The 57,671-nt window shown below is 40.5% G+C and carries 58 protein-coding genes, 1 other RNA gene and 1 pseudogene (2 of these 60 running past the window's edge); 13 read left to right on the top strand and 47 right to left on the bottom strand.

Annotation, left to right across the window (positions count from 1 at the left end):
- Positions 1-1,029: the 5' portion of an SLC13 family permease gene (locus L870_RS0110710; RefSeq protein ID WP_028518145.1), read on the bottom strand. It extends 78 nt beyond the left edge of the window; 1,029 of the gene's 1,107 nt are visible here — the first part of the coding sequence; it begins with the start codon at positions 1,027-1,029; the stop codon falls past the left edge of the window.
- On the bottom strand, positions 1,026-1,481 hold the full coding sequence (locus L870_RS0110715) for a GNAT family N-acetyltransferase (protein WP_028518146.1): 456 nt from the start codon (positions 1,479-1,481) through the stop codon (positions 1,026-1,028). The genes L870_RS0110710 and L870_RS0110715 overlap by 4 nt, the downstream gene beginning before the upstream one ends.
- Positions 1,482-1,649: 168 nt before the next feature.
- Here L870_RS0110715 and L870_RS0110720 point away from each other — a divergent pair, with 168 nt between their 5' ends.
- The gene (locus L870_RS0110720; protein ID WP_028518147.1) at positions 1,650-2,237 is read left to right on the top strand and encodes a nitroreductase family protein; all 588 of its coding nucleotides are present in this window, start codon (positions 1,650-1,652) and stop codon (positions 2,235-2,237) included.
- Positions 2,238-2,293: 56 nt separating this feature from the next.
- Here the strand turns inward: L870_RS0110720 and L870_RS0110725 are convergent, their stop codons facing one another.
- A complete protein-coding gene (locus L870_RS0110725; protein ID WP_028518148.1) occupies positions 2,294-5,140 on the bottom strand; it encodes a carbohydrate-binding protein in 2,847 nt (948 codons plus the stop codon).
- 211 nt (positions 5,141-5,351) lie between these two features.
- Between L870_RS0110725 and L870_RS0110730 the strand changes: the two genes are divergently transcribed.
- Positions 5,352-6,749 (top strand): MATE family efflux transporter, encoded by a 1,398-nt coding sequence (locus tag L870_RS0110730; protein WP_028518149.1) that lies wholly within the window; start codon positions 5,352-5,354, stop codon positions 6,747-6,749.
- 185 nt (positions 6,750-6,934) lie between these two features.
- On the opposite strand, the gene L870_RS19885 is transcribed toward L870_RS0110730, so the two are convergent.
- Positions 6,935-10,372, bottom strand: a complete 3,438-nt coding sequence (locus L870_RS19885) for a beta-xylosidase family glycoside hydrolase (RefSeq protein ID WP_051411512.1) — start codon at positions 10,370-10,372, stop codon at positions 6,935-6,937.
- A gap of 317 nt (positions 10,373-10,689) precedes the next feature.
- Positions 10,690-11,043: a hypothetical protein gene (locus L870_RS0110740; protein WP_028518150.1), complete on the bottom strand. Its 354-nt coding sequence runs from the start codon at positions 11,041-11,043 to the stop codon at positions 10,690-10,692.
- Positions 11,044-11,215: 172 nt separating this feature from the next.
- On the opposite strand from L870_RS0110740, the gene smpB reads away from it, so the two are divergent.
- From smpB to ssrA, 4 genes are all read left to right on the top strand, one after another.
- On the top strand, positions 11,216-11,680 hold the full coding sequence (gene smpB, locus L870_RS0110745) for an SsrA-binding protein SmpB (protein WP_028518151.1): 465 nt from the start codon (positions 11,216-11,218) through the stop codon (positions 11,678-11,680).
- Positions 11,681-11,687: 7 nt separating this feature from the next.
- Positions 11,688-12,236, top strand: coding sequence for a hypothetical protein (locus L870_RS0110750; RefSeq protein ID WP_028518152.1), 549 nt, complete (start codon positions 11,688-11,690; stop codon positions 12,234-12,236).
- Positions 12,237-12,251: 15 nt separating this feature from the next.
- A complete protein-coding gene (locus L870_RS0110755) occupies positions 12,252-13,373 on the top strand; it encodes a S66 family peptidase (RefSeq protein WP_028518153.1) in 1,122 nt (373 codons plus the stop codon).
- Positions 13,374-13,625: 252 nt separating this feature from the next.
- Positions 13,626-13,995, top strand: a transfer-messenger RNA (tmRNA) gene (gene ssrA, locus L870_RS19015).
- A gap of 208 nt (positions 13,996-14,203) precedes the next feature.
- Here ssrA and L870_RS0110760 read toward each other — a convergent pair.
- The 16 genes from L870_RS0110760 to L870_RS0110840 form a co-directional block, all read right to left on the bottom strand.
- The gene (locus L870_RS0110760; RefSeq protein WP_028518154.1) at positions 14,204-14,401 is read right to left on the bottom strand and encodes a hypothetical protein; all 198 of its coding nucleotides are present in this window, start codon (positions 14,399-14,401) and stop codon (positions 14,204-14,206) included.
- On the bottom strand, positions 14,382-14,783 hold the full coding sequence (locus tag L870_RS0110765; protein WP_028518155.1) for a hypothetical protein: 402 nt from the start codon (positions 14,781-14,783) through the stop codon (positions 14,382-14,384). The genes L870_RS0110760 and L870_RS0110765 overlap by 20 nt, the downstream gene beginning before the upstream one ends.
- A 118-nt stretch (positions 14,784-14,901) precedes the next feature.
- Positions 14,902-15,078, bottom strand: coding sequence for a hypothetical protein (locus L870_RS19335; protein ID WP_155250188.1), 177 nt, complete (start codon positions 15,076-15,078; stop codon positions 14,902-14,904).
- Between the two features lie 570 nt (positions 15,079-15,648).
- Positions 15,649-15,876, bottom strand: a complete 228-nt coding sequence (locus L870_RS0110775; protein ID WP_028518156.1) for a hypothetical protein — start codon at positions 15,874-15,876, stop codon at positions 15,649-15,651.
- Positions 15,877-15,879: 3 nt separating this feature from the next.
- A complete protein-coding gene (locus tag L870_RS0110780) occupies positions 15,880-17,964 on the bottom strand; it encodes a phage tail protein (protein WP_028518157.1) in 2,085 nt (694 codons plus the stop codon).
- Between the two features lie 173 nt (positions 17,965-18,137).
- Entirely contained in the window at positions 18,138-18,830 is a 693-nt protein-coding gene (locus tag L870_RS0110785; RefSeq protein WP_028518158.1) for a hypothetical protein, read from the bottom strand.
- A gap of 4 nt (positions 18,831-18,834) precedes the next feature.
- The gene (locus L870_RS0110790; protein WP_028518159.1) at positions 18,835-19,170 is read right to left on the bottom strand and encodes a hypothetical protein; all 336 of its coding nucleotides are present in this window, start codon (positions 19,168-19,170) and stop codon (positions 18,835-18,837) included.
- Complete coding sequence (locus L870_RS0110795) at positions 19,167-19,595, bottom strand: hypothetical protein (protein ID WP_028518160.1); 429 nt, start codon at positions 19,593-19,595, stop codon at positions 19,167-19,169. Before L870_RS0110795 ends, L870_RS0110790 begins: the two co-directional genes overlap by 4 nt.
- Positions 19,596-19,619: 24 nt before the next feature.
- Positions 19,620-19,874, bottom strand: a complete 255-nt coding sequence (locus L870_RS0110800; protein WP_028518161.1) for a hypothetical protein — start codon at positions 19,872-19,874, stop codon at positions 19,620-19,622.
- 79 nt (positions 19,875-19,953) lie between these two features.
- Positions 19,954-20,139, bottom strand: a complete 186-nt coding sequence (locus tag L870_RS0110805) for a hypothetical protein (RefSeq protein WP_028518162.1) — start codon at positions 20,137-20,139, stop codon at positions 19,954-19,956.
- Positions 20,140-20,147: 8 nt separating this feature from the next.
- Positions 20,148-20,348 carry a hypothetical protein gene (locus tag L870_RS0110810; protein ID WP_028518163.1) on the bottom strand — a complete coding sequence of 67 codons (201 nt, stop codon included), beginning with the start codon at positions 20,346-20,348 and terminating at the stop codon, positions 20,148-20,150.
- Between the two features lie 396 nt (positions 20,349-20,744).
- Positions 20,745-22,244, bottom strand: coding sequence for a DNA primase family protein (locus tag L870_RS17325; RefSeq protein WP_051411513.1), 1,500 nt, complete (start codon positions 22,242-22,244; stop codon positions 20,745-20,747).
- Positions 22,210-22,800 (bottom strand): CHC2 zinc finger domain-containing protein, encoded by a 591-nt coding sequence (locus tag L870_RS17330; RefSeq protein ID WP_051411514.1) that lies wholly within the window; start codon positions 22,798-22,800, stop codon positions 22,210-22,212. The genes L870_RS17325 and L870_RS17330 overlap by 35 nt, the downstream gene beginning before the upstream one ends.
- Positions 22,797-23,132 (bottom strand): hypothetical protein, encoded by a 336-nt coding sequence (locus L870_RS0110830; RefSeq protein WP_028518164.1) that lies wholly within the window; start codon positions 23,130-23,132, stop codon positions 22,797-22,799. The genes L870_RS17330 and L870_RS0110830 overlap by 4 nt, the downstream gene beginning before the upstream one ends.
- 28 nt (positions 23,133-23,160) lie before the next feature.
- Positions 23,161-23,334: a hypothetical protein gene (locus L870_RS19340; protein ID WP_155250189.1), complete on the bottom strand. Its 174-nt coding sequence runs from the start codon at positions 23,332-23,334 to the stop codon at positions 23,161-23,163.
- A complete protein-coding gene (locus L870_RS0110840) occupies positions 23,318-23,509 on the bottom strand; it encodes a hypothetical protein (RefSeq protein ID WP_028518165.1) in 192 nt (63 codons plus the stop codon). Before L870_RS0110840 ends, L870_RS19340 begins: the two co-directional genes overlap by 17 nt.
- Positions 23,510-23,647: 138 nt before the next feature.
- On the opposite strand from L870_RS0110840, the gene L870_RS0110845 reads away from it, so the two are divergent.
- On the top strand, positions 23,648-24,541 hold the full coding sequence (locus L870_RS0110845) for a DUF6076 domain-containing protein (protein ID WP_028518166.1): 894 nt from the start codon (positions 23,648-23,650) through the stop codon (positions 24,539-24,541).
- The gene (locus L870_RS17335; protein WP_051411515.1) at positions 24,538-26,100 is read left to right on the top strand and encodes a recombinase family protein; all 1,563 of its coding nucleotides are present in this window, start codon (positions 24,538-24,540) and stop codon (positions 26,098-26,100) included. Before L870_RS0110845 ends, L870_RS17335 begins: the two co-directional genes overlap by 4 nt.
- 63 nt (positions 26,101-26,163) lie before the next feature.
- On the opposite strand, the gene L870_RS17340 is transcribed toward L870_RS17335, so the two are convergent.
- From L870_RS17340 to L870_RS17345, 5 genes are all read right to left on the bottom strand, one after another.
- A complete protein-coding gene (locus L870_RS17340) occupies positions 26,164-27,435 on the bottom strand; it encodes a tyrosine-type recombinase/integrase (protein ID WP_080676423.1) in 1,272 nt (423 codons plus the stop codon).
- 100 nt (positions 27,436-27,535) lie between these two features.
- On the bottom strand, positions 27,536-27,730 hold the full coding sequence (locus L870_RS0110860; protein ID WP_028518167.1) for a helix-turn-helix domain-containing protein: 195 nt from the start codon (positions 27,728-27,730) through the stop codon (positions 27,536-27,538).
- A gap of 537 nt (positions 27,731-28,267) precedes the next feature.
- Positions 28,268-28,708: a CopG family ribbon-helix-helix protein gene (locus tag L870_RS0110865; protein ID WP_028518168.1), complete on the bottom strand. Its 441-nt coding sequence runs from the start codon at positions 28,706-28,708 to the stop codon at positions 28,268-28,270.
- Complete coding sequence (locus L870_RS0110870) at positions 28,701-29,120, bottom strand: hypothetical protein (protein WP_155250190.1); 420 nt, start codon at positions 29,118-29,120, stop codon at positions 28,701-28,703. Before L870_RS0110870 ends, L870_RS0110865 begins: the two co-directional genes overlap by 8 nt.
- Positions 29,121-29,562: 442 nt before the next feature.
- On the bottom strand, positions 29,563-30,624 hold the full coding sequence (locus L870_RS17345) for an AAA family ATPase (RefSeq protein WP_051411516.1): 1,062 nt from the start codon (positions 30,622-30,624) through the stop codon (positions 29,563-29,565).
- A gap of 232 nt (positions 30,625-30,856) precedes the next feature.
- Between L870_RS17345 and L870_RS0110880 the strand changes: the two genes are divergently transcribed.
- From L870_RS0110880 to L870_RS17350, 3 genes are all read left to right on the top strand, one after another.
- Positions 30,857-31,954 carry a DUF6076 domain-containing protein gene (locus L870_RS0110880; RefSeq protein ID WP_028518170.1) on the top strand — a complete coding sequence of 366 codons (1,098 nt, stop codon included), beginning with the start codon at positions 30,857-30,859 and terminating at the stop codon, positions 31,952-31,954.
- Positions 31,941-32,723, top strand: a complete 783-nt coding sequence (locus L870_RS0110885) for a sigma-70 family RNA polymerase sigma factor (RefSeq protein WP_028518171.1) — start codon at positions 31,941-31,943, stop codon at positions 32,721-32,723. The genes L870_RS0110880 and L870_RS0110885 overlap by 14 nt, the downstream gene beginning before the upstream one ends.
- Positions 32,724-32,789: 66 nt before the next feature.
- A complete protein-coding gene (locus tag L870_RS17350; protein ID WP_242836503.1) occupies positions 32,790-33,047 on the top strand; it encodes an IS3 family transposase in 258 nt (85 codons plus the stop codon).
- Positions 33,048-33,405: 358 nt separating this feature from the next.
- On the opposite strand, the pseudogene L870_RS0110895 reads toward L870_RS17350, so the two are convergent.
- The 17 genes and pseudogenes from L870_RS0110895 to L870_RS17370 all read right to left on the bottom strand — a co-directional run.
- A pseudogene (locus L870_RS0110895) lies at positions 33,406-33,699 on the bottom strand (glutamine--fructose-6-phosphate transaminase (isomerizing)); the annotation flags it as partial.
- A 33-nt stretch (positions 33,700-33,732) separates the two neighbouring features.
- Positions 33,733-34,932 carry a polysaccharide biosynthesis C-terminal domain-containing protein gene (locus L870_RS0110900; RefSeq protein WP_028518173.1) on the bottom strand — a complete coding sequence of 400 codons (1,200 nt, stop codon included), beginning with the start codon at positions 34,930-34,932 and terminating at the stop codon, positions 33,733-33,735.
- 14 nt (positions 34,933-34,946) lie between these two features.
- Positions 34,947-36,002 carry an acyltransferase family protein gene (locus tag L870_RS0110905; protein ID WP_028518174.1) on the bottom strand — a complete coding sequence of 352 codons (1,056 nt, stop codon included), beginning with the start codon at positions 36,000-36,002 and terminating at the stop codon, positions 34,947-34,949.
- A complete protein-coding gene (gene wecB / locus L870_RS0110910) occupies positions 35,992-37,170 on the bottom strand; it encodes a non-hydrolyzing UDP-N-acetylglucosamine 2-epimerase (RefSeq protein WP_028518175.1) in 1,179 nt (392 codons plus the stop codon). Before wecB ends, L870_RS0110905 begins: the two co-directional genes overlap by 11 nt.
- A gap of 1 nt (position 37,171) precedes the next feature.
- On the bottom strand, positions 37,172-38,215 hold the full coding sequence (locus tag L870_RS0110915) for a polysaccharide biosynthesis protein (protein ID WP_028518176.1): 1,044 nt from the start codon (positions 38,213-38,215) through the stop codon (positions 37,172-37,174).
- 2 nt (positions 38,216-38,217) lie between these two features.
- Positions 38,218-39,768, bottom strand: coding sequence for a lipopolysaccharide biosynthesis protein (locus tag L870_RS17355; protein ID WP_051411518.1), 1,551 nt, complete (start codon positions 39,766-39,768; stop codon positions 38,218-38,220).
- Positions 39,755-40,801 (bottom strand): polysaccharide pyruvyl transferase family protein, encoded by a 1,047-nt coding sequence (locus tag L870_RS0110925; RefSeq protein ID WP_037272040.1) that lies wholly within the window; start codon positions 40,799-40,801, stop codon positions 39,755-39,757. Before L870_RS0110925 ends, L870_RS17355 begins: the two co-directional genes overlap by 14 nt.
- A gap of 12 nt (positions 40,802-40,813) precedes the next feature.
- Complete coding sequence (locus L870_RS0110930) at positions 40,814-42,013, bottom strand: glycosyltransferase (protein WP_051411519.1); 1,200 nt, start codon at positions 42,011-42,013, stop codon at positions 40,814-40,816.
- A 55-nt stretch (positions 42,014-42,068) separates the two neighbouring features.
- Positions 42,069-43,208 (bottom strand): EpsG family protein, encoded by a 1,140-nt coding sequence (locus L870_RS0110935; protein ID WP_162148444.1) that lies wholly within the window; start codon positions 43,206-43,208, stop codon positions 42,069-42,071.
- Between the two features lie 185 nt (positions 43,209-43,393).
- Complete coding sequence (locus tag L870_RS0110940) at positions 43,394-44,542, bottom strand: glycosyltransferase family protein (protein WP_028518180.1); 1,149 nt, start codon at positions 44,540-44,542, stop codon at positions 43,394-43,396.
- Position 44,543: 1 nt separating this feature from the next.
- On the bottom strand, positions 44,544-45,518 hold the full coding sequence (locus tag L870_RS18575; protein WP_051411520.1) for a glycosyltransferase family 2 protein: 975 nt from the start codon (positions 45,516-45,518) through the stop codon (positions 44,544-44,546).
- Between the two features lie 102 nt (positions 45,519-45,620).
- Complete coding sequence (locus L870_RS0110950; RefSeq protein ID WP_155250192.1) at positions 45,621-46,742, bottom strand: glycosyltransferase; 1,122 nt, start codon at positions 46,740-46,742, stop codon at positions 45,621-45,623.
- 16 nt (positions 46,743-46,758) lie between these two features.
- Positions 46,759-47,304, bottom strand: coding sequence for an acyltransferase (locus L870_RS0110955; protein WP_028518182.1), 546 nt, complete (start codon positions 47,302-47,304; stop codon positions 46,759-46,761).
- Positions 47,301-48,407: a glycosyltransferase family 4 protein gene (locus tag L870_RS0110960; RefSeq protein ID WP_028518183.1), complete on the bottom strand. Its 1,107-nt coding sequence runs from the start codon at positions 48,405-48,407 to the stop codon at positions 47,301-47,303. Before L870_RS0110960 ends, L870_RS0110955 begins: the two co-directional genes overlap by 4 nt.
- A complete protein-coding gene (locus L870_RS0110965) occupies positions 48,408-49,289 on the bottom strand; it encodes an NAD-dependent epimerase/dehydratase family protein (RefSeq protein ID WP_028518184.1) in 882 nt (293 codons plus the stop codon).
- Positions 49,286-50,215, bottom strand: coding sequence for a sugar transferase (locus L870_RS17365; protein ID WP_278244611.1), 930 nt, complete (start codon positions 50,213-50,215; stop codon positions 49,286-49,288). Before L870_RS17365 ends, L870_RS0110965 begins: the two co-directional genes overlap by 4 nt.
- 86 nt (positions 50,216-50,301) lie before the next feature.
- The gene (locus L870_RS17370; protein WP_080676426.1) at positions 50,302-50,844 is read right to left on the bottom strand and encodes a PglD-related sugar-binding protein; all 543 of its coding nucleotides are present in this window, start codon (positions 50,842-50,844) and stop codon (positions 50,302-50,304) included.
- Positions 50,845-52,098: 1,254 nt separating this feature from the next.
- Here L870_RS17370 and L870_RS0110980 point away from each other — a divergent pair.
- Together L870_RS0110980 and L870_RS0110985 are read left to right on the top strand one after the other, a co-directional pair.
- On the top strand, positions 52,099-53,592 hold the full coding sequence (locus L870_RS0110980; protein WP_028518185.1) for a nucleotide sugar dehydrogenase: 1,494 nt from the start codon (positions 52,099-52,101) through the stop codon (positions 53,590-53,592).
- A 3-nt stretch (positions 53,593-53,595) separates the two neighbouring features.
- A complete protein-coding gene (locus L870_RS0110985; RefSeq protein ID WP_028518186.1) occupies positions 53,596-54,663 on the top strand; it encodes an NAD-dependent epimerase/dehydratase family protein in 1,068 nt (355 codons plus the stop codon).
- A gap of 807 nt (positions 54,664-55,470) precedes the next feature.
- Here L870_RS0110985 and L870_RS0110995 read toward each other — a convergent pair.
- From L870_RS0110995 to L870_RS0111010, 4 genes are all read right to left on the bottom strand, one after another.
- The gene (locus L870_RS0110995) at positions 55,471-56,154 is read right to left on the bottom strand and encodes a hypothetical protein (RefSeq protein ID WP_028518187.1); all 684 of its coding nucleotides are present in this window, start codon (positions 56,152-56,154) and stop codon (positions 55,471-55,473) included.
- Positions 56,155-56,327: 173 nt separating this feature from the next.
- Positions 56,328-56,555: a hypothetical protein gene (locus tag L870_RS0111000; protein ID WP_028518188.1), complete on the bottom strand. Its 228-nt coding sequence runs from the start codon at positions 56,553-56,555 to the stop codon at positions 56,328-56,330.
- A 17-nt stretch (positions 56,556-56,572) separates the two neighbouring features.
- Positions 56,573-57,007 carry a hypothetical protein gene (locus L870_RS0111005; protein ID WP_242836504.1) on the bottom strand — a complete coding sequence of 145 codons (435 nt, stop codon included), beginning with the start codon at positions 57,005-57,007 and terminating at the stop codon, positions 56,573-56,575.
- A protein-coding gene (locus tag L870_RS0111010) for a signal peptidase I (RefSeq protein ID WP_028518190.1) crosses the window boundary here: on the bottom strand, positions 56,988-57,671 show its 3' portion. The gene runs 2,268 nt beyond the window's last position; 684 of the gene's 2,952 nt are visible here — the last part of the coding sequence; the start codon falls outside the window, past its right edge; it ends in the stop codon at positions 56,988-56,990. Before L870_RS0111010 ends, L870_RS0111005 begins: the two co-directional genes overlap by 20 nt.

Genomic DNA, 57,671 nt, shown 5'->3' on the forward strand with positions numbered 1-57,671 from the left:
GCCTGTCTGAGCCTTCTCGTCCTTGCGGTAGAGCTGGAATGAAATAAGACTTGCCAGAGATGCAATAAGTGTTCCGAAGCCGCCTATATCAACTCCGAGAAGAAGCTGTGTACCGTTATCCGTGAACTCCGCAAGCATTACTGCCGCAGGAACATTGCTTATGACCTGTGAAAGAAGTGCTGCTGAGATAAGCTCTCTGCCTGTGAGGATACGCGAAAAGAAGTCGCTTACAGCTTCTATTCTTGCAATATTTCCCACAAATACAAAAAAGCCCACAAATGTTGCAAGCAGTGCATAGTCCACCTTGCCCAGCAGCTTGATATCGCATACCAATGCCGCAGCAAGTGCAGCTATAAGGCACACCCAGTCAGGGATAAGTCTGAACACCGCTGCAATGCACACAAGAAAAAGTCCCGTATATACCGCCGCTTTTAACTTTGGTATCTCAGTATCCTTACTTTCGGGAGCTTTGCATTTATCCTTCGGCAGAAGCAGCGTAAGTCCCATTACAGCCGCAAGTCCAACTGCTCCAACAGGGAGCATGGTTTTCAGGAAAGTCATTGCTGTAAGTCCGTACTTATCATACAGGAACAGGTTCTGCGGATTTCCTACAGGAGTCATCATACTTCCGAGGTTTGCCGCCGCTGTTTCGAGAACTACCGTAAGTATAAGGCTTTTGCTGTCATTGATACTGCTATAGATAAGCAGTGTCAGCGGTACAAAGGTTATGAGTGCAACATCATTTGTAACAAGCATTGCACTGAAAAAGCATATCAGCGTAAGAACTGCACCAAGTCTGCGGACTGTTCCCGTTTTGCTGAGTATGATACGTGTCAGCTTATCGAATATGCCTATGCTGCGCAGTCCTGCTACAGCCGCCATAAGTGCGAAAAGCTCAATGAGGACTGTACTGTTGCAGTAACCGATGTACTCCTTATCGGGCGGTATTATGAACATAGTTGCTATGGCGAGAAGAAGTGATATAACAAGTACAGGCTGTGCCTTTATAAATTTTCGTATTCCCGTCATACTGTCTCCTTGGTCATAAGACCGTAGTGCGAGAGCCTGTAGCCCCTGCTGAAATAGCATGAAAAAGCCGCTTCGTTTTCCTCTTCTATCTCAAGCTTGAAGCGAACAGCCTGTGGGAATTCCTTTTCAATAAACTTCAAAAGCGCACTGCCAATGCCAAATCTGCGGTATTCGGGCTTTATGTACAGATCCTCCAGCCATACGCATATACCGCCGTATTCAGTGGTGTAGCCCAGTGCAGTCATGGCGTAGCCTGCCGCCTCGCCGTTCAGTTCGAGCATAAATCCGCGCAGAAACGGCATATCGCTGATACAGTCGTCAAAGTCCTTTTCGAGCACGCTGTCCGATGACTTGTGTATGACCGCTGGAGAGTCGTAAAATTCCCTCATCATTGCCATAACTTCGGCTTTATCGTCAGCCGTAAGCTCACGAATAGTTACATTCTTTTCCATATTATCTTCCTTTCGCATTACTGCGCCAATTATTATACCACTTTTTTCGCCCAGCGTCAACACGAAAAACGTTTATTTTTAATGCGCTGAGACACGGCATATTGACACAGAGAACAACTCATTGTATAATGGTAACTATACAAATAAAACTTTTCGGGAGATGTAATAATGGATCAGATAAAAGACAGAAGAAGCATCAGAAAATACAGCTCACGTCCCGTTGACAAAAAGCTTACAGACGAAATACTCAGTGCTGCAATACTTGCACCGTCAGCCAAGAACAGACAGCCGTGGAAGTTCATCGTTTACAGCGGCAGCTCAAAAAATGAACTTCTTACCGCAATGGAAAAGGGACTCACAAAAACAAAGGAAGAGCTTGCGCATATGCCAAACTCGGAATATATGCTGTCAGACGCTTTCAACACACTGAAAATAATGAAGGAAGCTCCGACGGTAATAATTGTCCTGAATACCAACGGCAGCTCTCCGTTTACGGATATAGACCATTTTGCACGTATCACCGAGATATGTGACAGCCTGTCAATCGGTGCAGCTATAGAAAATATGCTCCTGAAAGCTACAGAACTGGGACTCGGTACACTATGGATAGCCAATACCTCTTTTGCGTACAACGAGCTTGTGAGCTATATCGGAACTACTGCACAGCTGATAGGCGCAGTTGCTCTCGGCTACGCAGATGAAGCTCCATACCCAAGACCGCGCAAAAGCTTTGATGAGGTCGTTGAATACAGATAAGAAAAGTCCGAAAGCAGTCATCAAGACTGCCTTCGGACTTCACTTTTATACCATTATCAGACAAATGCCATTATCTCACCTGATAAGAACTTTTTCAGCAGAACAAGGTCGTCCTCGTTGATCACACTATCGCCGTTGATATCTGCTGCCTCGAACCTTTCTGTATCGCCGTCTACAGCTGCATTTCGCATACTGCAAAGGTCGAAAACATCAACGATGCCGTCACCGTTAAGGTCGCCGGGTATGTATTCCTCAGCAGGAGTGTTAGGCTTCCACCAGTTGATATTGAAAAGATAGCTCTCTCCGCCTGTGAATACAAGATATACGTCATGCTTGCCGCTTGTGGCTTCGATGTTACAGGTCTTTGTCACCCATTCCTGCCAGCCGCCTGTGTTTGTTACTTCAGTGCTTCCGATGATCTTTCCGTCGGGAGAGTCAAGACGTACTTCCAGAACAGCGTCCGAGCCGTTTGAAGCTACACGGAAGTCGATCTTATCCGCACCTGTAAGGTCTATATCCTTGAAGCCTATGTAGTCGCCGTCCTCGATATAGCCTACGTCGCTTCCGCCCTCTGAGCAGCTCTCGATGTCTATGCCTGACTTGTAATCGTAATTCTCAGCTTCGATAACATTGCTTTCGCTGCTGCCCATTCCCTTTATACGGAGAATATGGCTGGACTTGCTGAGCACCTTTCCTTCTCTGTCAAGCACGTAGATACGGTACTCGCCTTCCTCTGAAGGAGTTCTTATGCTGCCTGTACTGCCGCCTGCTCTTGTCATATCAGCTCCTGCCTTGAAGCTTGTTGTGCCGTCGGGAGCTATCCAAACATTGCCGTCCACCTTTCTCACAGGGAGCTTGCTGCCGCCTGTAGTTGCACAGCTTGCAGGGAAAGCATAATCAGCTGCGGATTTCAGCCATGAAGGCATAAGGCTGCGGTATTCGTCGGATATACCCGAATTTACACACACCTTGTACTGAGCAAAAGGCCATACGTTGTCAGATACCACTATAGGAGTATCAATGTCGCTGTACGGTGGGTTCTTACCCATTTTGTTTACTGTAGCATAAGTGCGCTTTATTGTGAGGTGGTGCTTGTCGCCGTACTCCTCACAGTTAATAGTATAAGTTACGTTAGGACTTATTTCGAGAACGTTGTCATTCTCCTCGATGTAGGTAGTACCCTCATCGTTATGGAGTCCGTAGGTAGGAGCTCCGGGACCGCCTGCGGGTATGCCCTGTATGTAGTTCTCGTTGATAACAGTTCCCGGCATCTGACCGATAGTATAGATACCGCCGCTGTCATGGAGTCTGTTCAGCGAATTGATGACTCTGTTATAGCATATCATATTATCGTGGCAGGTTGTGCTGTCCTTGAAGTTGCACCAGCCCCAGCCAAGATGTATGCCGTTGTATGCCGTCTTTTCGATAGTATTGCTGAGTATCTTCACAGACTCAACGAAGTAAGCCGTAATAGCTGCACAGCCGCCGAAGCCGTGTACTACGCTTATATCGTAAAGTAAATTCTGAGTTATGAGGTCGTTCTTGCATATTCCCTCGACCTCCTTCGGGAACTTCTCATGATTGTTCCATGCAGCATCACCTATATAGATATGCTGTGGGTGACCAACTGTGATACCGCTGGAAGTGATATCTGTAATGAAGTTTCCGCTTACCTCGGAATTGATAACATCATTGGTCATTGAGATACCATCTGCACCCGTATGCTTTACAACATTGCCTGTAAGCCTGATGTTGTCGCTGTTGGTAATATGTATAGCAGCAGGGAGAGTATCGACCATTTCATACTTCTTTGAATGCCAGTTTGAATCAGCAAAAGCAGTATAGCTCTGAGCTGCCTGACAGGTAGTCTTACCGTGTGAGCCTGCAACCTCTGTGAGCTGATAGTCCGTATTTGCAAAGGTTATGCCGCTGAAGCTTATATTCTGTACACGGTCACTTGTGGACTTTCCTGCTATCTTGATAAGTCCGTCAGCAACAGGAGCTTCAACGTCCGCACTTGTCATATCCTCACCGCTGCGCGGATAATAGTACAGAACCTTCTGAGTCTTGTCAAAGAAGAACTCGCCCTCGCTGTCAACGAACGAAAAGGCATTGTATATGGTATGAGTGCCGCCTGTGGAGAAGCCTGCTCCCCAGCCCGGAGTCTGAGCTATAGCACCGTATGGCTGCTGCATGAGAAGTATCATGCTTCCGCCGTCGTACTTGATATCACGTGAGCAGACGATATTCTCGTTCCATGTAGTACCGTTCACTACCTCAAGATCATCAAAGTTTGAAGTGATACGCGGCATAGAGCCTGCGTCGTAAACGATGCCGTCACTCTTCTTGCCTGAGTTCCACGCCCAGTCAGCCTGACCTGCAGTAACGTAGTAATCTCCGTAGCCGCCCTTTGCCTGCACCTGCACACTGCCCATATTAGCACGTTTATCGTTGACATAAAGGTTTCTCAGCTTGATGTCTCTGTCAAGAGGTGCCGACCAGAGCTTATCGTTGTACTTAGTCCAGCCTGTTACCTGCTGAGCACCGTTGATAACAGGGACTTCCTTGTCATACGCCTCATATCTTACAGTAAATCCGCCTGTACCCGAATCACGGGTATCAAATTCAACAGGCTGTGTAAGACGGTAATCACCGCCGCGGAGATACACAACGATATCTCCTGTCATATCACCGTTGATCTTGCGCACCTCGTCCCTTGCCTTTTCAAGTGTGGCAAAAGGTGCTTCGATAGTACCGTCTCCGCTGTCGCTTCCATCAGGTGAAACAAAAAATACTGCCTGCATACCTGCGGCTTTTGAAGCAACCGATAAACCGCCCACATTAACGGCTGACATGACTGCTGCCAGACTGACAGCGACTGCTGACATTCGTTTCAGGATCATAGTATTCCTCCTTATTAAATTTTAATATCCCATTCTATACTATCACTTCACCTGTTTTGTGCATGATAGCTATATTTATATCTAACATCTTAATTATAATACAACATACCGCATAATAATACAACTATTATTTCTTTTTTGGTAATATATCTCCCCCTTGATTTTTCAGCCTCCTTATGATATAATATTTGCTATTCAGCAGGAGGTAATTATGTTTTCGCAATTCAGAAAGAAATTCATTGGTGACAGAACGTTCTACAAGATAGTTCTCAGCATGGTAATTCCCATGATACTGCAAAATCTTGTCACCAACTTCGTAAGTCTCATAGACAATATCATGGTAGGCAGTATGGGTACAGAGCCTATGAGCGGTGTATCCATAGTCAACCAGTTCATATTCGTTTTCAACGTTACCGTATTCGGAGCAGTTGCAGGTCCAAGCATATTCGGAGCGCAGTTTTTCGGAAAGAGCGACCATGAGGGTCAGAAATATACCTTCCGTTTCAGACTCCTAATTTGCACTGCTATCATAATTGCCGCAGCAGCTGTATTCGAGATTTTCGGCTCGCCCCTGATAAAGCTGTTCATCAGCAAGGAGAGCGCACCTCAGCAGGCTGAGGAGATACTGGGATACGGTATGGATTATCTGAGAATAATGGTATTCAGCCTTATCCCATTTGCCATCGGTCAGGCTTATTCAAGTATAGTCCGCGAGTGCGGAGAAACACGTGTCCCTATGGTGGGAGCTATGTCCGCCGTAGGTATAAATGTACTGCTTGACTACGGTCTCATCTTCGGCAAGCTTGGTATGCCTACAATGGGCGTAAAGGGTGCAGCAATAGCGACTGTTATCGCTAAAACAGTGGAAGCCCTTGTAGTGGTAATCTGGGCACACACTCACCCTCAGCGCAATAAATACATCGTGGGAGCTTTCCGCGGCTTCCGCATACCGCGCCGACTTACCGCAGATATAATCAAACGAGGCACTCCATTATTCATAAACGAGTTTCTCTGGTCGCTGGGAATGTCTGTAGTTGCACAGTGCTATTCCGTCCGCAGCACCGAGGTCGTAGCCGCAAGAAATATATCAAGCACCATGACTAATCTTTTCAGCTCTGTATATCTGCAAATGGGTGCTTGTATCGCTATACTCGTGGGAGCAAAGCTCGGTGCGAACAAGCTGAAGGAAGCCCGTGACCTTGACAACAAGCTGCTTTTCTTTGCAGTTGCCGCAGCCGCTGTTGTTGCCGTATGTATGATGCCGCTTGCAGGACTTTTCCCCAAGCTGTACAATACTGAGGCTTCCGTGCGTTCACTTGCCTCATACATGATAATCATACAGGCACTTACAATGCCCATGTGGGGTTACACGAACGCCTGCTACTTCACTCTGAGAAGCGGCGGAAAAACAGGTATCACCTTCCTTTTCGACTTTGGCTTCACATGGTTCCTTATGATCCCCCTCGCCGCAGTTCTTTCTTATTTTACTTCATTTGACATACGCATCGTATTTGCTGTAGTTACCCTGTCAGAGATAGTCAAGGTTTTCATCGGTTATTTCATGGTGCGCAGCAATATATGGATAAACAATATCGTTGACGACATTTGAATACATAGCGAAACGCCGCCGCTTCGAGGGCAGAAGCTGCGGTGTTTCTTTTTCTGAGGAAATTGTTGTATCGAATGAATAGAATCAGGCTTTGAATTATGCACTAACAAAGCTGTAATGTGTGCACGGTCATATTATCGCCGCCATATCCGCCCTTTGAAAAGGAGCGGATATACGCGTATTATTTACTGTCCCTCGTGGAAGAAGTAAGGAAGTGCATCATAGATGTACCATCTTACATAGCCCCACCAGTGAGTCTTTTCGATACCGTCGTTACTGCTTGCAACGAGGAAGTAGAAGTTGCCCTTTGAGAAGTCAGATGTGTAGGTGAAGCGCTTTGTATCCTGCTTGAGAGGATTGATAAGTCCAAGCATATTGTTGTATGCAAGATCCTTGTCGCCTGTAGCAGCAAGTACGAAGTACTCTCTCTGGCTGAAGCCTGACTTGTCAATAGCGTTCTGAACGCCCTGTACACCGCCCCAGCAGTGACCTGACAGCGGCATATAGTATGCACAGATATCAAGGTTGTTTATGAGCATATTCCATGTAGAACCGCCGCCCATTGAGAATCCGCCGTATGCACGGTGATATCTTGTAGCCTTGAGGTTGTCGAGTGAGGTATTCTTCTCAGCGTATGTTGAATACTTGCCTTCAACATATGGAATAATGCTCTGACGCATTTCGTTCCACACTGTGCCTGCGCCCATATTTCCGTCATTTGAAGGACAGCCGTTGAACGTAGGAGTTACAACGATCATTGGTTCGAGCTCACCGTTCTTTATCATATTGTCGAGGATATTCTGCATCTTGACATCGTTGCTGAATATTGTATTCTCGTTCTCTCCGCCGCCGTGCATGAGATAGAACACGTTGTACTTCTTGCTTTCGTCATAGCCGTATGGAAGGTATACATTCATTGACTTGTTTCCGTTGATGCCTGTATAGTTTTCCTTGACGATCTTACCAGCCTGTGAGCACTGGTTCAGGTACTGGTCATTTGCACGGTACTGGAGATTAGGATTATAGTTGAAGTTTGACTTAGGCACTGTCGTTGTTGTAGTTGTAGTAGTCGTTGTAGTCGTAGTTGTTGTAGTAGTTGTAGCAGGTGCGGAAACTGTCTTGATATTGTCAGCATAGCTCTCAGGGAACTGACTGATCGAACCTAAGAGGTACTTCTGTATAGCAAGAGCATCGTTTGCGGTGATTCCGCCGCCTGCTTCGCTTACGTCCGCATTGAAGATACCCGGCTCTGTAAGAGCGTACTTGTTCGGATTTGCAAGAGACTGCATGATAAGAACAACGTCGCCCATATCTACACCGCTGTCACCGTTTGCGTCGCCCCACTTTGATACCTTTGCATTAAGTATATCCTTGAGATCCTGTACGGGTACGGGAGCTGTTGTAGTTGTAACAACAGGAGGTGCTGTAGTAGTTGTGGTGATAACTGCCTGAGGACCGTCCACCTTTACGCCTGCCTGCGCACCGATAGCCTCATCAACATAGAAGCTGTACTCGTCTGTATCTGTCTCAACATACATCTGGAGATCAGAAGCGCCCTCAGGTATCTTGTAATTGGTATTTGCAAGCTGTACCCACTCACCCTTTGGTACAGCATCAACGATAGCTATCTTGTCATACTGTACCTCAGTACCGTCATTGTACTGGAGAGTAAGATAGAATTTCTGTGAAGCAGGACCTTCAGTATATTTTACAACTGTGCTGAAGCTGTATTCCTGACCCGCCTTGAATACAGATGAGGAAAGTGTACGTACAGCGCCATTCCAGCTTGCTTCTCTGCCTGTGCAGGCAATAGAGCCAGAACCTGCATAATGCTCTGATGTATCATTTGCTACCTTTGCAGAGCCTCTGCCTGTCCATGAATCAGCACCTGTATCAAATGTATTGTGGAAGTAATAACCGTTCTCATCAGGCTCAATAACAACAGGATTGCCGCTGAGCACCTTGCTGCCGTTGCAGCCGTTCCATGTTGTACGGTCATACTCGAAAAAGTCGATATCTGCATAGCCGCCTGTTGACTTTGTAGGATAGCTGTAGATACCGCTGCGGTAGCCTGTAAAGAGCTTGAGATCATAGCTCATAGACAGTTCCTGACCGAGCTTAGTCCAGTTCTGACCGTCGTATGAATAGTAGAAGTTAGCCTTGTCTATATTGTTTGACGAGCTTCCGTCGGAATTTACAGTTGCGAATTTGAAGTCAACCTTGAGGTATATCTCATCGCCGTTCATATTCTGCTCTGCTACTATCTTGTTGGAGCTGTTTCCGACTTCATTGCCGTTGTTTATTGACATATATACTTTCTTCTGACCGCTGTCTGTAACATAGACACCGATACAGCCGTACTTGAGCTGGAATGCTGAAAGACCTGCATAGTCGCCTGCCTTCATATGTGATGCATCAAGTTTTATGTAGCTGCTGCATGCAGGACCCTCTGTACGCATAGTAAGAGTATTTCTTGCGTTGAGAAGATGTGAAGCAATAGTCTTGTTCTTCAGACGGAGCCAGCCCTCACGCTCTGTAACAGACCATGCGCTGTTGTCTGGATTATGGTTCCACTGCCATTCGAGAGCGAGATCGTTTGTGGAGTAGTCAAAGCTGTCATCGCCTGCAAGGTCTGTGCCCTTGCTTGTGCCGAGGTCAATAGTGATTGGAGCTTTTCCGTTAACGCCCATCATCGGCCAGTCGTTCTGCCATGTTACAGGTACAAGTACAGGTATACGACCTACAGAGCCGTGATCCTGGAACATAAGTCCGTACCATTTTCCGTCGGGAGTATCAACGATACCGCCCTGTGCAACGCCTGCACCGTATGAGCCTAAGCTCGAATCGAGAAGGGTCTTGTTCTCCCAGCTGCCTGTGAGGCTCTTTGAACGGTAGCAGAATTCAAGTCTGCCATGACCTGACGGCCATGCGATACCGAGTATATAATAGTAGCCGTTTATCTTGTGTATGTGCCAGCCCTCACCTGCAAGGTTGTTGAAGTTTGTCTTGAAAAGCTGCTTTTCAAGTCCGCCCGACTTCCAGCCTGTCATATCGGAGTTAAACTCCTTGATGTTACAGGTACCGCCTGCACCGTATACGAGATAGTTTCTTCCGTCACTATCAAAGAGGATAGATGCATCGTGGTACATACCGTTAAGCTCTACTCTCGACCACTCACCGTGCTCGATATCGTCAGTAGAGCAGATATATGACTTGTTTGAACCATAGCTGCCGAAGAAAGCATAAAACTTTTTAGTCTTCTCGTTGTAGCGAAGGCTCGTTGCCCACTGTCCGTGAGCATAGTCGTTCTTGCCGTTTGTAAGGTTCTGAACATCGCCGTTAGCGTAGGTAGTGCATACATAGTTGCATATCTCCCAGTTGGCGAGGTCTTTTGATTTCATTATTGGAGCAACGGGGCTGAAGAACATGGTAGTACTTACCATATAATATGTATCCCCTACTCTGATGATATCATCATCGGGAACATCTGCCCAGATGATAGGGTTTGATACTGTAGCAGCCGCAGTAGCCATCATACTTACAGATGAGGTAACTGTGGGCGCAACAATAGACGCTGCGAGTATCACTGATAATGCAGCCTTCTTCGGATTAAAATGTCTCATTTTTAATTCCTCCTTATTTAATTTCCCCTGATTAACGTTTCCGAAATACTATCTCTATGGTCGTCGGTGCGTTATATTGCCTATATATAACATTTGACGATTTTTATAGCATTGTTCATACTAATCTTATCACTTTGTAACAAAATCCGCAACCCAAATAATACATATTAGGTGGACAAAACACATCAATTATTGTAATATATCACGATTAATGTTTGAATTTTATTAAAATCATCATTATTTTGACATATTTGTATGTACGTCATAAATCTGTGCATAAAAAAAGAGCAGACAAATCGTCTGCTCTCATGTATTTATTAGTATTCTCCGTTACCGAAGCCGCCGTTGTTATTGCCGCCGCCCTTATCTTTACTGCCGCCGCTTCCAATGAAAAGATCGTCCATTGCAGCACTTCTGTCGCTGAAATTGTATTTCTCCCGCTGCTGTCTTTCGGTACTTTCACGCATTTCCTTTTCACGTTCCATGTCCGCACGAAGCAGCTCTGCAAACTCAAGTCCGCCGCTGCCGCTTATATCTCCCAGATATTCGGTATTCTGCTGCGCCTCGCCGCGGGCTTCACGCCTTTCGTCAGCTATGTATCTTGCAGCTGCATTCACTCCGTCAAAAAGGAGATCAAACAATCCGTAGCCTCTTCCATAACCTCTTCTCATAGTACTGCCCCTTTCGTTTACTATATCATTCAGACCGCCCCATTGATCTGTACAACTATTATACCACATTTTTCACGGAAATGCAATATATTTCTTTATCTTATGCCGCGGCAGACAGTTGACAATTTATGCGGCATAGTGTATAATTTTAACATGAACAGGAGATGATAAAATGCGCTCAAAAGGCACTAAAACCATTGCTGAAAACCGCAAAGCCCGTCACGATTATTTTGTACTCGAATCCTACGAAGCAGGCATTGAGCTTGTAGGTACTGAGGTAAAGTCTATCCGTCAGGGCGGCGTTAACCTTAAAGACTCGTGGTGCTCTATCGACAAGGGCGAGCTTTTCGTCCGCGGTATGCACATATCTCCATATGAGAAAGGCAACATCTTTAACCGCGATCCCATGAGAGTGAGAAAGCTCCTCATGCATAAGCGCGAGATAAATAAACTCTACGGTACTCTCAAACAGGAAGGCCTGTCGCTTATCCCTCTGAGCCTTTATTTCAAGGACTCAAGAGTGAAAATGCAGGTGGGACTTTGCAAAGGTAAAAAGCTCTACGACAAACGTGCCGATATCGCAAAGCGCGATGCTAACCGCGAGATCGACCGCAATATGAAAGCACGCAATCAATAGGAGTTTTATGAAAAAACGTATTCTTCCGGCATTTCTTATAACGATCACGATATTAGCCGGCTGCGGACATGATGTAAAACCGTCCGGCAATGACAGCATTATTGATACTACATCTGAAACAATAGTGACAACTTCTTCCGGTACACAGGATATTGTTCTGAAAATGCTGGATAATGTTATCCTATACAATGAAAAAGTATCTTTTCCTTCATCATTTGACAGTTTCAGTGATGATTACACCGCAGTTAACCCTATAAAATATGAGAGCTATGATATGTCAACATATACACTGTACTATAAAGATAAAAATATAGGTTTTATCGATCTGACAAAGGATAATGATGTACGCGGCTTGTTCATAGATAATGATGTCCCAAATACTGATTTTACTATTTGCGGTATTGGCTACGGATCAAGTAAAGATGACATTATTCAAGCCTTCGGCGAACCGAATGATCGAACAGAAGAATCATTTATTTACGGTGAAAATGAAAACAAACAGATAGTATTCGGATTTAACGGCAACAACATAAGATCTATCAGTATTTTCTGCTAACGAAGGAGCTTTCATATGATTTTTACACAGCCTCTGAAAAAAGGCGATAAGGTCGCTGTTATAAGTCTTTCGAGCGGTATACTCGGTGAGCCTTACTGCGCTCACGAAAAGAAACTGGGAGTCAAAATGCTCCGTGAATTCGGTCTCGAACCTGTTTTTACAGAACACGCTCTTATGGGTACAGACTTCATAATGAAGCACCCCGAAGCCCGTGCCGCAGACCTTAAAGCAGCTTTCCTCGATGACTCAATAAATGGCATCATCTGTGCTATCGGCGGTATCGAGACATTCCGCACCTTCCCCTATCTCATGGAAGATGAGGAATTCATAAACGCGGTTCGGCAGCATCCTAAGTTCTTCCTTGGTTTTTCCGACACTACAAATAATCACTTCATGCTTCACAGGCTGGGCTTGCAAACCTTTTACGGTCAGGCTTTAATGTGCGACTTGGCAGAGCTTTCGGGAGATATGCTCCCATACTCAAAGGCTCAGTTCGAGAGCTGTTTTGCACCATATCACGGCAGGAAGATAACTCCCTCGGATCTGTGGTATGAGGAGAGGACTGACTTCTCATCTGCTGCCGTTGGTACTGCTCCCGTATCCCACAGGGAGGAGCACGGCTATGAGCTTTTACAGGGCAGTCCCGTATTCGGGGGCGAGCTTCTCGGCGGCTGCATCGACAGTATGGGCGAGATGCTCATGGCAGGAAATATTGACAGGTTCGGCGATATGCTCTCAGATGAATTCGAGAAATGTCCGCAGCTCAGAGAGGACTTCATAAACCAGATCGAAATAACAAGAAAATACAATATCTTCCCCACTGCCGAGGAATGGCGCGGAAAGATACTCTTTGCCGAAACAAGCGAAGTAATGCCAACTCCCAAAATGTTGGGAGAATACCTCAACGCACTGAAAAATGAGGGAGTTTTTGAGAATATAAACGGTATCATCATAGGCAAGCCAATGAACGAGAAATACTACGAGGAATACAAGGTTGTATGGCGCGAAGCTGTAAATAATGCAGAGCTGCCCATACTGTATAATGTTAACTTCGGTCACTCGGCTCCGAGAACTGTACTGCCCTATGATGCTATGGCTCATGTTGACGCGAACAAGCAGGAAATTACCCTGCTGTAACAAATAACGACACCGTTTGCTGTTGACAAATCACTTTTGTAGGGAATGCGGCAGCTAACAGCTGCACGTCCCCTCTGTCCTGCGGACATTTCCCTGCACAGCAGGGAGCCACTCGGCGTTCCGCAAAGTCGTGTATAAATTGCAATCAAAAATGACAATCCGTGACAATATTCACTGTTGACAAATCAGCAGAAACAAAGTATAATATTAAAGGAGCACTTAAAGCTCCCCAACCTGTACCCTCATTCATATGGGGGCGTAAAGGTTTCGACGGGGGTCTTGAAGTGTGATAAGCGAGCGGAGAATGGCGTGATCTCCATAACCTGCGCCACGTTTAAATATAAACGCAAGAAATAACATTACAGTTTCTAGAAATAGCGAACTGGTAGCTGCTTAAGTCAGCTTCTGTCCACCGAGGGAGTACCGCGGCTCTCGCTTGGGCATCGATGAGCGGTGAACGACTGTCGGAAGTGTCCGTGTCCGTCAGTTGTATACGGACTACCTGTGACTACAGCCCGTTTATCGGCGGCAGACTCAGGGAATCATAATAGGTAAAATACGCTCGTAGAAAGTTGCATGAATGGGCTTTCGGACAGGGGTTCAATTCCCCTCGCCTCCACCAATGTGGTATTAAACAAACTATTCTTCTTTAACGGTGGATTTGCCGTTACTATTTTGCTTTGATACCAAAAATAAGAAAAAGCGGTTGACTACCATGATCAACCGCATAAAAAAGAGAGAGCAGCCTGACCTTCTGCTCTCTCTTTTCGCATATCAAGTTATATATAGCTTATGAATTAAGTTTATTATACCATGTATTTGACTATTTGTCAATGATTTCGGGGCTTATCGATAAGCGCCATTTTGATACAATCATTCAAGTGTTGAATATCGTCCGAGTCGACTTCTCCGTTAAACTTCTTCCTTAATGTTGCAGGAGATATGCGCATATAAGCCGCTACAAGCTTTACAGTCAGCCCCTTTGAATGTATTTCAGCCTTTATATCCTCATAGTTTACTGTTCTCATAACTCTGCCCCTGCTCTTTCCAACATTCAAATACAATTCTTTGAAATTTAAGCTTATTTTCATCGTTCATCTGGTCATAAAGGTACATGATACGCTGAGTTTGTTCTTCTCTGGTTAGTTCCTTCTTTTTACTTATGGTTGCACCTCTTCGGTGTGCTCTCTCTTCTCTGATGCCCTGTATGCGCCCTGCATCGTAGATCGTTGATATCAGCCTATAATAATTCCATGTCTGATCGTGACAAGTTTTTGTGCTTTCAAGCTCCATGAATGCCTGTTCAATTAAACGAGCCATATTAATGCTATCAATAGTGCCTGCTCGATCACAGATGCTGACTATTTCTTCAGGCACTATCATTATTGGAGTGTTCTTCTTTTCAATCATAACAATACTTCCTTTCGTAATTGACATACCCGAAAGAAAATGTTATAATAGATTTAACAACTCTTTTCGGGTTTGTTGTGTATAACGGTGGCTTCGCTTTGGTCGGTGAGAGCTGCCGTTATTTCTTTTGTGGCTTGATGTACGTTTCAATTGCTGAACGTATCACCGAGCCTTTTGTTTTTTTCTGCCCTTTGCAGAAGGTGTCAAGCTCTGAGTTGAGCTTTTCGGAGATCTTGAAGGAAATAACTTTGTTATTACCTTCATCACCCTTTTTCGGTCTCCCTCTGGTATTCATCGTTCACCGCCTTTCAAGGTCTTTATTTTTGGTATTACCTTAATTACATTATATACCATGATGTGCCCAAAATCAAATATAAATTTTGATATATTGCAGGCTTATTTTTACCCCTGATAGATATTATTTTATATATTGGTAATACCTTAATTGAAAAGTGGCTATTTACCGTTTGTGCATTATTTTCGTGTCATATAAAATTAGACACGAATATGACACGGCTTTGCAAGTTCCTTTGCCTACCCTCATTTGAAATGACGGTGGTTTTTTCATCAATCTTTGGTTCAGTAGCGCAAAATTGCGCTGTGACTTCTATGTTTATTTGCAAGTTCCTTTTTCAGCTTGTGGAAATTTTTCCATAAGCTGTTGTTTGAACCTGTGCCCTGAATTAGGGTAGTGGTTTTACCGTCGTGAAACGCGACTGTTATTCTATCAGGACAAAAGAAAAGAGCCGCACCCACGCCGTGCAGCTCTCTCTTGATATGTCAGCAATAAGCTTTTTTATAATTATAATGCTCTCAGAGCGATTTGTCAAGCGTTTTTCGGGCTTCTGAGCCTTAGGCAGTATGTTTACCTTGCTTTTTTCAGAGTGCCATTAATAACGCATATTTTGTAAGCCAGAGCCTTTATGAATTCATACATTATCCCTTGTGTATCTGCATTGAAGCAAACACAAAGAAATGCTGTTGTGTCAACAAAATCAAATTTATTTTTTTTGAAACATACAGCTATATTCTGTAAGTCTATTGGCTGATATTTGAAGAAATCATCAAACAGCGTTGTTATTGATATTCCCATATATTACCACCCAACACCGCCGACAGCTCTTTGCTGTTTTACTGATAACTCGCTAAATTTACGTGAAAGCTGCTCTATGAACTCTTCTGCTATCTCTGAGCCGTTCTTTTCTGCGCCATTTACAACGACTTCGATCTTTTCAATGTTGGTTATATTGCCAAACTCGCTGCGCTTGCTATCCGGGATAATCGTTTCAGGTTCTTTTTCGCCGATAAGTGCAAATGTTGGGCGAGTAACTCTACCGCCCTCAGCATAGGCTGGAATTCCGTTAGCTTTTCGGTATTCCTCAATATCAAAGCTTTTCCATGTTTCAAACTGATTTTCAGCCTGCTGTCTGATATAGGCGTTATATGCTGCTGTTCTTGTACCGTCAGCATTATACATAAGGAACTCTCTGCCTTTATCATCGGTAATTGTATCGCCAACGTTCCACTCTTTGGCTGCTTCCTTCTCAGGATCGCCAAAGATACGAGCCATAGCATCTTCAATTTCTTTCATAGCATTAACAATGCCAGTCTTAACATTAAATACATGCTCACCAACACCCTGCCAGAATTCATTCCAGCCTTGTGCATACTTGTTAACTGAGAAGAAATCATCAATAGCCTCTCCGCCCTGAGCAAACGCATCATAGATAGACTGCCAACCAAGCTTCCAGTCCTCACCGAAATGACCGTCAAACATATCTATCCAATAGCCTTCCCAATCAATACCGTTTAAGCCGTTTGCAAGCTTCTTTAAGCCGCCTGCCGCTACGTCCCATACATCAGCCGTTGTTGATAATATAGGCTGTAAAAATCCTTCCCATACAGCTATTGCAGGCGTTTTAAGGAAGTCAACAGCATCACCAATAAGGTTAAAGCCTGCCGCTATACCGTCAAGGAAGTTGCTATTTGTAGCCCATTCTATCAGCGGACTTAAAGCGTTATCAAATACCCATGTTGCAGCATCGCCCACTCTGTCAAATATACCGCTTATTGCACCGCCTACGTTCGACAGTTTGGTTTTTAATCCTTCAAAATCTATCTTGCCAAATAAACGCCTAACCGAGCCAACTATATCTGATATATCATCTCTGAGCCAGTTAAACGCGCCTAAATCCATTTCCTGGAACTTATCAAACATACTGCCGATAAGGTTGCCGACTGAGCTTGCTATACTCGGTAATGCATTTACAAGCCCTTTGCCGACTGTGCTTAATATCTCAGGAAGTGCCTTGACAGCAACAGAGCCTATTTTTCGTGCAATTGGCTTTATTTTGGCTGCTGACTTGCCAATATTACCGATAGCAGCATCAAAGCCCTTTGCAAATATATTAGCTCCGTTTTCATCGCCTGAGAATATAGCTGCAAGACCGTCAGAAACAGTCGTTAATGCAGGTACAAAGTCTGATATTAAGTCTCTGCCCATGCCCTTAAACGCTGTTTTCATGTCCTGTATGCTGTCTTTGTACCTCGCAGAAGCCTTGACAGCTTCATCACTCATAACGCCGCCAAGCTCATGCACTCGCTGCTTCATTCTTTCGGTTTCTTCTGCCGATGTATTAAGCAATGCTCCGAGCTCAGTTGCTCCACGTCCAAGCAGCTGACCTGCCAAATATGTGCGCTCTGTCTCGCTGTCTACGTTCTGTAATGCCTTGATCGTAGCCGAGAACAACTGCTCTTGTGACATATTTGCAATTGCTTCTTGTGTAAGTCCAAGCTTTTCAAATGCATCATTGCCAGTCTCAGCCGCACTCGCAAGAGTTTTCATGCTTGCCTGCATACTGTCTATTGAAGTTCCGCTATGCTCCATGATAGCAGACCACTCTTGATACGCCTGCGCTGAAAGTCCCATTTTCTGAGACATTTTATCAATGTTATCTCCAAATGTTGTATAAGCATCAACGCCTTTAAGAACAGCCGCTGTTGTTGCTGTGGCTGCTCCTGCAATGGCACCGAAGGACGCAACAGCTGCCTTTGATATAGCCGCAGCGCCTGCCTTTATCTTGTCACCCATTGTAGACATACTTTCGCCTGCAGATTTAAGCCCTTTTAGATACTCCGTAGTGTTTAAGCCGATAGCGGCTTCAAGTTTATAAACGTTCAATCATCTTCACTCCTTCCATTAGCGCCCCTCGCAGAATATGCAAGGAATACGCTGTCGAATGTGTCTATAATTTTTACTGAATTTGATTTTTAATGTGGCTTAAGGGCGTTTTTTTTACGCCCTCGCCGCATTAGTATAATTATACCTACATACTTTATATAACGCCGTATACGTCAATCTGAGCTCTCTGTGCTGTACTGTTTAGCCTTATCAAGAATAACCTTGTATGCACCTTCATAATTATTCGCTGTCGCTTTTGAGAGCGCATAAGCATCATCAACAGAAACAAGTCTGCCGTCCTCGCCGTAATACTCTGGACGCATACACGCATTGCAGAGCTGCACAAGTTCATCGAATAATGCAAGATGTGGGCTGTCCTTGCTTCTGAGATCTAACGCAATCCCCTTCTGCTGTAATGCCACATCTTCTGACTTCTGGAGCTCGTTGCCGATAATTCGTAACATTGTCGCGTTGTTGCTATAATCTCTCTGAGCCAGTTCAAGAAGCTCCGCGCCTGACAGAACGCCTAATTTTATCAGTTCAAGTGCTGCCGCATCAATAGCCTTTGGAGTAATGCCGTAAGCAAGCATGAACTCATCTTTGCAGGCATCACGGAGCTTTGCAGCTGAATGATTGAAGCGCTGACAGATCGCAGCCAGTGCATCACTGTCCTTTTTCTTCTCAGCGTTCAAAGCAATTTTTTTCTTCTGATAGCCCTCAGGAGAGTAATCAGCTTTGTTTTTTTCGAGCTCTGTAAGCTTTCGGTTTGTATCTGCGATAAACTCAAATCGCTCTGTATAGGCTTTTCTTTCCTCTGTGAAGCGTTTATCGACACGCTCTAAATATGATTTTAATTCAACTCTCATTTTTTTAAAGTCCTTTCTGCCGGATATATTCCAGCCAGTAACGCTGTTCTCTTGTTTCAGCTCTCGGGAGCTGTATGTCTTGCCCTGCCGCCCTTGCCAAAAATGCGTATATTTTCGGATATTCGGGCTTATATTTCGGAGCTGTCTCCCTGACACCGAGCATTGTTTCATAATAAGCTTCACGGAGAGTAACAGCCTTTGGAACAGGTACATCTAAGCCTGCAAGCTTTGCCAGATAGTATTCTTCACGCCACGCAGGACGGGGGATATACCGTTTCTTGTTGGTTAACGCATCGAGAAAAAATTCTCGCCGCCATACTGGAAATAATGGCTTAATCATTGTACAGGATCACTCTCCAACTCAGCCGCCCTCTTTTTCATGGTTTCATATAGTGACTCACTAAGAGGATCAAGAGCCGCTTCAAGCTGATCGAGTTTGTCTGCTATATCAGCCTTTTCACTGAATTTAAGGCAGTATCGGAGTATTGCATCAGCTGCATTGATACGGACCTGAGGAGCGTATTCTTGTTTTGACATAACAAGAGCCAGACAGCTTACAGCCTGATTTGCAAAGTTTTGAAGCCGTGCTGTTGCCTGTGATACTACGTCCGCCCTTGCATCAGCATACAGCTTCTTGAATTCGGGCTTTTTCATTCTGTCATATATGGTTCGTTCTTGCAGTTCGAGCTTCTTTGCTGCTGCTCTGATTGATACCGAGTTAAGCAATTCAGCCACGATTACTTCATCAGGGATATTTTTTGCCATAAATGCTCACCTTCTTTCTGCTGATTATTCCTTCCAGTCCAAAGCCGCCGTAGCGTTCAAAGCCATATATACAGCATCACCGCAGTTTTTCTGTAAGGTATCAAATATTTCTCTTGCTTCTTCTTCGGTGATTTGTGGTCCTTCACCGTGTATAATAGCTTCTATAAGGTTTCTGACTTCTTCTATCTGCTCTGGAGTAACTCGATTATCACTTTCAAGCTGTTTCTTCATAAGCAGCTTATTTAGCCTTTTAAGCCGTGCTAACGCATTATAAGCCATAGGATACCACCCCCCTTGTAATGCGGTTTATATGGCGTTTGTGTGGCTCTCTGAGCAAGCCACACAGCGCCATTATGATTTATTTCTTATTCTTAGCCCACTCTATATTGAGATTGCCCTTTTTCCGTGCAAGTTCTGCCGCCGCCTTTTCTGCCTTTCGGTATGTCTCATGTTTGCTGATTATATTCAGTCCGCACCGCTTTGCACTGTCAAGCCGTGAAACGCTGTATCTGTCTCTGCTTTCGCAATAATAAACTACATACATAACATACCTCACAGGATAGTCCTGTCTTGCATTGAAGCTGTCTCCAATGCCGCCACATATCGCCGTAAATGCTCGATATTTACTTCTAAGTCCTTCTGTCCGAGTATGTGGCTCACATCACGGAGCTTTTGTTTATCCTCTGTGAGCTGCATAAGTGCATCAATAACCTTGTATGCGCCGTTTGAATGATACTGAATAGATGTATTCATATTGTTTCGCCCCCTGTCAATTAAAATGGTACACTTTCGCCTTCATATGGGATAATACTCCCATACTCTGAATAATCCAGTAGTTCTTCTTTTTCGGTCAGCTTGTCAATATCCATCATCGTGTTCTGCCGTAACAAATTTTTCAGCCGTTCCTTATATTCCAACAGTCCGTCGATCTGCTTGCTTTTTTTTATAAAGTTGCTCCCATATCTTCACGTTCTCTTGTGTAATGACTGCAATTATATGCTCAAATTCATCTCTATCAAGCATCTGCATTGAATTACCTTCTTTCCTTTTTTACCTGTGTTATAGAAAATGTAGATTTTCGGTGTGACCTTCTCGCGAAGCCTAAGAAGTTTAAAACCTTACACCAATTTTCTACATTTTCTACAGGTTTCAAAAATCTCCCAGAATATAGCCATTTATGACATTAAAGGCGGTTTTGCCGTTCACAGTCGCTGTCGCAGATAACAGATTTTTTTTCCTTAGCATATCCATAAATTTACCTTTAGCCTCAGCAAAATATCCGTTTGAGCTACACCATTCACGATAGCAATTATATGTTTCTTTAGCTGTTACAGCACCGTCTGTCTCAGGCTCGAGACAATCATCGAGAAATAACTGGAGCTTATCAGAACTCACTGCATATTCCCTTGTAGCAGCTATGACAGAGAAGGGCAGTTTCAATCCCTCTTTTCGGTATAGCGCCAGACCTTCCAGAAGCCAGTTGAATATTCCTGAGATATTCGTCTGAGTTATGAGTTTTTGTTTCAGTGCAGGATCTTGCTCAGTTGTTGAAAAATGTTTGTCAAAGGTAATAACATTCACTCTGTTAGACGTGAACAGTGTATCATCAACTACCTTCGGGAGATAATTCGTATTTATGAATATTGTAAACTGCGGCTTGAATTCAAATGAATTCTCAAAGAGCCGCCGTGCTGTTATAATATCGCCGCCTGTGAGTGACTTCACCAGAGCTACATCAAACGCCATACTCTGAGGCGGTTCACTGACATTCAGAAAGCGTATTCCTGCAAGTCTTGCTATATCCTCAGAAGCGTTCCTGCTATCCTTTTTCTTCAATGCAAGTGTTTCAGGCAGGGCATTGGCTGCATAGTCCCCGAGAGCGTGTCCAATAGTGGAAAGCAGCGTTGATTTGCCGTTTCGTGTAGTTGCTCCATAAAGAATGAACAGCCTTTCAAGGTTTGCTTCTCCCGTCAGACTATATCCGAGAGCCTTTTGCAGGAAGCGTTGTTTTTCCCTGTCATTCGGCATTACCTCAGATAAGAATTTATCCCACATCTCCGAAGCCACTGTGCTGTCATAGACCACATTGCTCATCTTGGTTATAAGATCATCGGCTCTATGTTCACGAAATGTCAGTGAGGGCAATTCAAGAGTGCCGTTGATACAGTTGAAAAGTCTGTTGTCCTTGTCAAAATTCTCACCCGAGATACAAAGACAATCCATACTGTCCTTTATCAGTGTATCACGCTTGTTTTTGTTGCCGTATTTGACATAGTACGCATAAAACTGCTGTCTTTTTTCTTCATCGTTAATACTGACACTGTACCGAATGAGGAGATCAAAGAATTCCTTTGCAAGGCTGTGTGCCTTCATTCCCCCAACGTCCTTAACCCATACCCTTCCATTGTAGTGATACCACTCCTTTGCAGTAGTGTTATATCTCAGTTCGTTTCGGTACAGCTCAGAAAACAGCTCAGAAGTGCCTCTGTCATTGTAACCATATTCAAGGGGATTAAGTAATGAAATCATTGCAAGCTTCTGATCTGCCGGACTTGTTTCAACCTTAGGTTCATTCTGCTTCATATCCTCAGACAGTGCCGCCAGAAATGCCTTTTCATTCTCCGATATATTTATGGTATTCAGCTGCAATTCCTTCGACCTCCCCTCTGTGATTTATAAAGAAGCTTCTGCGCTCCTCGTCACTGCCCTGTATCAGTATCATGCAGAACCACTTCACCTTCGGCAGCTCATTGCAGGCTCTCACCCACAGAGGATATGGCTCATCATCGGGAGTTTTCGGAGCAAACTCCTCAAACCACATCTTCAACAGTTTATAATATCCGTTCAGCATAAGAAAAGCCCATTTCTCCCACTGCTGATAGTAACTAAGCAGCTGTGAAGCTGTGACCGTTTTCTTCTGCGGCTCTCTGCTCCTGCCTATATCCAGACCGAGAGCGAAATCTGCATTGATCTTCTGTGCCGCTTCTTTCGCAGGCAGATTATAGAGCTTCATTACAAATGACACACCGTCCCCATGTTCTCCGCAGCCGTAACAATGATAATCATGTTCGTATAAACGCATAGATGGCGTTTTTTCACTATGAAACGGACAGCATATATAATTACCCCTGTTAGGTGTAAAGCCGTAATATTCAGCAATAGAACGCATATCAGTGCGCTCTTTTACCTCATCAAATATGGTCATCTATCCTCACCGCCTGCACCGTTATAGCGGCAAAATTTTATGACGGGTTCAAGGGCTCGCTGCTCTGATTTTAACTGTTTTCGCTTAATTGAGAGATACTCCTGTGCTTCGTCAACTGTCTCTGGTATAAAATAACCGCCTGTTGACGATAAATCTGCACATATAGGTTCGCCACTATCACGCAGTAATGCGATAGCTCTTTTTACATCTCGAGGTGTCTCAAATCCAAATGCAACCTGTATATCCTTACAAGGAATAGCGTTCTGTTTTCCTACCGGGATAACATCACGTATCTTTGCAAGAGTTTCAGTCCTGATAATTTTAACTTCCATAGTATCCTCCTATGAAGTATTAATTTATTTATTTGTTTGTATTGTTAATATCCTTAGTTTTTTCATGTTCTGTCAGCCATTTTTCATACTCAGCTCTATGCTCCTCTATGTACTTCTTCATACCAGTAAATACCTGAATAGCAAAATATTGAGCTTGTTTGTGACTGATTATATAATTGTTATTATTAGTTACAACTTCCATATTGTCTACCTGAAAGTTCATTGATAGCAAACAATACTTTCTGCTTCTGGTCTGCGGTAAGTTCTTTGCGTAGCCACTTGCAAAAAGTTGCTTCTGCTATGCCGATTTTTTCAGCAACTTCATAATAAAACAACCTATTCTGTTTTATCAAACTCCTGATTTCAACATTTTTCATTTTAAAAAGTCCTTTCATAAATAAAATGAAAGGGGCGCCCTTTTCTATTTACATTGTATCAAGAATAATTCTTGTTGACTTATTAAAAATGTTGTGATATAATATTATTGAATTGAAACATTTTGAAAGGAGAAGTAAATGGAACTCAAGCTTGTTAATTCCTTACGAAAAAATATTTTAGAATTAGTAATTGACAAGGAACAAAACTGCGTATATTTGCAAAAAACAAATGATGAAACATACAAAGTGCTTGCATTAGGTACTATTGATTGCGCATTCGGAAATCTATTATATAATTCTTTTGAAAACACCCCCGAATATAAAAGGTATGGTTCTTTTATACATGACAACTTTGGCTCTAAAGATGTTATATTGGAAATCATTTTAAATGACACTTGTATAGAAGTTCTAAAGCCGATTGCTTCAATGAAATGCACTCTATTAGGCACAATTAACTCAATTTATGAGTTCATCTATACCATTACCAAAGGAAAAGATGAATACAAACCTTCATTAGACGAAATAAACATGTTTAGAATACAAAATAAAGTTCATGTTGAGCAACAACCTATTGAACATGGCGATTATAAAAATACAAAAGGAATGCGCTTTTTTGAGATAAAAACCATATATGACGTTTTTTATGGTATCCTTTACTACTATGCTTATGAGCACTTAAAACTAAAGCGCTGCGAGCATTGCGGACGTTGGTTTGTTACTACTTCATTTAAGACTAAATACTGCAATAGGAAAACGACTGTTGAAAGATATTCTCATTTACTATGCAAAGAAGCCGCAAAAAGTATGAAACAAGAATGCACGAGAGTAAAAAACAGGATTGAAACAAAGGCATATTCAAGTAAAAGCCAAAGAAGCGGCAAAAATAAAGGTGCATACAATAAATATGTTGAAGAGTTTCAAAAGAAATGCAATGACTATATATCATATATACCTTATGAAGCCGCTGAAAATCTTGAAGCGTATCATTCATTTTTAAGAGAAACAGAAAAACAGAAAGGTTGGTTAAAATGACTGCCGTTATATATGCACGTTTTTCAAGTCATAACCAAAGAGAAGAAAGCATTGAACAGCAACTTAAGGAGTGCTATGCTTTTGCTGAAAGAAATGGATATACTGTTATAGGCGAATACATCGACAGAGCTATTTCGGGAACTACTGACAGTCGCCCCGACTTCTTGAGAATGATCTCCGACAGTGCAAATAAACACTTTGAATATGTTATTGTATATCAGCTGGACCGCTTCGCCCGTAATCGATATGACAGTGCTATTTATAAGGCTAAGTTGAAGAAAAACAATGTTCGTGTTCTCTCAGCCCGTGAAAATATCACTGACGATGCAAGCGGTATACTCGTTGAAGGCTTGCTTGAAGCAATGGCTGAATACTATTCCGCAGAACTCGGACAAAAAATCCGTAGAGGTATGGACTATAATGCCGAACAGTGCCTTTGTACAGGCGGCAATGTTGCTCTCGGATATAAAGTCAATAGTGAGAAAAAGTTTGAAATTGATACAGAAGCCGCTCCTATTATCACTATGATATTTGAAATGTATGCGAGTGGTAAAACTGTTACTGAGATATGCACCACATTAAATCAACAAGGATATAAAACATCTCGAGGAGTTTCTTTCAATAAGAATTCATTATGGAAAATCTTACGTAATAAGCGTTATATAGGAATATACACTTACAAGGACAAGGAAATCATTGACGGTATGCCAAGAATAATATCAGATGATCTATTCTATAAAGTCCAAGATATTCTTGATAAAAACAAAACAGCTCCCGCCCATAGAAAGGCGAAAGCTGAATACATATTAACAACTAAACTATTCTGTGGTAAATGCCGAAACATGATGACAGGTATAAAAGGAACAGGAAAAAGCGGCATCACCTACTATTATTACAAATGCAACCATGCAAAGAAGAAACTTTGTGATAAGAAAGCTGTACATAAAGACTATATCGAGAACCTTGTTATTGAAGAATGTCGAAAGCTCCTGACTAAAGAAAATATTGATACTATCACTAAGGAAATCGTTAATCTCTGTGAGCGAGAAAAGGACAATACTAATATCAAAAGGCTTGAAAAAGCTCTCAGAGACGTTGAAAGAAAACAGCATAATCTTATCGCCGCTGTTGCTGAATGTGGCATAGAGAGCGTCAGAAACAGCTTATATGGAGAAATATCAAGGCTGAATGAAGAAACTGACAACCTCACAAAGCAGCTCGCTATCGAGAAAAGTCAAACCGTGTCAATATCCGAAAATGAGATCAGATTTTTCCTTACTCAAATGAAGAACGGCAATGCAAATGATATTATGTACCGAAAAGCTCTAATAAACACATTCATCAATCGTATATACCTGTATGACGATAAATTGACTATTATTTTCAATACAGGCGATAAGGAAGTAACTGTTGATGATAAGCTACTGTCCGATATTGAAAGTCAATCAGAGTTTGTTTTTAACACTGATTGCTCCACCAGAAGCAAGGCTCGCAAACGGCTTAGAATAGCCATTTTGCGAGCTCGTTCTTTTTTAAAAGTGCTCTCAACCACTTATTGACCACTTATTTTTTTATTTAACAATATCAGATGCTCCGCAGAGTTTTGTCTCTGCGGAGTATTTTTATGCCATAGTCTGCTTCATAGTTTCTTCTTCAAGCTCGTCCTCATATTCGTCAATGTCGGGTTCGGCCTCCTTTGCAGACTTAGGTTTAGTGTTATTTCCCTCTCGGGTAAATCTCAGTGCATTTGTTATGGCATCGCAGTTTCTCGCTCTCGCCTCCTGGAACATATGGGAGTACAGGTTCAGAGTCGTTCCTACGATGCTGTGTCCCATGTCGGCTGACACAGCTACTACGTCTATTCCCTCGTAGATGAGGAGCGATGCGTGAAGGTGCCGCAGTGAATGTATGCCACGGAAGGGTATGTCAATCTTCTCGCAGTAGCTTTTCAGATACTTGTACGGCATTTCGGGATACATGGGTGAACCGTTCCACTTGGTGAACAGCCTGTCGTTATCCTCCCACTTCGTTCCCAGCCGACGGGCTTCTTTTCTCTGCTCCTTGCGGTATTTCTTCAGCATATCCATAACGTCCTCGGGGAACTTTGCCACTCGCTGAGACTTCTTCGTTTTTGTAGTATCAGTGTAGATACCCTTTGCAGGTGTGTAATGGGAAGTTCTGCGGACTCTTATGGTGTTGTAGTCGAAGTCGATGTCCTTCCACTCCAGTCCCAGCATTTCGCTTCTTCGGAAGCCGCTGTATATCGCCAGAGTTATGTAGACCTGAAACCACATTGGCTCATAGCCCAGATCTTCAAACAGCTTCTTCACTTCGTCAAGGGTGTAGATTTCCTTTTCCTTCTGCTCCAGTTTGGGTATCACAACTCTGCTGCACGGATTGTCTGTCAGCATTCCCATACGGATAGCGTAGCTGAAAATGTCGCTGATGAAGCTCAGGTGATGTATAGCCGTCTTTCGAGACAGCGGCTTGCCTGTGACCATGTGCCTGCCGTTCACGATAAGGTCGGTGATGAACATTTGTATGTCTCTGGACGTTATCTTGTCCATACGCTTGTGTCCGATTGCAGCGTAGATACGCTTGGTGACCTGACGCATTTTGGAGAATGTGGTCGGTCTCAGGTTGACCTTTGCATACTCATCAAACCACTGCTCGGCAAATGTCTCAAACTTGACCGCCGATGTTATCTGACCTTTCTTGCACTCCTCCTCGAACAGCACCGCCTGTTTGTTTACCTCTTTATCGATCTGACGAGGAGTCATGCCGGGTTCAGGATAGTAGCTTTTGTACTGATTATGCTGCCTTCCGTATATATCGTAACCGCATGATACCTTTATCTCGAATGAACCATTCGGTCTTTTTCTTATAGTCGCCATATATTTTCCCTCCTTCATAAATATGGCGCGTTTTGCCAACGACATCATACCACAACTCGGTGCGGAAGTCCAGAAAAAACGCGCCATTTCCACTATTTTTTTACGCAGTCTCCCCGCGCAGATATTTCAGGAATAATTCCTTGTTGATAAGATACTTGTTGCCTGCCATGATGTGCGGCACCTGACCGCTCAGGCACATCTGGCGGACTCTGTACTCGGTCAGCCCTTCCACAAGAGCTGCCGCCTGTTTTATTGTAAGCATTACGATTTTAGTCTCTGTTTTGTTTTCAGCCATTCGATCATACTCCTTCTCATTGTCTTTATCTCGTTTCCTGTGTGATTTGAATTGTTCATTTTCATCATTCCTTTACTTAGAATTAAAGGGTACGGTGAATTACCGTACCCTTGATGAGTGTTAAAGGTATAGTTTTTTACGATACAGTTATTGCAAGGATGTCACGTTTCGTGACACCCCTTTGTTCATAGAGACGCCGTCACGTTTTGTTACTTCGTCTACTGACCGAACAAATCGTTCTGTCAGTTCATACATTCCGATATGGATGATTTGAAGGTGCTGCCGTTTCGGCAACACCTGATAAGCACAGTCCATTTTGGACACCCCTTTGCTGGGTCTGCGATTCGACGACTCAGGTGGCGAGGTGGCGATTCACCACCTCATCGTCATGACGGGATGTTTCATCCCACCATGCCGAATTCCCATTTTGGGAACTCGCTCCCGAGGTAGGACTGAGTGCGGTCCTGTTTTGGGACTTCAAGTACCGCTACGGTAGTCGAGCTTCGAATAATAACTCACGGGTATTTTACCCCTGAGTTAGTCGAGTTCCTGTATCGGGGAGTCATCATTGTCGACAATCCCCTCACACTCATTACGCATGATAAGGTCATCGAGGTTGACCTTTCCCCTCGTTCTGCGGACGTTGTTGACAGCCTCACGGCGTACATCTTTGAGGTGATTCTTGCTGACTTCGAAGGTCTCCGCCAGCAGTGCAATGAGCATTTCAACCTCAACTGCGTAACGGAAAAGTCCCTTAGATATTTTCGTTATGCCTTCGTCACTTGCCGCGGCTATGCACTCCGCAAGCTCAGGGACAAGCACTTCCGACTTGACTTTTATCTTCCTCGTTGCGAGATATAATCTCAGTGCAGACTCGATAAGCTCCGAGCGGCTACCGTCGTTCTTGGAAAGATACTCGTCGCACTCGCGGAGCAAGTCCTCGGAAATATATATCCCTGTTCTCACTTTTTCACTCATCGTCATCATCCCCTTTCTGATAATCGTAGGCTCGCTCAAAGTTTATCACGCCGTTGATGTGAGCAACTTCGTCCACGCACATTCCCCTAAGGTCTTCCATAACTTCATCATCTATATCGTTGACCGCCGCGAGGAAGTGAGACTGCATAGCCGACTCCACCGCCAACTTGAAGAGCCCACGGTTAATTCTGTACTCCGAGCCTTTGACTATTCCATCGATAATTGAAGTCAGAACGTGCGCGAGATATTCCGTTGCTGTATCTGAATTGCAGTCGAGGTAGCCTGAATAAAACCTTATCGCTTTCTCAATGAAGTCACTCTGAGATGTAGCATTTGCCGCCTTCAAATGCTCAACCATCAGCTCTTTTGTCCTGGGGTAGAGCCAAACCGCCTGTTTTTCCTTTTTCTCCATAAAACCCTCCATTATTACTCTCCGACACCGTTTATTGTCCTATGTTTCGCTGATTCTTTCATTTCCGACTCCTGAACCGTAACACTCAGCGAAGTTACGACTCCTTTTGGCGGAACCCTCTTTTTCTGCTATTTTGCGGTCGGCTTTGCCGTTCCGCTGTGACCGTTTCGGGGGCTGCGACCCCGAAACTTTATCCTGCAACAGACAGTCACTGCCCGATTTTCAGGTATTTTTCCACTCTGACCACTCCTTTCACGGTGATGATATCACCGCCGCTTTTCTCCTCTGCCGATAGTATCTGTGCGGTATCGCCACACTCGCTCCACGTTGCGCGACAATCGCTTTTGTGGGTGCAGGTGGGATAACTATCCGATTTCTGTATCGGCGGCAAAAACGGGCGTTTTTGTGCGCTGTTTTACTGTCACCCTAGTGCGTTATACCGTCACCCTGAACCACAAATACCGTCACCCTCAGTTTTACCGTCACCCGACTCAAACAAAGGTAAATAGACATTTTCTGAACTTCGGGTGTCGGTATGGTCAGCAATTTCTACCCACAGCAGGCTCCCGTTTTTACTGTCACCCGACTGGTCATAAACAAGTTCAAGTATTCGTGAGCCGTGACTTCTTCGCATACTGAATTGCACTCCGTACACTTTTAATTCGTCCGTGTGCTGAACAAGATTGCGCGTCATCCAGTTAGGAGCATACTCACGACTGAATCGTTTGTACATCAGTTTGCAGAGTTCAGTTGCGGAACCTGTGAAGCGTTTTTCATCGGCCATGAGATCATGTATTGCGAAAGAGAAAAGATCAGGCTTGCGCTCAGGAACAACATCAGCAACATTCCACCTGTGATTTGCAAACTCCAAGTTCAATTCAAGGTGTTCGATGTCACGACCTGCGCAGTATATTTTAGCTTTTTTGCTGCCGCGACGTTCTTCGATCATAACCATGATACCGTCAACGCTTCCGATGATACCAGTCGAACCTGACACCATATTGAACGGATCGCTGTCATAACACTTGCGCGTATGATGTACAACAAGTATTGCTACTTTCAGCTTGTCCGCAAGCGCTTTCAGTACAGAAAGTTCTTTGTAATCTGAACCATAGTTGACATCAGTGCTGCACCTGACTTTCTGCAATGTGTCGATAACAATCACTTTCAAATCAGGGAGCTTCTGTTTACCTCTTTCAAGTTCTTCCTCCAAACCGTTGCCTATTGACTGTGCTTCTATTGCGAAGTTCAAGTTCTCACAGGGTTCATCTGTGAGTTCATATATCCTGTTCTGCAAACGAAGGAGGTTGTCCTCAAGACTCAGATACAATACCTGACCAATATTAGTATCGTGCTTGAGGAACTGCTCACCGTTAGCGACTGACAAACACAAGTCAAGTGCTAACCACGACTTACCTATCTTCGGTGCGCCTGCAAGGATATACAGTCCGGGATACATCATTTTGTAGATGATGTACTCCTGCTTTTCCAGCGGAGTTGTCATAATGTACTCGCTGTTGTAGATCGTTAATTCGTTTCCTATAACTATCCCCCCTTTATTTTGACAGCAAAAAACGCTCCGCGAAATGCGAAGCGTTTTGCCCTCTAAATATATTATGGTACGATTTTTTGATTTTGCATAAAATCAGGTAACAATTAATTTTTATTAAAAACGACAATTTTACTTGCAATTTGATTTTGGATGTGATATACTATAATCGGAGGTGATAGAACATATGTTTTCTGATATTTGTTTTTACGTCAAAGGAAAGACAATTGAAGTCGACGGACAGGACTTTCTTCTCGGTGAGCTTACAGAGTCCTGCCTGAATATTACTCCCGATGAATACCATGAGCTGAAAGATAAACATAAAAAACTAAAGGATATGATAGTCCCCGAAAAGCTTAATGAGAACCTTGATGAAAAGGACCTTGATTTATGGATAGATAAACTTTTCGAAATTGACAGTCTGCTGCGAAGACATAAGATCTTTCAAGTAATAGGTGCATCTGTCAAAACAATTCGTTCATTAGTAAGCAGCGATGACATCCTTGAAAAAACAATTGCATTTCTTCCGCTGGTTTTAAAATATGGTGATATAATTTCAGATATTTACAGTTTTAATCAGACTATCTTTGTCTTTATTAAAAACTGGATAATGAACCTCGGAAAATGCGAACCATGGAACTATGCGGCTGCATATTATGATTTTGTCTCCTCACCTTCAGCGTACAAGTACATTATAAATCCGATACAGCATAGCGAAGGCATATACAAATATCACGATACGCTCACCTCGTTCACTCTTGTGCCGAGAGAAAAATCCGAGGGCAGCGGTGAATACATTATTGCTGAGTATTATCACACATCTTCACTGCAATCCTTACTGAAAATCGACTATATGAAGGGGCTTATGACAGGTCACTGTATCCGCAGGTGCGAGCACTGCAAACGGTTCTACCTTTCAACCAACGCATACAGAACCCGCTTCTGCGACAAGCCTTCTCTTAAAGATCCTAAGTTTACTTGTAAGCAGATAGCATACAGGAAGACACATGTTAAGGATAGTAATGTCAACAATCCAAAGTATCAAACATACAGGAAAGCGGTACACCGAATCATGCGAAGCTGTCAGCGCGGAGCTATTACGGTAGAAGTCCGCGACACATTATTGAACAAAGCAGAAGCCATATATCACACAGCTGCCACATCACTAAAGTACAGTGATCAGGAATTCGAGAAGCAAATGTCCTCTGATAACCTGTACAAGCTGTGCGGTATTGAACCACCAAAGCGTGGACGTCCAAAGGCGGTGAAAAATGAAAACGGATGAACTGATTAAGCAGTATTATAGCGGCGATGATACAGCTCTTGACAAGCTGTACAGACAGAATACGAACTATATCCATAATATCGTTACCGACATTTCCAAGCGCAGCGGATTGAAGCTGTCCGAGGATATGCAGCAGGACCTGGAACAGGTCGGCGCATTGGAATTCGTGGAGCGTATCCGCGAAAAGAAGTTTGATCCTGCAATCAGTAAGCTACAAACATATCTTTATCCATTCATTTTCGGAAAGATGTGGCGGTATATAGAGGAATACTACGGACTCATCAATATCCCTCACGGCACTATGACACAGATACGCAAGTGCAAGAAGCTGCATGGTGACGGACTAAGTATTGAGGATATAGCCAAGGAACTGAATATAAAGGAGAAGTTGGTCGTAGACTGTCTGAACTTCACTTTTCACTATGAACAGCTCATGGTCTCATATGATGACGATCCCGATGAAGACCAGAATCCACGCATTGCTCCAATCGGTGATAATGTCCGCAAGAAAGCTATACAGCGAGCCGTATATCCATTGCTGAGACAGAAGTATGCCAAACTGAAAGCAGAACAGCAGCACATTCTCGGCTGCTACTTAGGAATATTCGGCTATGAGAAGATGTCTGTTGCTGATATTGCCGATATGCTTATGATCACGAGAAATGCCGCTCAAAAGAAGATAGCCAAGGCTCTTGAAAAGCTGTATGAGTATGTCTGGGACAGCGAGATCAAGTATTGGATAAACGGCTACTTATGTTTGTTTCGTTGATAAACCATATGAATTATTAATCACCGAGCCGATGAGCTGATGCCTATATAGAAGTTTTGCCACTGAGTGTTACGCACCACTCAGTGGCATTATTTTTTCGACTGCTATGACAACGCTCGCATGGAGAGCTTCTTTGCCACACTGAAAAAAGAAAAGCTGTATCAGATACCTACATACCGAATGAAGCGTGAAGAGGTCAAAACTGTCATCTTCAGATATATCTTCGGCTATTACAACACACAAAGGATCAACAGCTTCAATGCAGGCGGTCTCCCACCTGTGACATTAAGAACTTCAACCAAGTCGGCTCATCATGCCGCCTGACTCCTGCCTATCCAAGATTTTGGGTATTCTCCGACTGCACATTTCTTGACAATTCCAACGATACTTCTGCCATGAAATAATTGATAAAGTTTTTCCTCGCCATCGGCGAGGATATTTTTATATCTTATGGGACGCGGTTTATTTGACGCTTACCTTACTACTCTTCATCTGTTAGCTTATTTCTTTTTGACATAAAATAACCCCCTTAAAGCTTTCACACGTTTTTGTTTTTCGTGTGTCTACTCTAAGGGGATTATATCATTTCGCATCATACTGGGGATTATTTTTATTCTGCAGCCTTTTCATGTGTATCGTCGAAGCTATTGTCATCTAAACACCTATGCCTGATGTACTGGCTTACGACATTTCCATCATCAGAAGAATGGGGATGTGCATTTGCAGCAGAGGGCTCACCGTGCGTCGCCCATCTTGTATGACCAATACCACAACAACCTTTTACTGCTCTTCCATTATCTGTTTTATCAGCAAGGACTTTAAGCTTTCCTTTTTCTTTGATTATCTCAGTCTTAGATTCACCATCTCGTACCGCAATACCGGCAGAGTCATATCCTCTGTATTCAAGTTTTGAAAGTCCATCAAGCAATATCGGTGCTGCCTGTATTTTTCCTGTAAATCCTACTATTCCGCACATAAGTGATTGTATTCCTTCCGTATGATTTTTAATTTACACCTTCTCAAAAAATGTATCCGGATGATTAGGATCAAACTGCTCATTTGCCCACATAACAGTTACAAGATTCTCTGTATCAGAGAGATTGATTATGTTGTGTGTATAGCCAGGAAGCATATGAACTGCCTGGATCTTATCTCCGCTTACTTCAAACTCAATAACCTCATCTGTACCAATTTTACGCTCCTGAATAAGGCCATGACCTGCAACAACAATAAAGAATTCCCACTTGCTGTTATGCCAGTGCTGTCCCTTAGTAATACCAGGCTTGCTGATATTCACGGAGAACTGACCACAGTTAGCAGTTTTCAGAAGCTCGGTAAAGCTTCCTCTGTCATCGCAGTTCATCTTCAGATCAAAGATGGTCTTCTCCTTAGGGAGATACGACAGATACATTGAATACAGCTTCTTCTCAAAGCTGCCGTTCGGGATCTCAGGCATAACCAGAGTCTTAGGCTGATCATGGAATATGTTGAGGAGCTCAACTATTCTTCCAAGGGTAGCCTTATGTGTTACAGGTGCATAGCAGTATCTGCCGTTATCCTGAATTATAGCGTTTACACCGTCAAACTCACAGTGATGCTCCTTGCCTTCGATAGCATCGAACATCTCCTCGACCAGATCATCAATAAACAGCATCTCAAGCTCAACGCTCGGATCATTTACTGTAATAGGAAGATCATTTGCAATGTTATTGCAGAATGTGCCAACAGCGGAATTGTAGTTTGGTTTTACCCACTTTCCCACAAGATTCGGGAAACGGTAAACCATCACTCTGTTGCCTGTTTCTTCGCCATAGGCAAAAAACAGTTCTTCGCCTGCCTTCTTGCTCAGGCCATACTCAGAAGTGCCGAAACGGCCTGCAAGTGTAGCCTGAATGGATGATGATACCATAACAGGTGCCTTGCTGTTATACTTCTTGAGTGTCTCCAAAAGTGTCTCCGCAAAATCACGGTTACCCTTCTTGAAATCAGCAGGGTCAGTAGGACGGTTAACACCTGCAAGATTGAATACAAAGTCAGCTTTAGAGCAGTACTCATCCAGCTGCTCAGGTGTAGAATCTAAATCATACTCGTATATTTCTTCGACTGTTATATTGGGTCTGGTCTTATTCTTCCCATCACGGATGTTTTTCAGATTCTCGACAAGATTTCTTCCCGCAAAGCCTTTCGCTCCGGTAATTAATATATTCATTTGAACTACTCCTTTTATCGATATTCGCCAATCGCAAATTTTAATTTGCATTTCTTAAAAAGTTGTGTAAGAACTAAAGAAACCAACCCAAACAAAGCAAAATTAACAAAGAACATAAATAGAGGATGAATATCTGGAAAATAAGTATAGCTGATATATACTAAAGGGGAATGGAAGAGATATACACCAAAACTTACTGATGATAAATAAGACAAGGTATTAATCTTTTTATTGGGCACAATGATAAATAGAAAAATAATCAACAGAAAAGCAGTGATAATACTTAATACAAAGTGTATTACACCATTTCTTTTGCAAAGACAAATGATTGACAACAATAATGAAACAGTAAAAATACCTATTTTGTTTACAAATCTCACTTTGCTTAGCTTGCTATAGAAATCATGTATTACTAAGCCAAGTGCAAAACAAATCATATATTGTGATACTGAATTAAAATAATATAGATCCACAATTTTTCCAACGCATAGAAGGAGTATGCTAAACACCAAAAAGAGAAAGCGACCTATAGTATATTCATTGTGCTTGAAATTCAAAATCAGCATAGTATCGCTTATGTGCTTGTTGCTAAAGCGAATTATTATTGATGCAAATATAAAAATCCAAAACAATGCTATTAGATACCACAAATGGCCATTATCGCTGCCATATAATAGGCACTTAACTATAATAGTCACTAATGATTTGCCAGAATAACCGGGATAATTCACCACCAATCTAATAGGAAGCAACCAGAGAAACGCAAAAAATATATATGGAATCAATAATCTGTACGCTTTATCTTTGACAATCTCAAAGAATCTCTTCTTATCCACTGAAAATGCAAACAAAAAACCAGAAACTGCAAAGAATATTGGCATCTGAATAATGTTTATAAAATCTTTAAGATAATCAAAAAATACAAAACTATTACTACTCTTATATAATCCCCAAGAAGATGAATAAATAATAATACTGTGACCAATTACAACTAAAAGGATAGCAATAGCCCTGATATTATCAATTTGATAGTTTCTTTGTATTTCACCTTCTACCTTTTTATTTATCACGTGATTCTTTCCTCCAAACCATCTTATCGACAACGCCCACGTATGACTGAATAATCTTTACAACCTTATCAGATACATTGATATCAGTGTAATCGGGAACGGGGATAGCTCCGCCGTTCTTTTCTTCCTTGACCATTTCAACGGCTGTATCTACAGCCTGAAGCAGTCCCTTGGTATCAATACCGGAAAGAATAAAGCAAGCTTTATCGAGCGCCTCAGGGCGCTCAGTCGATGTTCTTATACATATTGCAGGGATAGGATGTCCGATGGATGTAAAGAAACTGCTCTCCTCGGGGAGTGTACCACTGTCCGATACAACAGCAAAAGCGTTCATCTGTAAGCAGTTATAGTCATGGAAACCAAGCGGTTCATGCTGGATTACACGGCTGTCAAGCTTGAAACCGGATGCTTCAAGACGCTTCTTAGAACGTGGATGGCAGCTGTAGAGTATGGGCATATCATACTTCTCTGCCATCTGATTGATAGCAGTAAACAGGCTTGTGAAGTTCTTCTCAGTGTCGATATTCTCCTCACGGTGAGCTGAGAGAAGGATATACTTACCCTTTTCAAGTCCGAGACGAGAGTGAACATCAGATGCCTTAATAGCTTCAAGGTTTTCAGTGAGAACCTCAGCCATAGGAGAACCTGTAACATAGGTACGCTCCTTAGGCAGTCCGCAGTCTGCAAGATATCTTCTTGCGTGCTCGGAATAAGCCATATTGACATCGGAAATAATGTCAACGATACGGCGGTTAGTCTCTTCCGGCAGGCATTCATCCTTGCAGCGGTTACCTGCTTCCATATGGAAGATCGGTATATGCAGACGCTTTGCGCCTATAACTGACAGACAGGAATTAGTGTCTCCGAGAACAAGAACGGCATCAGGCTTCAGCTCCGCCATTGCCTTGTAAGAAGCAGCAATGATGTTACCCATAGTCTCGCCGAGATCGTTGCCTACTGCATCAAGATACAGCTCAGGATCATCAAGGCCGAGATCCTTGAAGAATACACCGTTCAGGTTGTAGTCATAGTTCTGACCTGTGTGAACGAGGATGGTATCAAAGTATTTGCGACACTTCTTTATTACCGCAGCAAGACGGATGATCTCCGGGCGAGTGCCTACGATGATCATCAGTTTGAGTTTTCCGTTTTCTTTCCACTGTGCCATTTTACTTGTTCCTCATTTCTTCAAGTCTTTCTTGAATATATGTAAGTGAAGCAATCTTTTCTTTAGTTTCTTCAACATTCAGAAGTTTAGTATTGTTTGAATTAAACTCTGTAAGAGTTACACGCTTACTATCGCCTTCCTTAAAATACTTATCATAATTCAATCCACGATTATCAGCAGGCACACGGTAGAAATCACCCATATCGATTGCCTTGGCACATTCCTCGTTCGTGAGCAGCGTCTCAAACATCTTCTCGCCGTGACGAATGCCGATCACTTTGATATCCTCCTTCTTACCGCCGAACAGTTCACAAACAGCCTCAGCCTGAGTCTGAATCGTACAAGCCGGCGCTTTCTGAATAAGCAAATCACCATTCTCACCATGCTCAAATGCAAAGAGAACAAGGTCAACCGCTTCTTCCAGTGACATTATAAAGCGAGTCATAGTCGGCTCTGTAAGTGTGATGGGCTGTCCATTTTGAATCTGATCAATCCACAGTGGGATAACAGAGCCTCGACTACACATGACATTACCGTATCTGGTGCAGCAGATCTTGGTCTTGCCAGAAGTTCTTGACTTTGCAATCGCAACCTTTTCTTCAAGCGCCTTGGAAATACCCATTGCATTAATAGGATAGGCGGCTTTATCAGTAGAAAGACAAATAACAGACTTTACTCCAGCTTCAATAGCAGCTGTCAAGACATTATCAGTGCCAATAACATTAGTTCTAACGGCTTCCATCGGGAAGAATTCACATGAAGGAACCTGCTTGAGTGCGGCAGCATGGAATATGTAGTCTACACCTACCATAGCTCCTCGAACGGATTCCAGAGATCTGACGTCGCCAATGTAGAACTTGATCTTGTCAGCTACTTCCGGCATTGTCGCCTGAAAGTGATGACGCATATCATCTTGTTTCTTCTCATCACGAGAGAAAATTCGAATTTCTCCGATATCAGTTTTTAAAAAACGATTTAGGACAGCATTACCAAAGCTTCCTGTACCTCCTGTAATCATTAAGGTTGCATTTTTGAATAATGACATTGTTATCTTACTCCTTTCAATTTACTTGTAATTTTTCTTGTCATCGGTCTAAAGTACTTATTTGTTAATTGATTCATAGAATCACTTTTATAATTAAAAAGTAGTACAAATAGGAAACCTATAAAAGCAGATACAATTGCGCGTAATATAACACATATTAAACTATCTCCTATAAATTTGCATATAAACATAGAAACACCAGCAGCAACTATCATTACCACAACCTGTTTTATTTGATTAGTATAAAATAAGTAAACAGGTTTTTGAAATTTTGAGAACAATATTTTAGGTTCATACCAATACTGACTGACAAGTTTAGCAATAAATGTTGCCGCTAATATACCCGGCACACCAAATAGTTTACCAAGAATAATTGAAAAAACGATATTAAGCCCCGCAGTAATCAATAAAATAAATCTAACCTGTTTAAACAAACCCATTGTTTCTCTAAACAACCAAACGGGATTCATAATAGTCGCAAGAAACATGTTTAATGTTATAACAATAACCCAACTATAATTCATAACATGTTCTTGCCCAATCCAAATTGTTATAAATGGCTGAAAACAATTAATTAGACAGCAAACGAACACAGTACCAAAAAAGGTGAAAATCAAGCATAATATATTAAACATTTTATAAGAAGCTTCCATATCTTTTTCTGAGTTCAAACTTCCTAAACTTGCGGTGATACCTATAATAAAAATATTCACAAAATTCATTATATAAGTAACTATCAGATAATAGTTTGAATAATATCCTACAAATACTGTTCCAACAAGAATAGAAATAAGTATATTATCAGTATTATTAAGAATTACAGCCGCTATTTTATATAGAAAAGTAGATTTGATATTATCGACTATTTTTCTCTTATCATCACTTTCCAAACTAACTGTATTAGACTTAAGATGCTTTAAATATGGATATTTCCGATTTGTAATACAATTCATCATGATATTCCTTAATATCGTAAATACAACTTGGATTATCAAGTAGCCTATGAATTCCTTACATACTAATAAATAGATAATTTCTGTTGAATACACACAAATAGTGGTCACTATATCACAAATACTACTAATATAATTGTTTTGGTCAGCATTTATAACAGTAGTTTTATAGATCACAAAATAAGATACCACAGAATTTGTAAGAAACAGCAAATAATAGAGTATCAGTTTGTCTAATGGTAATTCACTATTGATTATATATTTAAGAAACGGAACTAGCGCCAGTCCTATCACACTAATAGCAAATGCTATTCCATAGTATATTTTTTTAAAATATACAACCAAAGATTTTACCTTCTCCGTATTGTTATTTCGCAATGCAGAGTATAGTGAATAATTTAATACATTGCCAACTCCAAGTTCAGATAAAGCTAATACTGCTAAAATATTGCTATATAAGCCATTTACACCGTTATATTCAACACCTAGTTGCCTGATAAAAATTGTTTTAGTAATAAAAGCCAAAAGCATTACTATAAGTTTGCTTAATACACCTACCAAAACATTTCTTGAAGCTTTTTTTGTTCTACTCTCGGCCATTATTGTTACCTCTAAACTGAGATTTCCATTTTTCTATATTATTTAATGGAATTGTAATGGAAGTAGGTTGTTCAGAATTAATCCATTTTTTTAATTCCAACTCAATATTATTGGAATGTATGATGGGTAAATTTGTATCTTTAGCTATTTCTAAGGCACGATTATCAACCTCAATGATACATGAACGTTTTTTAAAGTTCAACGCTCTTATTCCGCCATGCAATCTTGTACCAATATAATCTGTATCATGTGTCGTCAAAAATTCATCATAAGATTTTAAAGACGGTGCAATTATTTTGACACGATTATAATAGCCAAGACTTTCAAGATATGAAATATCTTCATATGATTGAAGCCATAAATATACATTATCATATGAAGATAATAGAATTTCAAGGAACTTTTTATCTCTTTCTCGATTCTTACGATAATCAGTTATTGTAGTAACAACATTATTAGACCTTTTTGAGGGTATATCCAAACAAAAATCAGGAGTTAACCTCCACATTGTTGGACATGCAGTGTTAATTACATTATTAATACCAATCTCCTTGAGTTTGCGTTCGGTATATGAATCTCTAACAGAATGAATAAATTTTTTATCTAATAATTGCCTTAACACTAATTGTGTATATAATGTAGGACGACTTTGATAACTCCACCATCCAACTCCAAGAAGAATAATGTTAATCTTTGACAAGTTATTAGTGATTTTTTTTAAATCATAAAGTTTTCGCTTTGGAATATTAGAAAAAGCGATTCTATAAGGCGTTCTCAAATCGACTTCCCATTGCTTATAACGAAGCATATTCGAAGAAAGTAAATTGGTACCACAAACAAAAGTATAATCCGATGATAAAATCGCTTGTCCCCCAACTTGTGATACTTTCTCTCTTGAGGGGAGGCAAATTCCTTGATAATCTCCAAATAAATCAATCAAGATTTTATCACAATAATCGTTAATTATATAATCCCCAGCATTTGCAGTTGAAATAAAAGGGGAAATTTTTGCAATTCTCAAAAAATGGTTCATATTAACTCCTTATTATTCATATAGATCAATATACTCTTGATATTTAAGATACTTATCAAATGCTTTTGAACGCTTCAAACAATCCTCTAATGTAAATGTTTTATTTGTACAAATACGAACAATTTGTTTTTCCATTTCATCAATATCATCAATATCTACTACATATCCTGTTTTATCATCAACTATCTCAGGACTTCCACCAGTCCTAAACGTTAATACTGGCGTGCCACATGCAATTGCTTCCATATTTACAGTTGGATAATTTTCTTCTCTTGAAGGATTAACAAACAAATCAGCCACAGAGTATAATTCTGCAAGTTCGTGCTGATCATGTGTATTATGAATCGAAATAATATCATTTGGAATAATTTTATCGATTTCTTTATTTGTACCAACCAGTACTATTTGAAATCTATTATCTAATCTTTTAGATAATTCAATAAAAACATCAAGCCCCTTTTTTTTCCCCCATCCATAGGCCACACCAAGAATAATATATTTTGATTCTAGTGAATTGTTTTGCCTAAAGTCACTTTTTGTTGGTCTAAATATATTTAAATCTATTCCATTATTGATAACCGATATCGGATAATCCTTCAAAAATGATTGTTTCACAAAATCTGCAAGCCATTGGGATGGTGTTATTATCTGTAAATTATCAATTTTAGTAAACCAATGCTTTTTGTGTTCCCATAAATATTTCGACCTATCTCTTTTAGTAATGGGATAAGTATTTAGTTGTGGGCAGCTACTGCATCCAGCTCCTTTCCATTTGTAACAAGGAATAGACACAAAATGCGGACAACGTCCAGTAAAAGCCCAACAATCATGAAGAGTCCATATAACTGGTATTTTATGCTTTTTAATATATCGGAAAAGTAATGGGAGGTTGATATAACTATCATGTAAATTATGAAAATGAAACGCCGAAGGATTTACTTTTTTTACTTTTCTCAAAAAAAGAAGGGTAGCTAATATAGAAAAGCATCCGTTATATCCTGTATACATCGCCAATGATCTCGTTATTTTTAAATACCAAGATGGGCAAATTACTATATCTTGCTTTTGGGCTGGTAAGTTTTGAGCATTTTGAGGATAAGCCTGATACACTACATATCCTTTTTTTTCAGCTTCATCAGAAATGCCTTTCATAATATTTCCCGTGCTTCCATAATTTCCCAGATTCACTTCAACTATTATTTTTTTTTTCATAATATAACTCCTAATTATTCTTGTTTTCCTCTAAATCATTGGTATCTATAAAGCTTTAAGACCCAATAAAGTCCCTAAATTGATTATTCCAAAAAAAGTAATAATCATAATGAATAATGGGATTGATATTTGATAGAATTAATAAGAAACACATTTCAACTGCTTTTGTCCTTCTTATTTTTCCTTTGTACTTAGACAGTATTGTAGCATAACTAATCATTATGTATGGAATAAAATAATTAGTATATCTTTGTAACATATAAATACGAGATGAAGCAATAGCTACTACTAAACAAGCGATACATCCATTAACACATATTCTATCTTTATCATCATTGAAGTCAATTGTATTTAGATTCAAGAGTACATAAAGAGGTAATACTATCAATTTAATTAATGTAAATAATGGTGCACCTTCATTCATTCGGTATGCCCCCTCTTCCATGTATTCAGGAAACAAAACGCTTCCAACAAATGAGTTAATAATTGGGGTAAACAAAAAAATCAATATAAGAAATATAGTAACACTCACTAATAGATTAGTTTTATTACGAATTCTTAATCGTAAAAAGAAATAAACTGGCAAAAGCACAATTGCTGAAAAGTGAAATAATGAAATTCCTAATACACATAATAAATAAGTCTTAAACTTTCCCTTTATAATTAAACTAAAGCACAGAGCAAACAATCCAGCCGCTATTATTTGCTTATGCAAATTAAATCCCGCGTAAAAACTCCCACTACATAGTAAAACTAACATAGACATCCATTTACACTTTGAATACTTCTTTATAAATATTGAATAAGAAGACGCAATAATAAATGATGTTATGCTTGAAAAAAGCAGATAATTGTTAAAATATTTTTTAACTAAATATCCAATATAACGAAACCCAAATTCATTATTCCAATATTCCTGTAGATTCACAAGGAGATCACTTTCGAAATAAAAATAATTATGAAAACTATCAAAATTTTGAATAGTATCAACTGTTGAATCTCCTCTAAAAGCCATTTCAACAAATAAAATGATTCCAAAACATATTATTAGAATTTTTGAGTCGTTCCCTTCTTGAGTAATTAAATTATTTTCTTTACAAACATTTAAACTGCTCTTTAAATTTTTTTCTTCAACAGCTTTTGAAATAAATACAATAAAAAACAAACATATAACATTGAACAAAGCAATAGACATAGTTAATTTCATCATCTCCCATATCATTAATATTGAATCCATTTTCACAGGAAAAATCAAAAACAATGAAAATTGATATTATAATGAATTAGGTATAAAAGCGATTTAAAATTTAATTGAGACAGCAATAATTTTTCAATAGCATTGTTTTCAAAAAATAAAATATCATGATACGTTACTTTCAATCAATTACTATTGCTGTCAAGCAAACACATTAATGACTTAACAAATTTCTTATCAAGATCATGCATAATTGAGACGATATCATCGTAATCTTTGATAGTACATTTTCTTATAGCCTCAGCAATGGATACCTCATCAGTATGATCATAATATGTTATTATCGAATCTAAGCGAGAACTACGGATACTTTTTAAACTACTTGATACAACATTCAGTCCACAGCCAAGATACGTTGAAATTTTTGATGGAAAAGCCATTTCATCAAAATCACTACCAGCTTCCTGTAAATTCAAACCTATATGGCACTTTTGTAAAAAAGTAGTATAATCATCTCCAGATAGCGGATCGTGCATAGTTATCCTATTTGATTTATATTTCTTATTCGTAATATCAACTAATTCTTTTAATTGACACATTGCTTTAGAATCTCCAAAAGCAAATATATCTAAATAATATGAATCATCTAAATAATCCATGGCCTTAACAGCTAAGTCTACTCTTCTTAAGTAATCATAACCACCACCATAAACTATATGATAACGGCCATCTTCAAATCGATCTGTTCGTTTTATTGGAACAAAATAAGGCCCATACGCAATTATTCCCTTTTTGCCATTATTACATAATTTTTTATGAATAATATCATTTGCAACAATATATTTTGAAGCCATTTTTATCAACTTTTTCTCTGCCTTTTCAAATTTAACAGATCTTTTATTATTCTTTTCATAATAGAATAATTCTTCTATTTGAACAATTGCTTCAAATTTTTTTATTCTTTTTGCAATCCTTATAGGTAAGGAAAATATAGGTGTATTATATATTAAAACAGTATCATTGCTGCCAGCATTAAATAGTAAATAAAAAAACAGAACTACAAGTCTAGTTATTACACCAAACTTACTTAACCCTCTTTTTTGAGAAGAAAAATTACCTAGATATATATGTTCTTCTTTTTTATCAATGATACATTTTTTATTTCCAAAAAAGCCATTTTTTTGATACCCTATTGCAGAAATAACTTTAAGGGACAAACCTGCTTTTTTTATTGCTGATATTATATATTCCATTTTATAATTCTCAGCTCTCGATCCCATTGGCTTTCGTTCTTCAATTAAATCAGAATAATATGTTCCAACATAGTATAACACTTTACACACTCCCAAAATGATGTTTCATTCTATACATATGTACATATGGTTTAAACAAAGCAGAAACCAGAATACATTGTATTTTTATTTTTTTATTACGGCATTTTATCACATCCCAAAATGACGAACGTGCTGTTTTTATAAAAAACTTTTCTAATTTTTTATCACTACCGTTACTCTGAATATACTTTGAACATATAGTCATTACTAATCTAAACCTTATAAGCCCAACATATTCCGACTTTAGTCTTCTATCTTTTGCCACATACGATTTTATCGTTTTCTCAACTTTTAAGCATGACATTAGTTTATCCGTAATACCGCTTGTGTTTGCACTACCTGGACGTTGTACGTAATTATTAACAACACTGTCACTAACATATACATTTTTTGCTTTACATAATAATCTAAATTGAAACTCTAAATCTTCAAGATGATGTATTGAGATACTTAATCTCTGATTATTAATAATACTCTTTTTGTATATACAACACCACAATGAAGTTGGAAAATTCTGATTTGCTAAAAAATCTATACATTCGTAATTTGAGTAAAGTCCTTTATTAATATTCCAAGCTGTAACTATTTTATTACCAATTCTAATTTTAGGAAACACGCATATATCCGCTCTATGTGTTTCAATTTCTTTTATCATTATACTGATAGCATTTTTTGAAATGGTGTCATCTCCGTCAACAAATGTAATATAATCACCTGTTGCGTTATCAAGCCCCATATTCCGCGCTGATGATACCCCACCATTCATCTTGTGAATTACGACAATATTTGAATGTAATGCCGCATAATTATCACATATTTCAGAGCTATTGTCAGAAGAACCATCATCTACTAATATTACTTCTGTGTTTATATAGTCTTGGGAAAGAATACTTTCAATACATGCTGTAAGATATTCGCCGACATTATAAATCGGCACTATTATAGATACTTTGTTTTCGCTAAATGAATTACCCATAATAAGACCTTTCTATATTATTTATTCAATATATGATTTCGTTAAATTAGAACAAGCAAAAATTAATATATTTAACTACGCCAAACGCAAACATTCCATATTTTAAGTATTCAATCTTAAAAAAGATTCTATTGTAGTTAGATATTTGTGATAATCAAACATCTCTAATTCAACATTTTTAAAAAAAGGCATTGTTTCAATAGCTTCAGTCAGACTATGTATAGAACAATTTGCTACCAAAACTCCATTACTATCATTAATATATTTAGCTATATCGCTAGTATCATTTGTAAGCACAGGCGTTCCACATGTCAACGCTTCTGCAAGCTTAGTAGGGAAACCTGAATTGCTCACTCTGTCGTTTTCTCTGAAAAAGCAACTATAATTTGCCTTTTTCACATACTCCAAAGCCTCTTGATGAGATACTCTTCCATGAAAAATAATATTCTTTTTTCTATTTATAGTATTTTTATAATCTGGAAAATAATGTAAAAACTGTTCTTTTGTTACACCAACGATGTCCAAAACATAAGATCTATCAACTTTTGACAAAGCTGAAATTAAAATATCTAGTCGATCCTTTAATCCAGGATTGCCAGCATAAACAAGCCTAAGTGTATCTTTCGTTTTTTTGTGCGGATTATTCCACTTTTCTTCAGATGAATCAACAAGCGTTGGTACGAGCACAACATTTTGTTTATTTGAGTAATACTTCTTCAAATATGTGCTTATAACAATTAGCCCATCAAGCTTCTTATGCAGCATTTTCATTCGATACCAAGTATCGCTATCCTTAAGAATTCTATAAACCAGTCTTTCTCCCTTTGCCGATCTCCATTCAGTTACATCTGCACAACACTTTATTCTGTTACGCTTACAATAACTCATCATCCTTCTCATTGCAATGGCTTGAAAATTATACAGAATCACCATGCAAACTTCATGTTGTTTTTCAATTACTTTTACAAAAGATTTTATGTCTGTTAAATAGTGTAGCCATGCTTTTGCTCCATTAGGATATGGAACAGAATATGTATCAAATCCGAAATAATTTTTTTTAGTTTTGAGAATATTATTAGATATGTTCTTCTCTTTACTTGCATCAATATAAACTACATTGTACCCTAATTTCCTAAATGCTTTGCCGTTACTTAAAACTCTATGTGCAGCCGCATTTTTATCAGGCAATTCAAATCCACCTATATAAACAATTGTTTTAGACACAAATAATCATCTCATTTCATTTTACTTCTTCATTTCTCTTCTGAATAATAACAGAGCCTTCTTTATACTTACCTTTCACAATGCAACCGGCACCTATAACACAATTATCGCCAATCTCTGTTCCTCTTAATATTACTGTATTGGCTCCAATCCAAACATTATTACCAATCTTAACAGGCGTAGTTTTATATTTACCAGACTTCAATCCGTCAGTGGCTCTAAAATCATGATCGTGGTCATATATCTGAACATTTGGACTTAACATCACATCATTACCAATCTCAACTCGTTCTCGACAAGCAATCATATTATTGCAATTGATGGAACTATTATTACCAATAATGCAAATAGCGCCCTTACGAACTCTTATTTTTGCACCATCTCGCATCTTAAATCTCTTGCCAATCTTTAACTTTGCGCCTCTGTCCATAGTAATCTCTGTCAAAGGCGATATTAAGCTGATAATTGGACCTGAGAACGAAGATGGGTGGCATATTTTAGTCCATATTATTTTCATCATTCCACAGGGCACACAAACCGCTGCTCTTACATATTTATTCAAACCTTCTCAACCTCATCAACATATTTTTGAACGACAATCTGCCGGTCAAATTCCCTCTGAACCTTATCTCTTCCAGCTAATCCCATCTTTTTTCTCTCATCATTAGAAAGTTTCATAAATTTATCAATTACTTCAATTAGCTTTTTACCGTTACGACATGGTATCATATATCCATTGACGCCATCATCAATAACTTCTCGACAACCAGATCTGTCCGTAGTGATAATTGGTCTGCCAGAAGCGCTGGCTTCCAAAAGAACATTACTTAATCCTTCAGGATAATATGTAGGATGGATAACACAGTGAATATTCTCTAAGAAATCAGCCACATCATGAATCATTCCGTGATAGATAACTGTTCCGTTTTCGTTATATTCATTCAGTTTTCCTTCGTACTCGGCTTCGCAAAAACCACATACATGGAACTCAGAATTCGGATACTTTTTCTTAACAGCTTTGGCAGCCGCAAGATAGTAATCAACACCTTTTTCTTTCATAATACGACTAATAAATGCGAATCTAACAATGCCATCCTCATCAGAAGGATACTCTCTAACGGGAAATCTATCAAGATTTACACCTGAGCCAGGGAGCATCTTGTGTTTGCCCATAGCAATCTTATTATCGATAAACAATTGTCTGTTCTCAGTATTCTGGAAAAATACGCACTGAATATCTGAAAAAGCATTTCTGTAAAGAGTTAGGAATACCTTCTGCTTCCAGCCACCATTCTCAACCGCTGTTCCAAGGCCAGTAATATTTGCTACAAACGGGATGCCGAGCTGTTTTGCAGCCATAGCACCATAGATATTAGGCTTGATCGTGAAACCAAGGACAATATCAGGCTTAACCTCTTTAAGAAGTTTCTTATAGTCTCTTAAAAGATTAATCTCAGACACTGGATTCATGCCATGTCTGCTGATCACAATTTCATGGAACTTCGCACCTAACGCAACGAGTTCGTCTATCCGCTCACCGTATGTAGACGAAATATGCACTTCATGACCATCATTTAATAAGCGTTCTACGATTTCCAATCGAAAATTATAGATTACTACTTCATGATTAACAAGAAACAACACTCTTTTCTTTCTATTACTCATTTATTTAGCCACATCCTCTGTTAACATGATAGAGCGTCTCAAATTCACAACTCTGTAGTTTTCTTTATATTCACTTAAAGACTGATCATAGGCCAAATTACCGAACGCCTTATCAACGAGTCCAGTAGCCATACCAGCAACCTTCAGTAGGAAAGTACAGCCCTTGACTAAAATAATCCTATTGCAATGTTCCGCAGCAATCATCTTAACAAGCTCACTAGTATTGCTGAACTCAGCATTTTGTGGCCAGAACGTACCTCGTTCCTCATTCTCAATCATGAGTCTCACAAATTCCATGAGATTCTCAATATATAGCATGGAACGGCAGTTATCGACATAAGGGAATATAGGCATCTTCTGGGCAAGCCTAGACATCAGCGGATAGTTGCCCTTGCTGCCCTTGCCGTAAATCATCGGAGGGCGAAGGATAACGACCTTGAAGTTCTCGTCTTCAAGCTTCTTGAGACCTCTTTCAGCCCTAACCTTACTATCACCATAGCAGTTGGCAGGCTTGACCGGAGTTTCCTTGGTTATCATTTTCATTTTGCCGATAGGGGCACTGTCACCGTAAACTATAGCCGATGACATGAAAATAAACTGCTTTACACCAGATTTCTTCGCCTTCATAGCTGTTCTGATGGTCAGCTTTGTGTTTACCTCATAATAAAGTTTTGCTTTCTCCTTACTGATTTTGCCATTATCTGAATGGGCAATACCAGCCACATGATAAACAGTATCATAGCCAGAGAAGTCATACTTCATCCAGCCATCACCTATCATATCCAAAGTGTCTATCTGATATTTCTCAGGCCACTGCTTCATATATTCTTCAAACGAGGTGCCGATGTAACTACCAGCACCTGTGATTAAAATCTTCTTCATAATTCAGCTTTTATATCCTCATCAACCATACCACTTATGTTATTAGCCTTTTCAATTTCTTTTGCTATAGTACCTGTTCCGCCTTCAACTACACCTTTACTCTTAAGCACTGACGTGATTGATCCAAAGAACATCTTAACATCCATAAGAAAGCCAGAAACACTTCCACTTTTTAACGCCTTCGCATAAACTCCATCAAGTTTAGCCTTTTCTGGTATCTCCAACTCATCTCTACCACTGATTTGAGCAAGTCCTGTAAGTCCAGGCTTAACATCGTTAGCGCCATACTTGTCTCTCTCGGCTGTCAGGTAGTCCTGATTCCAGAGAGCAGGCCTTGGACCGATAATGCTCATATTTCCTCGGAATATATTCCAGAGCTGAGGAAGCTCATCGATGCTGGTCTTTCTGATAAATGCTCCTACCTTGGTGATACCACCGTTCTGAAGCATATGCGTCGGTACATCCTTCGGTGTATTCACGCTCATGCTCCTGAATTTCACAAGTTCAAAATAGCCTTTGTTCTGAGCTACTCGCTTCTGCTTAAAGAATACCGGACCCGGATCGTCTTTTTTGATAGCCAGGGCAGTAGCTGCATACACGGGGGAGAGGACTACAAGTCCGCAGAACGAAAGGGCAATATCAATTCCTCGCTTGATATAACCCTCATAGAAAGTCGGGATATGTGTGATGTCCTCCACAGCTTCAAGATGTCCCTGCTTTCCGTCAGCGTTCATAGGATCGTTGATGTCCTCAACGAATACTACTTTTTTACCTTCTACAGGATTTTGTTCTTCCGGCTGATTAGCATATACAGAATCGGGATACTGCTTCTTAGCGATATGACGCATAACAAGATATGTAGCACCTAAAGCCAAACCGGTTACCGTAGCTGCTGTTTTCAGATTTTTCTTAGTCTGTTCTTTCACAATCTCTTACCTCACCCTAAGTATTTTTGATTCAGTAGCCTTGCTATATCATTACCATGTCCTACACATATTACACTGACTGCTTTTTATACGGCAACAGGTAATTTCTCATGCTGTTTAACATGTTCAACCTTCTCGGTATCACATACTTCATTGTAGCCAGTCCTTGTACCTGCCTTGATCTCAGCTCTTGCCTTTACAACAGAGCCGCAGTTGATATGGCATCCATAATGAACAACACTGTTGTGATTCAATATAAATCCTGCGGATATTATACATCCCGTCTCGACATCAACTGCAGTATGAATAACAGCCATAGGCTCAATAAAGCAGCCCTTGCCAATTTTTGCTGAAGGACTGACATATGCCTTCTCATGAATAAGAGTAGGTACTTCATATCCGATATTGCATAATCTTTTTATCAGGTTCACCCGAAGTTCCGAATTACCAATAGCAACGACCGCTGAATCGTATTCATGAATCAGCTTATCAATATCACATATCTTTCCGACAGCAGACGGATATACATCATCGACATAATCAATACGCTCAAAGCACTTCATGGATTCAGCGATTTCTCTGGCGACCATACCATACTGTCCGGCACCAATGATTAGTAAGTTTTTCATAAACACTCCCCCTAAAAAGATTATAAAGATTTAAAGTAGATTAATAATATGACTTATAAAAACCAAAAAATATTTGGTCTTTGAAATACTTTATAAAGAGGTTTTAATAATCAACAGTATGCCCCTTACATACCGTGATTCTTAGCAAGCTCATATCAGCTGCCATCAATATAGCAGTTTATATCAACCAGCCAGGTGTTTTAGTCAAAAACATCGTATAAAAAGCAAAAACAGGCAAAATAGCCTGCATTTAATTACAATCCGGCTTAAAAATAGAACTTGCACGCATAAGCAGAATTCTCCCGGTGTTCAAAGCCTTTTACTATATTTTCCGATAAAGTTACTCCATTATGACCTACTCCTGAAAAAAGCATACTACTCATATAAACACCCTTTATAAAACATTGATAAAATTTGTTTACGAACGCAAGATGCCAATTTTTCCGTTGACAGCCCCATGCCCACGGATTGGCACTCCATAAATTAGTTCATTGAAAACTGGTTGGTTTTATGGTATCCTGATTTACTAAAGCATTCAATTTCAATTTTTTCTTTGCACAGAAGAATAGGCGCTTTTTGCGCATTATTATCTGACCGAAAGTCAACTGGTTGTAACAAATATATCATGTTTTTTAATATGTAGGATTATATCATATTCTTATACATTATGTCAATATATGGAAGTCAATATTGTTGCTATTAACAAATGAAAGCTTAAAATTTTCCGCGATTTATATATTATTTTTAAGATTTTTTATTATTTGTATTACCAGTTCCAATTATTACATTATGTAAATCATAAATTATTTTTAGCAATTAATTTTTAGACAAAATTTATATAATCACATATTATCCATGATATAAAAACTGGATTTGTTGTTCAAAACTACAAAAGAGAAATAATAGATCAGCAACATAAAAAATCCATAGTAAAATCATAGTCAGCTGAGCAGCTACTCAGCCCAGATAATTAGAATTCACCAATAATTGCGCATCAGATTATAAATATGAAATGACAATATGATAACCTTTATATGTAATGACTGCCGAAGAGATTCGGCTGAAGATTAGTGTTCAATTTAACAGGTGTTACTATCAGCAACATCAATAGCACAATACACAAGTGAGTTTGATTTTATGAGTTTATATTCAGCAACATCGATATTGACATCTGCTATAACACCTGTTATAATAATATTATCATATTCAAAACATTTATGTTGCCAATAGCAACATTTGCTATAGGAGGTAATTATGAAGCACTTATCATTGAAGCTGCTTGCCGAAACTGTTATAAGCAGAAGAAAGGCAATCAAGATGTCACAAGTCGTACTGTCTGAAAAAACAGGCATAAACCGTTCGATTATTTCCAGACTGGAAAGCGAGGACTACACACCGTCTGTGGATCAGCTCCTTGCACTCAGCACTGTCCTTGGTTTTAACAATGCTGATGTTCTTGAAGATGATGTAGTTGATGCTGCTCTTGTTGAACGCAAGAAGATAGCTGTCGCAGGAACAGGTTATGTAGGACTTTCCCTCGCAGTTCTGCTTTCTCAGCACAACGATGTTACCGCAGTTGACATTGTGCCGGAGAAGGTCGAGAAACTGAATAACTGGCAGTCTCCGATTCAGGATGACTTCATCGAGCAGTACCTTGCAGAGCATGAAAAGCGCCAGCTTTCCCTCAAAGCTACAACAGACGGCGAATCCGCCTACAAGGGCGCTGATTTCATCATCGTTGCTGCACCTACGAACTATGATCCCAAGACCAACTTCTTTGACTGCTCCGCTGTTGAAGCAGTTCTTTCCCTCATAAAGAATGTAACCGTTAAAAAGAAGAATAAGCCTACGATTGTCATCAAGTCCACTATCCCTGTTGGATACACAGCTCAGGTTCGTGAGAAGATGGGCATGGACAATATCATTTTCAGCCCTGAGTTTCTTCGTGAATCCAAGGCTCTCTACGACAATCTCTATCCGAGCCGTATCATCGTTGGTTCTGATGAAGCCAACATGAAGGCTGCCGAGGAGTTCGCTGCACTTTTACAGCAAGGTGCTATCAAGCCCAATATTGATACCCTCTTCATGGCAACTACAGAGGCAGAAGCAGTTAAGCTGTTCGCCAATACATATCTTGCACTTCGTGTCAGCTACTTCAATGAGCTGGATACCTATGCAGAGGTCAAGGGACTTAAAACTGCAAACATCATCAGAGGTATCTGTCTTGATCCCCGTATCGGCGACTATTATAACAACCCGTCCTTCGGCTACGGCGGCTACTGCCTGCCAAAGGATACAAAGCAGCTGCTTGCCAACTATCAGAATGTTCCTCAGAACATGATGTCTGCTATTGTTGAGTCCAATAGAACCAGAAAGGACTTCATCGCTGACCGTATCATGGAGATCGCAGGTACTTACGGCAACAGTGCTGATTACTCTGCAGAGCAGGAAAGCAAGCAGAAGGAAGTTGTTGTGGGCGTGTACAGACTCACAATGAAATCAAATTCCGACAACTTCCGTCAGTCCTCTATTCAGGGCGTCATGAAGCGTATCAAAGCAAAGGGCGCTACAGTTATTATCTATGAGCCGACACTTGAAAACGGCAGCACCTTCTTCGGTTCACTCGTTGTGAATGATCTGAAGAAGTTCAAGAAGAAGTGCGGCTGCATCGTTGCTAACCGCTACGATTCTGTTCTCGATGATGTTGAAGAAAAGGTATATACAAGAGATCTGTTCAGAAGGGATTAAGATATGAGCAAAGAAAGAATTGACTTGAGCGGCAAGACGATACTTGTGACCGGTTCTCCCGGATTTATCGGTGCAAACCTTGTGCTGAGACTGCTGAAAGAAATGTCCTCCGGCACAGTTGTGAGCCTTGATAACATGAACGATTACTATGATCCGGCACTGAAGGAATATCGTCTTTCGCTGATTGAAAAAGCAGCAGAGGTCTCCTCTGTCAGACACATATTCGTTCAAGGCTCAATTGGCGATAAGGCACTGATAGAGAAGCTGTTTGCTGAATATCACTTTGACGTTGTGGTCAACTTAGCTGCACAGGCAGGTGTTCGCTACTCTATCGACCACCCTGATGTGTACATTGAGTCAAACATCATAGGCTTTTACAATATCCTTGAATGCTGTCGCCGTCACCCTGTAAAGCATTTAATCTACGCAAGTAGTTCTTCTGTTTACGGTGGCAATAAGAAAGTGCCGTTCAGTGTAGACGATAAGGTCGACAATCCTGTATCGCTCTATGCAGCAACAAAGAAGTCGGACGAGCTTATTGCTCATGCTTATTCAAAGCTCTACAACATACCGTCTACTGGTCTGCGTTTCTTCACAGTATACGGTCCGGCGGGCAGACCCGATATGTTCTATTATTCCGCTACTAACACATTAGCCAAAGACGGAACTATCAAGATCTTCAACTATGGTAACTGCAAACGTGATTTCACCTATATTGATGATATTGTTGAAGGAGTTTATCGTGTAATGCAAGGAGCTCCGGAGAAGCAGAACGGCAAGGACGGTCTTCCCCTTCCGCCTTATGCAGTGTATAACATCGGCGGCGGTACTCCCGAGAACCTGCTTGACTACATAAGCACATTGCAGGAGGAGCTTGTGAACGCAGGTGTTCTTCCATCCGACTACGACTTCGAAGAACACAGAGAGCTTGTGGGAATGCAGCCAGGAGATGTTCCTGTGACTTATGCTGACAGCAAAGCTCTGGAAGATGACTACGGTTTCCGTCCTATGATCGGTATCCGTGAAGGACTGAAAAAATTCGCTCAGTGGTATGCTGAGTATTATAAATAATCGTAATGTTCGCAGATAGATTTTCGTGACAAAAAGTCAGTTTTGGCATACAATAATTTGAAGATAATTGTGTCAATTCGGATTCGTTTTTTCAGGAAAAAACGCATTCCAACCACTTGTTTACCACTTATTTGTACCAAAAGCTGCCAAAAAACACTTGAAGCTGCTAAAAGCGAAATCGTAAAATACCGCGAAATACAGCCATTTTCGCAATTTAGCAAAAGCCACTAAAAGTGCTTCTACTTTTTCAATTCCCCTCGCCTCCACCACAAGCTGAGCCAGCTTGACCGCTGCCACGTTGGCGCTCGCAAGCTCGCTCTTTTCTTTCAGAATTTCAATTCTGCTTTCGCTTACGGCAGTCTTTCCGGTACTGTGATACTGCCGCGCAGCCTTTATTGCGTCTCACTTTTGTGAGGCGTTTTTATTTTTTGCGCGGTACGCAGAACATGCACTACTTTGATCGTCCGTGTCGGATTGATGTGTATGTTTGCGGGCGCGCAATGCGCGTCCCAACAGTACGTTCATGTTATTTGCATCGTAAGGCATACACAGGTGAGCGGAACTCGTCCCTACTACTCACTACTCTCTACTAACTATGCACTAATATCTCGGGACTGCCTCGGATCACAGAAGTTCAATTGCAGGGAATTTCAAACATTGAAAACTGTATTTCCATAAAAAATAAAAGGCTGTAAAAAACAGCCTTTTATTAAAGATATAAACTTACTTTTGGATTAAATAATATTTATGTCTTACGAGAATTCCGCCCCAGTAATTATGTTATTGTTTAATTGAACAGTTTATCAATCAATAGTATCTGTGTGTTACGTTGATTGTCTTTGCAACTATATAACTACCTGCTTTTTTCAGTTTGATCGTATAGTTCAGGTTAGTCTTTCCGTTATTTGCTTTGGCTGGATATACCTTTAAGTAATCATACTTTTGTAATCCGTTAGTGCTGTTATTGCCAAGAGTTGATCCTGAACGAACTAATGCACCTGATAATGTCTTTACAATAAGATTTGATGGATACTCAATTGTGTATGCACATGTGGAATAAACAGTAAAGTTTGCATATGAAGTTGCAGCCTTTGAAAGGTAAAGATATGTTGAATTTGTACCAATATACGGCTGATACTGTTTAACGTATAAGGAATGAACAATGTTTCCCTTACTGTTCTTGAAGTAAATATAACCTGTTCTGAATGTGTTGTATGTTTTTACAGTAGTATCAGGCTTTACAGTAACTTTGTAATAGCCGTTTACTACCTTGGAAACAGTGATCCATGAATAATAACCACTGTAACTTGTTGCATCATACTGTGATACATAATATGTTCCGCCTTCGCATGAGCATGTATATGTACTTGAAGAGTATGCTTTTGCTTTTAATGCTCTGTCAGGCATTACTGTGAATATTCCGACCATTACGATAAGTGCAAAAAAGATGCTTAATATAGTCTTGTTTGTTTTAGTAAGAATGTTTTTCATTTTCTCCTCCTGAAATATTGAGTTAAGCGGAAAACTCATATAAATTATAACATTTTATGGTATATTTGTCAACCTAATTTGACGATTATTTTTATATTACGCGTCTAATCATATAACAATTGCAGCTAAAAAACGGACACTATCACACAAGGATAATGTCCGTTATTTTTTACTTAACCGAGAGACTTGAGCTTCTTTTGCAGCTCTATCATATGATTACGACAAGCTGTTATCTCTCCTGTATACTTATTGAACCACTCTACATCTGTTTCGTCAGGCTGCTCCTGAAGCAGGATAGCCTGTACAAGTGCCGACTGAGAACGCGAACGCTTTCTTTCGATCTCCTTGATCGTACTCATGCAGAGCTTTATCTCTTTTTTTAGCTTTCTTTTCTCGCCCATGCTGAAACCTCCCTGCATCAATAGCCTTTCTTGTCTATGGAGTTTACTACTGCCTCTGCTTCTTCATATCCCTTGTCCATATCGTCAACGATATCACTGAGAGCCTGTCTCATATCGTCAAGTGTCTCTTTCATCTGTTCGGGATACTTCATAGTGCAGGTCGTAAGCTCGTTTATGATTATCTGTTTGTCATCAAAGCCCTCAATGAGAAAAGCAAAGGAATTTGCACCACTCATATCGCTTACTATACGCATATATCTCAGCTCGTGATCCCCCTCGCCATTCTTGTAAGAGTCTATATCCTCAATGACCTTTGTGAGATTTACTTTATACTGCTTGCGGTAAGTCTCCTGAACGCGCTTTGTCTCATCAATATACAAAGCTATGAACACGAGAAGAGCTATAAAAGTGATAATGAAAAGTATGATCGCTCTAATCATTCTCCTCTTCATCAGTTTCTCTTGGTTCACTCAGCTTCACCTCGTTTTCGGGATCATATCCGGTCTCTTCGAGACGGCGTTTTTCTCTTTCAATAGCTTCTCTTATGGCAGCCTGACGCTTTCTGTCGGCTTCCTCTCTGTTGTTTTCGGCAGCCTCTCTTCCCAATTTCATCAATGACCGAACTTCATAAAGTGCTATCCATGTCATAGGGATAACGACCAGAATAAGCAGAAGCTTTTTCAGATTCACAAAGGAATTCACCCATATGAAAAATCTTGACTTACGGGTATATTTTCCGACTATACGCTCCTGTCTTGCGGGGACTCTGTCCTCTGTTGGATTTGCGTCGCCTTTTGTGATATAGCTGCCGTCGGTATTTTTACCGATTATTCTGTGAGTTACAAGCTTATCCCTTACATCGTCCTGATCGGAATAGAAGGTGATTATATCTCCCTCCTCAAGAGCGTCGGTATCCGTCTTTTCAACGATGATATAATCTCCCACGCGGATAGAGGGTTCCATGCTTCCGGTAACGACCTTCAGCACACTTTTACCGAATACATTCACAGCTTTTCCGTGAGCCGAGCATATCATTACGTATATAACGAAAACAAGGGCTATAGCAGTAATGACCGTAACTATGATATTTGCGATCTTTGAGGAATTATCCTCGGT

The organism is Ruminococcus flavefaciens ATCC 19208 (assembly GCF_000518765.1).
Taxonomy (GTDB): Bacteria; Bacillota; Clostridia; order Oscillospirales; family Ruminococcaceae; genus Ruminococcus; species Ruminococcus flavefaciens.

What these genes read in the sequence shown, in the direction of transcription:
- L870_RS0110715 (WP_028518146.1), bottom strand. Translation starts at nt 1,481, where the DNA reads ATGGAAAAGAATGTAACTATTCGTGAGCTTACGGCTGACGATAAAGCC.
- L870_RS0110720 (WP_028518147.1), top strand. Translation starts at nt 1,650, where the DNA reads ATGGATCAGATAAAAGACAGAAGAAGCATCAGAAAATACAGCTCACGT.
- L870_RS0110725 (WP_028518148.1), bottom strand. Translation starts at nt 5,140, where the DNA reads ATGATCCTGAAACGAATGTCAGCAGTCGCTGTCAGTCTGGCAGCAGTC.
- L870_RS0110730 (WP_028518149.1), top strand. Translation starts at nt 5,352, where the DNA reads ATGTTTTCGCAATTCAGAAAGAAATTCATTGGTGACAGAACGTTCTAC.
- L870_RS19885 (WP_051411512.1), bottom strand. Translation starts at nt 10,372, where the DNA reads ATGAGACATTTTAATCCGAAGAAGGCTGCATTATCAGTGATACTCGCA.
- L870_RS0110740 (WP_028518150.1), bottom strand. Translation starts at nt 11,043, where the DNA reads ATGAGAAGAGGTTATGGAAGAGGCTACGGATTGTTTGATCTCCTTTTT.
- smpB (WP_028518151.1), top strand. Translation starts at nt 11,216, where the DNA reads ATGCGCTCAAAAGGCACTAAAACCATTGCTGAAAACCGCAAAGCCCGT.
- L870_RS0110750 (WP_028518152.1), top strand. Translation starts at nt 11,688, where the DNA reads ATGAAAAAACGTATTCTTCCGGCATTTCTTATAACGATCACGATATTA.
- L870_RS0110755 (WP_028518153.1), top strand. Translation starts at nt 12,252, where the DNA reads ATGATTTTTACACAGCCTCTGAAAAAAGGCGATAAGGTCGCTGTTATA.
- L870_RS0110760 (WP_028518154.1), bottom strand. Translation starts at nt 14,401, where the DNA reads ATGAGAACAGTAAACTATGAGGATATAAAGGCTGAAATACATTCAAAG.
- L870_RS0110765 (WP_028518155.1), bottom strand. Translation starts at nt 14,783, where the DNA reads ATGATTGAAAAGAAGAACACTCCAATAATGATAGTGCCTGAAGAAATA.
- L870_RS19335 (WP_155250188.1), bottom strand. Translation starts at nt 15,078, where the DNA reads ATGAATACCAGAGGGAGACCGAAAAAGGGTGATGAAGGTAATAACAAA.
- L870_RS0110775 (WP_028518156.1), bottom strand. Translation starts at nt 15,876, where the DNA reads ATGGGAATATCAATAACAACGCTGTTTGATGATTTCTTCAAATATCAG.
- L870_RS0110785 (WP_028518158.1), bottom strand. Translation starts at nt 18,830, where the DNA reads ATGAGAGTTGAATTAAAATCATATTTAGAGCGTGTCGATAAACGCTTC.
- L870_RS0110790 (WP_028518159.1), bottom strand. Translation starts at nt 19,170, where the DNA reads ATGATTAAGCCATTATTTCCAGTATGGCGGCGAGAATTTTTTCTCGAT.
- L870_RS0110795 (WP_028518160.1), bottom strand. Translation starts at nt 19,595, where the DNA reads ATGGCAAAAAATATCCCTGATGAAGTAATCGTGGCTGAATTGCTTAAC.
- L870_RS0110800 (WP_028518161.1), bottom strand. Translation starts at nt 19,874, where the DNA reads ATGGCTTATAATGCGTTAGCACGGCTTAAAAGGCTAAATAAGCTGCTT.
- L870_RS0110805 (WP_028518162.1), bottom strand. Translation starts at nt 20,139, where the DNA reads ATGTATGTAGTTTATTATTGCGAAAGCAGAGACAGATACAGCGTTTCA.
- L870_RS0110810 (WP_028518163.1), bottom strand. Translation starts at nt 20,348, where the DNA reads ATGAATACATCTATTCAGTATCATTCAAACGGCGCATACAAGGTTATT.
- L870_RS17330 (WP_051411514.1), bottom strand. Translation starts at nt 22,800, where the DNA reads ATGACCATATTTGATGAGGTAAAAGAGCGCACTGATATGCGTTCTATT.
- L870_RS0110830 (WP_028518164.1), bottom strand. Translation starts at nt 23,132, where the DNA reads ATGGAAGTTAAAATTATCAGGACTGAAACTCTTGCAAAGATACGTGAT.
- L870_RS19340 (WP_155250189.1), bottom strand. Translation starts at nt 23,334, where the DNA reads ATGGAAGTTGTAACTAATAATAACAATTATATAATCAGTCACAAACAA.
- L870_RS0110840 (WP_028518165.1), bottom strand. Translation starts at nt 23,509, where the DNA reads ATGAAAAATGTTGAAATCAGGAGTTTGATAAAACAGAATAGGTTGTTT.
- L870_RS0110845 (WP_028518166.1), top strand. Translation starts at nt 23,648, where the DNA reads ATGGAACTCAAGCTTGTTAATTCCTTACGAAAAAATATTTTAGAATTA.
- L870_RS17335 (WP_051411515.1), top strand. Translation starts at nt 24,538, where the DNA reads ATGACTGCCGTTATATATGCACGTTTTTCAAGTCATAACCAAAGAGAA.
- L870_RS17340 (WP_080676423.1), bottom strand. Translation starts at nt 27,435, where the DNA reads ATGGCGACTATAAGAAAAAGACCGAATGGTTCATTCGAGATAAAGGTA.
- L870_RS0110860 (WP_028518167.1), bottom strand. Translation starts at nt 27,730, where the DNA reads ATGGCTGAAAACAAAACAGAGACTAAAATCGTAATGCTTACAATAAAA.
- L870_RS0110865 (WP_028518168.1), bottom strand. Translation starts at nt 28,708, where the DNA reads ATGAGTGAAAAAGTGAGAACAGGGATATATATTTCCGAGGACTTGCTC.
- L870_RS0110870 (WP_155250190.1), bottom strand. Translation starts at nt 29,120, where the DNA reads ATGGAGAAAAAGGAAAAACAGGCGGTTTGGCTCTACCCCAGGACAAAA.
- L870_RS17345 (WP_051411516.1), bottom strand. Translation starts at nt 30,624, where the DNA reads ATGACAACTCCGCTGGAAAAGCAGGAGTACATCATCTACAAAATGATG.
- L870_RS0110880 (WP_028518170.1), top strand. Translation starts at nt 30,857, where the DNA reads ATGTTTTCTGATATTTGTTTTTACGTCAAAGGAAAGACAATTGAAGTC.
- L870_RS0110885 (WP_028518171.1), top strand. Translation starts at nt 31,941, where the DNA reads ATGAAAACGGATGAACTGATTAAGCAGTATTATAGCGGCGATGATACA.
- L870_RS0110900 (WP_028518173.1), bottom strand. Translation starts at nt 34,932, where the DNA reads ATGAATATATTAATTACCGGAGCGAAAGGCTTTGCGGGAAGAAATCTT.
- wecB (WP_028518175.1), bottom strand. Translation starts at nt 37,170, where the DNA reads ATGGCACAGTGGAAAGAAAACGGAAAACTCAAACTGATGATCATCGTA.
- L870_RS0110915 (WP_028518176.1), bottom strand. Translation starts at nt 38,215, where the DNA reads ATGTCATTATTCAAAAATGCAACCTTAATGATTACAGGAGGTACAGGA.
- L870_RS17355 (WP_051411518.1), bottom strand. Translation starts at nt 39,768, where the DNA reads ATGGCCGAGAGTAGAACAAAAAAAGCTTCAAGAAATGTTTTGGTAGGT.
- L870_RS0110925 (WP_037272040.1), bottom strand. Translation starts at nt 40,801, where the DNA reads ATGAACCATTTTTTGAGAATTGCAAAAATTTCCCCTTTTATTTCAACT.
- L870_RS0110930 (WP_051411519.1), bottom strand. Translation starts at nt 42,013, where the DNA reads ATGAAAAAAAAAATAATAGTTGAAGTGAATCTGGGAAATTATGGAAGC.
- L870_RS0110935 (WP_162148444.1), bottom strand. Translation starts at nt 43,208, where the DNA reads ATGTCTATTGCTTTGTTCAATGTTATATGTTTGTTTTTTATTGTATTT.
- L870_RS18575 (WP_051411520.1), bottom strand. Translation starts at nt 45,518, where the DNA reads ATGGGTAATTCATTTAGCGAAAACAAAGTATCTATAATAGTGCCGATT.
- L870_RS0110960 (WP_028518183.1), bottom strand. Translation starts at nt 48,407, where the DNA reads ATGAGTAATAGAAAGAAAAGAGTGTTGTTTCTTGTTAATCATGAAGTA.
- L870_RS0110965 (WP_028518184.1), bottom strand. Translation starts at nt 49,289, where the DNA reads ATGAAGAAGATTTTAATCACAGGTGCTGGTAGTTACATCGGCACCTCG.
- L870_RS17370 (WP_080676426.1), bottom strand. Translation starts at nt 50,844, where the DNA reads ATGAAAAACTTACTAATCATTGGTGCCGGACAGTATGGTATGGTCGCC.
- L870_RS0110980 (WP_028518185.1), top strand. Translation starts at nt 52,099, where the DNA reads ATGAAGCACTTATCATTGAAGCTGCTTGCCGAAACTGTTATAAGCAGA.
- L870_RS0110985 (WP_028518186.1), top strand. Translation starts at nt 53,596, where the DNA reads ATGAGCAAAGAAAGAATTGACTTGAGCGGCAAGACGATACTTGTGACC.
- L870_RS0110995 (WP_028518187.1), bottom strand. Translation starts at nt 56,154, where the DNA reads ATGAAAAACATTCTTACTAAAACAAACAAGACTATATTAAGCATCTTT.
- L870_RS0111000 (WP_028518188.1), bottom strand. Translation starts at nt 56,555, where the DNA reads ATGGGCGAGAAAAGAAAGCTAAAAAAAGAGATAAAGCTCTGCATGAGT.
- L870_RS0111005 (WP_242836504.1), bottom strand. Translation starts at nt 57,007, where the DNA reads ATGAAGAGGAGAATGATTAGAGCGATCATACTTTTCATTATCACTTTT.